This window comes from Priestia sp. YIM B13551 (assembly GCF_042787905.1).
In the GTDB taxonomy this organism is placed as follows: domain Bacteria; phylum Bacillota; class Bacilli; order Bacillales; family Bacillaceae_H; genus Priestia.
Genome location: NZ_JBHZOX010000002.1, coordinates 1411801 through 1452501, shown reverse-complemented (window position 1 = coordinate 1452501; position 40701 = coordinate 1411801). Strand labels below are relative to the sequence as shown.

Here is a 40701-nt window from a genome sequence, read left to right as displayed (position 1 = left end):
GGCTGAAGGGATCGGTCTTGAAAACCGACAGGGGTGTTAAAGCCCGCGGGGGTTCGAATCCCTCTTCCTCCGCCATACTATTGTCTATTCAAAGCTTCTTTTGAGAAAAAGAAGCTTTTTTTATGTTTAAAAGAATAGCGAATGGGAATTAGGTAAATATAAATCATGGATTAGGAACTTTTTATTTGAAACAGTAGGGTAAATTTGCTAATCTAAACGTATATGGTGCTTTTGCGCCAAAATGCTTACATATTTTGAAGGAGGAATTATTCATGGCTTACAAATTACCAGAACTACCTTATGCATACGATGCACTGGAACCACATATCGACAAAGAAACAATGAATATTCACCACACAAAACATCACAACACATATGTTACAAATCTAAACGCTGCTGTTGAAGGCAAAGCGGATTTAGAAAGCAAAAGTATTGAAGAGTTAATTTCAAACTTAGATGCTGTTCCTGAAGATATCCGTACAGCAGTACGCAATAACGGTGGCGGTCATGCGAACCACTCATTATTTTGGACAATCCTTTGCCCTAACGGCGGCGGTGCTCCAACTGGTGAATTAGCAGACGCTATCGCTAGCAAATTCGGCAGCTTTGATCAATTCAAAGAAGAATTTGCAAATGCAGCTAAAACTCGCTTCGGTTCTGGCTGGGCTTGGTTAGTTGTAAACAACGGCGAATTAGAAGTAACAAGCACACCAAACCAAGATAGCCCATTAATGGAAGGCAAAACGCCAATTCTTGGTCTAGACGTTTGGGAGCACGCTTACTACTTAAATTACCAAAACCGCCGTCCAGATTACATTTCAGCATTCTTTAATGTTGTAAAATGGGACGAAGTTGCTAAGCGTTACGACGCTGCAAAATAAGCTGAAGACGTATTTAAGAGCCAGTAAAGTAATTATTACCTTTACTGGCTTTTTTGTTTTCCAATTCTTTTACATATCTCCTTTTCTTTTTCACACACTAGGTGTAGAAGAGAAAAGGAGTTTTTTGATATGCCTTTATTAAAAAAAGTAGTTGGAGATGTAGAAGTTAGTAAAGATTTACTTTTGCTTTTAATTATAGGCGGTCTTTATGCCTTGGCTATTTCAATTTCCAATTCGTTTGTTAACATTTATCTGTGGAAACAATCAGGCGAATTTTCGGATCTCGCTATTTATAATTTAGCGGTAGTGGTGCTTCAGCCGCTTACGTTTATTTTAGCAGGTAAATGGGCCAAACGAATTGACCGGGTTGTGGTTTTAAGGTTAGGTGTATCTTTTTTAGCTGTTTTTTATATCGCTGTATTAGTCAGTGGAGCTAACGCAGCCGAGTATTTAGTATTGCTTGGTGGACTGCTGGGTATAGGATACGGCTTTTATTGGCTAGCTTTTAATGTGCTAACTTTTGAAATTACAGAACCTGATACAAGAGACTTTTTCAACGGATTTTTAGGGATCTTAAACTCTTTTGCAGGGATGATTGGTCCTTTAGGAGCGGGCTTTGTTATTTCCGCTTTGTATGAATCACTTGGGTATAAAATTGTGTTTGGTGTATCGCTGCTATTGTTTATCGGTGCCGTTGTGCTTAGTTTTTTTATTACAAGACGCGCAGCGGAAGGAGTATACAAATTTAAAGAAGTATGGGCTGAACGAAAAGTCAATAAAGACTGGAATCGAATATTGCAGGCTCATTTCTTTCAAGGGTTGCGTGAAGGTACGTTCATTTTTGTTGTATCCGTCATGGTATTTATTACGACGGGAAGTGAATTAGCTTTAGGAACATATGGACTGGTGAATTCAGCGGTTGCGTTTGTAGGATACTATGTTGCCTCAAGGTTTATTAAGCAAAAAAATCGCCTTCGGTTTATCTTCACAGGAGGCCTCCTTCTCTATGGAGCAGTCTTTTTGCTTATCTTTAACTTATCGTATCCAAAGTTAATTATATATGCTGTTTGTATTGCCATTGCCTATCCTATTTTGTTGGTTCCATTCATTTCTCTAACGTACGATGTGATTGGACGAGCAAAAGACGTTGTTTCAAAAAGAATTGAATACATTGTTGTCAGAGAAGTATTTCTGAATATCGGGCGCGTCGTTTCCATATCTTTATTTTTAATAGCTGTACTAATTTTTGATGAAGCAAAAAGTATTCCCATTTTATTAGCTATTGTTGGAGCAGGGCATACGATCATTTATTTTTGTGTGAGACATATCTCACAGCCTCTGCACAAAAAAGAAACGACTGTTACTCCTCCGGTATTAAATGAAGGAGACGGAGAGTCTCCAGCTTAGAGTGTTGTCAGCTCCTTCATTTGTACTATGGAAAATGCTTCGCTTTTCTTTTAGAATAAATACGTTGTGTAAATAGGCACCTGCCAGGTGTCTATTTATTTGCTAAATGTCTGATTTTATGGTGTTATGGTATATATGTTTTATAAAGTGTAGGTGTTGGTATGAAAAAGAAAAAAAGAAGAAAAAGTCACGTGCCTTTTCGTGTGAACTTACTTTTCTTGACCGTATTTGCCCTATTTTCCGTATTAATTTTGCGGTTGGGACTTGTTCAAATTGTGTACGGTGAGAATTACGAACGAGAAGTCGAAAAAACACAGGACGTTACGGTCAGTACGCCTGTTCCTCGAGGGAAAATGTACGATCGTTATAACCGCGTAATTGTAGATAATACCTCTTTAAATACGATTACATATACTCGTTTTCAAGGAAATACAGCTGAAGAAAGGCTGCGCATCGCTAAAAAGTTAGCCACTATGATCGATGTTCCTTACACCACAAATGTGATTGATATTCCAGAAAATAAAAAGAATAAAGATGCTAAAAATGTGGTGAAAATTACAGAACGCGATATGAAGGATTATTGGATTATGCTTCACCCTAAAGAAGCGGAACAGAAAATTACGCAAGCTGATCGCAAAAAAGTTCAAGATGGTGAAATGACTGATGACGAACTGTATCAACATCAGTTAGACCGCATCTCTAAAAAAGATTTAGAAAGTCTAAAGAGTGATTTAGAAGTTCTCGCTATTAAGCGCCAAATGGAGGCAGGTTACTCTAACACCCCGCAAATTGTTAAGAGCGGTGTGACAAATGAAGAGTATGCCGTTGTAAGTGAGCACTTAGATGAACTTCCAGGTGTTGATACAACAACGTATTGGGATCGCTCATACCCAGAAAACAGTACTCTCCGTACTTTGCTTGGAAATGTATCATCTGCCAACGAAGGACTGCCCAAAGATAAAGTACAGTATTACTTGTCAAGAGGCTATAGCCGAAATGACCAAGTTGGGACGAGCTATTTAGAGAAGCAATACGAAGCCCAGCTCAGCGGTCAAAAAGAAAAAGTTCAATATGTAACAGATAAAAAAGGAAATCTCCTTGATACAATTCAAGTGTCTAAAGGTGAACGCGGCAGTGATTTGGTTTTAACTATTGATATGGAGCTTCAAAAAGCAGTAGAAAAACAAATTACGGACCAGCTTTTAGCCAAAAAGCAAATGAAAGGAACGCAATTTTTAGACCGTGCTTTTGTTATTATGATGGATCCTCACACAGGAGAAATTTTAACAATGGCAGGTAAAAAATACACCATTGATAAGAAGACTGGAGCGCCTAAAATAGAAGATTTTGCATTGGGAAATATTTCAACATCTTATGCAATGGGCTCTGTTGTAAAAGGAGCAACGGTTTTAGCCGGCTTAGATTCAGGAGCTATTAAGCCAAACACAGTGTTCGTTGATGAACCGTTAAAAATTAAAGGAACACCGGTTAAAAAATCAGCTGAGGCTGAAGGGCTAGGACCCTTAACGTATTCATCTGCGTTAAAATATTCATCCAACGTATTTATGTTTAAAACGGTAATGGCTATGGCTGGGTTACAGTATCATAAAAACATGACTTTACCGATTAAACCTGATACATTCAGCGAACTGCGTTCTTACTACAGTCAGTTCGGCTTAGGCGTATCAACAGGCATAGACCTTGATAACGAATCAACAGGTGTCCAAGGTGGAAGCGATGTTCCAGGTACGGCGCTTGATTTAGGAATTGGTCAGTATGATACGTACACGCCGCTGCAGCTTGTTCAATATACTTCTGCAATAGCTAATGGAGGGTATCGCATTAAGCCGCAGCTAGTAAAAGAAATCCGAAAACCAACGATTAAAACCGATGAAATTGGCGGTACGCAGCATTCATTTGAGCCTGATGTGTTAAATCGTATCACGATGAAAGAAGAATACATTAAAGATGTTCAAAGTGGCTTTAAGCGCGTTACGCAAGAACAAGGCGGTACAGGGTATGCAGCTTTCCATACAGCGAACTATAATCCTGCTGGTAAATCAGGAACGGCACAAGCCTATGAGAAAAACCCAAGCGGAGGGGACCCTATTAAAGTTAATAATTCAAACTTTGTGGCCTTTGCTCCGGCAAATAATCCTGAAATTGCAGTAGCTGTGGTGGTACCATCGGCATTTGTGCCAAGTGCACCAAATACCATTACAAAAGAGCTTGCTCGTTCTGCGCTCGATACGTATTTTGATTTAAAGAAAAAAGGTGAACAAGAAGTAAAAGACCAAGAAGAGAATCAACAGGCTGTCATTGCAAACGACGCCAATTAAAGAGGCTGGAACAAAAACATATTAATTGAAGTTAAGATCCGAACAAAGTTGGTTAAGAATCAACTTTGTTCGGATTTTTTATTTGTAGGGTGAACGTAGATTTCGTGTATGTAGGTGCTTTTAGCGGTTGATTGGAGGGCAAGGTGAAGACTCCTGCAGGAAAAGCGAAGCGACGAGGAGACTCACCGGCCGTTCGTGGAAAGCGAAGTCTTGCACGAAAATCAACAGTGGTGTCGGAAGTAATTCATACTGGCTTATTTATCTAATTTATCCATCTTTAGATTGAATTGATTTAGTTATGTCTCTACCTCTTCTTTTTTTGTTAAAAATCTTTACATATATGGTTTTTTATTGAATTTAAGGGTCGTAAGAACTAGTTTTTTACCTAAAAAACACGCAGATAGACCTTCGTTTACAAAAGCTTTACATTGAGTTAAAACACAATTAATAGTCGGCTATTATTCTGTAAGTGTAAGGATTAATAGAAATGATCAAAATAAGGGGAAGCGTTTCGGCTTCTCGTATTTATTTACACTGATAGTAAACAATAGATATTAAATAGACATAGAGAGACTTTTATTGTGCTCAAAACGGTTAAAGACGATGAAGGAGGATTATCCAATGGCAATAACAATGGAATTGACTAACAAAGAAAAAGTAAATACTCCGCAAACAAAAGAAATTGTATATAAAACAAAAGGTTTGAATTTATGGTATGGCAACACACATGCCTTAAAAAATATTGATTTAGACATTCATGCTAACGAAGTTACCGCGATCATCGGTCCATCAGGCTGCGGAAAATCAACATATATTAAAACGTTAAATCGTATGGTAGAAATGACTCCAATTGTCCGTACATCAGGTGAGATTGAGTATAGAGGGAAAAATATTTTTGATAAATCGTACCACGTGGAAGAGCTGCGCACGCAAGTAGGAATGGTTTTCCAAAAGCCAAATCCGTTCCCGAAATCTATTTATGATAATATTGCGTACGGTCCAAGAATTCATGGCGTTCGCAACAAGAAAAAACTAGATGAAATTGTTGAAAAAAGTTTACGAGGAGCAGCTATTTGGGACGAAGTTAAAGATCGTTTGAATCAAAATGCAAATGGGTTGTCAGGTGGACAACAGCAGCGTATCTGTATTGCGCGCTGCTTGGCAATTGAACCTGACGTTATTTTAATGGATGAGCCTACTTCTGCGCTCGATCCAATTTCAACATTAAAAGTAGAAGAGTTAGTACAAGAATTAAAGAAAGACTTCAGCATTATTATTGTTACCCACAATATGCAGCAAGCGGCACGTATTTCAGATAAAACAGCATTTTTCTTAAATGGAGAAGTGGTAGAGTACGCAGAAACAGATAAAATCTTCTCAATGCCATCTGATAAACGCACAGAAGATTATATTACAGGTCGTTTCGGTTAAGACATACAAGGAGATGGGATGAGTGGTTGTACGCGAAAAGTTTCATGGTGATTTAAAGATATTACGTGAAAAATTATTAGAAATAGGGCGCTTAACGCATGAGGCGCTATCAAAATCAATTGAAGCGTTGCAAACAAGCAACGTTGAGCTGGCGCTAGAAATTATCGACGGCGATTCATACGTGGATGACTTAGAAGAAGAAATTAATGACCTAGCTATCTTACTGATCGCAAAGCAGCAGCCGGTGGCTATCGATTTAAGACGTATCATTGTGGCAATTAAAATTGCTTCGGATGTTGAGCGTATGGCAGATTTTGCGGTTAACGTAGCAAAATCAGCTATACGAATTGGAAACGAAGAATTAATTAAGCCGTTAGAACACGTAAAGAAAATGCACGATATTTCGATTGAAATGTTGAGCCTTTCGTTAAAAGCTTATCACGAGGAAGATCTTGTGCTGGCTAAAAAAGTAGCGGAAATGGACGATCAAGTGGATGAACTTTACGGAATAACAATCAAAGAACTTTTAAGTCTTGCTAAAGAAAAGCAGGAGGCTATGAACCAAATTACGCAGCTTTTATTTGTAGCCCGTTATTTAGAGCGTATGGCTGATCATACCACTAACGTAGCAGAAAGCGTATTTTACCTTGTAAAAGGCAAACGCTACGACTTAAACGAATAGTAGAAAAACCTCTTCTAATAAGCGAAGAGGTTTTTTTGTTAGTAAATTATAATTACTATGTTAACCTGAATTTTTAACACAAATCGACAAATTGCGTTTATTGTGGCAACTTTTTCTGAATGGTAAGATGTTAATAAGTTTATACGGCATTTATATGTAGAAAAAACATTCTAAGAAACGAAGTGATAAAACAGTGGCTGCTAATCTTATTCAAAACTTAAATGTGTGTATAGCTACTCAGCTTGACTCATCTCGTATTTATGTTCACTGGTCGTTTTCTGAGCATATTCGAGAGATGGTAGAAAGTATGTTTTCGACACGGTGGGAAGAATTGAATCTAGCTATGTGTACGTATGATATAACAGGTCTTCATTTTAACGGCCATGAATCACACCGCTATTATATGAAGGGTCTTACTCCTAAGCAAGACTTCATGTTTATGAACAGCTTGGAAAGTGAGCGCACGTATGTAATAGATATTGGTATTCAAGATAAAGAAGGAAGTTTTTTTTCCCTTCTTCGTTCGAATCCAGTTTATTTGATGAAAGAACAACATGAACAAGTGAATGTAACTTCGTTAGGCTGGATGTACGAACCTGTAAAAGTTCACCAGGGTGTTCAAAATGAATTTAGCACATATTCCTTATATTCAAATGACTTGGAGCAGGTGAAGAAGCAATATGAATAGTGATGACTGTATTCTTTTAACTTATATGCATTGTCCGTTGCTACATGTACTTCAAACAGAGAGTGAGTATCCGCTGTTTGAACAAGTAACGAACGAGTTCATCCCTTTTTTAGATCAAATTGAGTCTAAGAAATTGATAGGTGCAACAGCTGTGATGTCTTGTGTGTTTTTGAACGCATTAAACGACGAGGAGTTTAACACTCGTTACGCTCAATATTTACACCAGTTTTCAAGCCGGCAGCATCAGAGAGCACTCACTTTTTTAAAAAAGTGGAACGGGAGCTTGTTCTCAGCCTGCAAATATTTCTTTCAGCATGACATGATGGAATGTATTCCTACTACCGTAACGAACGCGTTCGTTTCCACCCTTAAAACCGAACAAACATTAAATCTCCAAATTACAGAAGCAATACGTGTTTTTCAACAGTTTTTTGAAAAAAAGCCCGTCGGTTTTTTTATACAGCAAGGAGAGTATACTCATCAAGTAGATATGCTCCTAAAATCTCATGAAATGCGCTATACCTTTGTGAAGTCATCAACAGATGAACTAAAAAAGTCGCCTGCTGGCATTATCTTGTTTCCATATCCTAAGCAAGGAAAACAAGTTGAGGAAGGAACAATGAATAAAGCGAGCGCTGTTTTGGATTTGAAGGCTAAGGACACGCTTGGCTTTCAGCGAATGCAAGCAGCAAGCGGTACATTTCAATATCCTTTAGATTACGCGAGGGATATAGAGTTTCATCAAAACGAAACTCTTGCACTCTACGGTGCAACAAAAAGCGCTGAATTTGTTAGTGAGAACAATCAATTGTTTATTTCAACCGTACAGAAGTCAGAGGCGATGCTAGATTTTATCGATTCTAAACATCCTAGCGTGGTGAATGCTATCTACCGACAGTGGCTCCTTTTAAGTAGCAGCGATTGGCTTTATAATTTTGAAAAAGTCAGAGATGAATACGAAAGGCAAGTAAAACTATTTGATTTTCTTTGTCACGAAGAGAATCCAAGGATGGATAGCGAAAACAGTTTTCTTTCAGGAAGTTCTTTTTTATACCCTACAAAAGAGATAGAGCCGGCGGCTTTATCAGTAAATCAATATAAAGGCGGTCTCTCCATTTTAATGCTTGCATGGGAATTCCCTCCTCTAGTTATCGGAGGACTTGCACGACATGTATTTGATTTATCCAGAGCGTTAGCAAAGGCGGGCCATCATGTTAGTGTATTAACAACGTATGTAGAGGGGCTGCCGGAATATGAGCGTTTATACGGTGTTCACGTTTACCGAGTTAAAAGCCTGCAGCCTCATCATCCGGATTTTTTGACATGGGTAAACAGTTTGAACGTGGCTATGGCTCTTAGAGGACTGCAGTTAGGCTACAAGCTGTCTTTTGACGTTATTCATGCTCATGACTGGCTTGTTGCATCCGCTGCAAAATGTTTAGCAGATAAAACGGATAGACCGCTAATTACGACCATTCATGCAACAGAACATGGGCGCAATAATGGTATTCATAATGACATGCAGCAGAAAATTCACTTGCAAGAAGAGGAGCTGATTCGACAATCAAGCTCAATCATTGTCTGCAGCGACTATATGAAGAAAGAATTAATCACTTTATTTCACGTAGAGCAAGATAAAATTGCTATATTTCCAAATGGAATTGACAAGCAGCTGGTAGTCGACGCAGTAAATGAGCGGTTAAAAGAAAGTTTACAAAAGAAATATAATTTTAGAAAGGCCCCTATTATTTTTTCAATTGGACGAATTGTATATGAAAAAGGATTTCAGCTATTTATTGAAGCAGCGGAACTATTTAAGAAAAAACAAATAGATGTTCAATTCGTTGTGGCAGGAAAAGGGCCTTTACTTCATGAGTTTCGAACACAGGTAAGTGAAAAGCAATTAGACAAATACGTGTATTTTATTGGATACATTACCGATAACGAACGAAATCAGCTTCTTCAAGCTTGCAAAATGGTTGTTTTTCCAAGTCTATATGAACCTTTTGGAATTGTGGCTTTAGAGGGGATGGTAGCCAAGAAGCCAACTATCGTTGCCGATACAGGAGGTCTAAGTGATATTGTTTCACATTTCGACACGGGCCTGACGTTTGCCCGAGGAGATACGCTCGAATTAATCAACTGTATTGAATTTTTGTTAAAAAATGAAAAAACGGCTGCGAAAATCAGCGAAAATGGGTATAGAAAAGCAACAACTATGTTTAGCTGGGAAAAAATCGCTATTGATACAAGTAAGCTGTTTCAACATCACATTTGCCAGGATAAAAAAAGGAGGGAGGCAAAAAATTGAAAGCCATTATACTTGCTGGCGGTAAAGGAACAAGACTGCAGCCCTTGACCTATACGATTCCAAAGCCTATGCTGCCGCTTTACGATAAACCTGTGATGGAATATAGCATTGAACTGCTTAAGAAACATGGAATTACAGAGATTGGGATTACGCTGCAGTATAGGCATGAACAAATTATTGAATACTTTGGGGATGGCTCTCAGTGGGGAGTGACGCTTACTTATTTTATCGAAAAAGAGCCTCTTGGAACAGCGGGCGGAATTAAGCGAGCAGAGGCCTTTATTGAGGAAGACTGTATTATTATTAGTGGAGATGCCTTAACAGAAATTAATCTTCAAGACGTTATTCATTTTCATTATGAACAAAAAAGCGAAATGACCATTGTTACAAAAGAAGTAAACGACGTGCGGGGTTATGGAGTGGTGACGATAGATGAAGGGCATCGAGTCACGGGATTTGTAGAGAAACCGACCTACGAACAGGCCAATAGCCGATTGATTAATACGGGAGTGTATGTGATCAAAAAATCCGTTCTTGATTACGTGAATTCTTATGGTCCTACAGATTTTAGCTTTGACATTATCCCGCTTCTTTTGGAATATAATCATACTGTGTGCAGTTTTGTAACGGAAGATTATTGGATTGATATTGGGCAAATCCACCATTATCGTCAAGCACACTATGATTTGTGGAGGAAGTGGTTTGGCAATAGACAGGAAAGTATTGTCTCAGATGACGCGCTTATAGAAGAAGGGGTGACTATTTACGATCCGGTTTACGTAGGAGAAAATGTGGTGATTAGAAAAGGTGCTTCAATTGGTCCTTACACGATTATCGGAACCAATAGTATCATAGAAGCACATGCTGCAATCGATAAAACGATTTTGCTTCAAAACGTAACGGTGGGGGCAGAATCGTTTTTATACAACGCTACGATAGGTCCCTATGTAAATGTTCAAGCAATGACTACGTATGTCCAAGATACAGTAGCTGAAAATCAAGTGCTACCTCAACTTTCTGTAAAACCAGATGTTTCTATCTTCAAAAACGGTCGCCTGTATGTACATTCATCTGTTGATCGAGAAAGACTATACAATGCGTTATTACTTGTATGCAAACACCAAGGGTCGTTCTGTCTAGCAAGCGATGATGAAGGAGAAGCCATTCAACTTCGCAAAGAATGCTTTTCTTTTTTACGGAGTAATCATTCAGCTGTGTATGATATTAAAAAAGAAGCTCTTCCGGTATTTCGATATTACATGATGACTTCACAAGCGAGCATTGGTATTTATATTGGTGTGGATAGCAAAAACAGCGGCCTCTTTTTAGAAATATATGATAAGAAAGGGCAATTAGTTAATCAGCTTATTGAAAAAAAGATTGAGCGGATGTACCTTCAAGCTAAAAAAGCAAACATAACAACTTCTGTTTCACTTAAAGAAACAAGGATAGGAAATATCAGGGAAGAATATTGCGATGCTTTAGTAAAATCAATTAATCAGCATATTTTATTAGAAGACAGTACGAGGATTGGCGTGATTTGTTCGCCGTTTATACAGGAAGTTGTCGAATTATTATGTAAGCGTCTTCGTGTCCACGTTTTATTTTTAAACAAATGGGAGAAAACAGAAGAAATCAAACGAATAATTAAACGAAATAAGCTGTCTTTTTGTATTCAGATTAAAGAAGATGGAGAAACATTTGCTCTATATGATGAAAAAGGCTGCAGCGTAAATGACTCAGAAATTATGTCGCTTTATATTTATAGCGTATACATGACAAAAAAAGTAGCATTCGTTCCTATTCCTATACACTATTCATCCACACTAGAAACATTTGCTCAATCTCTCAATCAATCATTTATGAGGACAAAAGCAAAAAAACGTGATTTGCTTAGTCTTTTGGGGCCCGTTCAATTTCAGTTAGATGCCATGTACGCTTTATGTCAGCTGATCGAATTAATTATGGTGCAACAGCGGAAAATTTCTGAAATGATTCAATATGTCCCGCACGCTTATATGAACTGGCGGTATATTTCATGTCCGCTAGAAATTCAAGAACAAGTGATGAAGAAACTATTAGAAGAAGCAATCGGTAAACAAGTGTATGTCATTGATGGCTTAAAAATTTACCATGATCCCCATGAATGGACGCTTATTTTGCCCGATGGTCACTTGCCTGTATTAAATATTTATTCAGAGGCGTTAAACACTCAGACTGCCAAGAAGCTGTCGGCATATTTTGTAGAAAAAATACAAGAGTATCAAAGAGTGTAAATAATGGCTTTTATTTAAAAGAAAGGAAGTACACCTCTCATAAAAAGAGTTCCGCTTATTTCAAGAAACTTCATCTATATATAAGGCGTAGCAGAGAAGGAGCTCAGGGCTCTAAGAGGAAAGAAAAAGTGAAGAAATGAAATTAAATGACTTTCTTCAAAAAAACAGACTGGCATTTCCTTTCGAAAAATGATATTATATTAAAGTCTGATTTATGTTTATAATGTTTGGAGGGAAAATAGATGCGCGTAAACGTTACATTAGCTTGCACTGAAACTGGTGACCGTAATTACATTACAACTAAAAACAAGCGTAATAACCCAGATCGTCTTGAGTTAAAAAAATACAGCCCAAGACTTAAAAAAGTTACACTTCATCGTGAAACAAAGTAAGCAGTAGGAGTACAATCCTGCTGTTTTTTTTATAGGGGGAATTAAAATGAAATCTCATCTGCGCAAAGAGATGAAGCGCGTTCTTAATTTAATTTCTGAAGAGCAGCACGAGGCACATTCAACAAGCATAGCAAATGCACTGTATGAAACTTGTTTATGGAAAGAAGCTAGAGTCATTGCAGCTACGGTTTCAAGAAATAAAGAAGTTAATACGAAAGCCATCATTGAACGTGCTTGGAAAGATGGAAAGAAAGTAGCTGTTCCAAAATGCAACCCCACAACATCTCAAATGGTTTTCTACGAGATTACGAATTTTTCACAGCTTGAAACAGTGTACTACGGGTTAGCGGAGCCAATTGTTGAAGAAACTGTTCCCGTTTCAAAATCTTCAATTGATTTACTCCTTGTGCCTGGCGTGGTATATAGCAAAAATGGATATCGTATCGGCTATGGAGGCGGCTATTACGATCGTTATCTAACAGATTATACCGGACAGAAGCTAAGCCTTGCGTTTGATTGTCAAGTCGTTTCAGAGGTCCCCCATGAATCTCATGATATTCCCGTTGAATATATTTTGACAGAGAAGGAGCTTATTTGCTGTGAATCCGTTTGATGCTGTCATGATAATTGTAATATTACTCATGGCAGGAGCAGGCTACATAGCAAAAGCACTGACAGTATCGGGAGCCTGCATGTCTTTTCTCGTAGGAGCGAGCGTTTATATCGGCTTTTCGCTTCAAGGTTTTTTACTCTTACTCTTATTTTTTAGCACTTCTACGTTGTGTAGTAAGTACAAAAAAGAAAAAAAACGCGCATTAGAAGAAAAGCTAGAGAAGCACGACAGACGAGATTATATTCAAGTCCTTGCTAATGGAGGTGTAGCTGCTGCTTGCGGTTTGTTATATGCAGCAACAGCTTTTCCTGTTTACATGTGGATGTTTATGATCAGTATCTCAGCTGCTAATGCGGACACATGGGCATCTGAAATAGGGTCTCTTAGTAAGAAGCCGCCGTTTTACCTTTGGACATTAAAGAGAGTAGAAGCGGGTACCTCAGGAGCCGTTTCACTTTTAGGTACAGCAGCCGGAGCAGCCGGAGCTTTTCTTATCGCTGCCGCTTGTTATTTTGCTTTTCCATCCGTATCGCTGAGTAGTATATTGCTAGTCGGGTGCTTTGGTTTTATTGGAAACGCTATAGACACTCTTCTTGGGGCAAGTGTGCAAGTTCGCTTTCGCTGTCAAAGCTGCGGTATTGAAACGGAACGGAAAGACCATTGCCGTAAGCCAACGATAAAAGAGAAAGGAATAACTTTCTTTAACAATGATGTTGTGAATCTTGCCGCTATTTTGCTTGCTGCTTTTACAGGCGGAATCCTTATCCTGCTTTTACCTATATAAGAGCATAAAATGTTCGTCATAGGAGCAAAGTAAACGTAAGGAGGCTTGAAAATGAGACATATTGTATTAGTACTTACGCTTTTAGTTGTTGGAACGCTGGGCTATCAAATGAGATACCGTGTTTTAAATTCGCTGTTTGGAAATTCATTTATCCGCAGTCTAGCTGTTCGTTCATTTTTTAATTTGCCGTTTGTTCGGGATCGTTTAATGAAGCAGGTCTTCCGCTAAGAGCGAAAGATACATAAAAAACACCTTACAGACTTGTAAGGTGTTTTTTTGTAGAAAAAGAAAAAGGGAAAATCGTTGCTTTTTTCCTGGCTTTCTGCCATCTTTACATATAGAGAGTGTGAGGAGGTGACTATTTGTCTAGGCAAGATTTTTATTATTTGCAGCTGGCACAGCAATTGCTTGGCCATTCTTCATACGAGCTGATTTCGATGAAAGCTGATGCTTCAGAGCTATGGTTTCAGTCTTCGCATCGTAAAGATAAGTCAATCGTCCGTATAGTCCGCCGGAATTTTAAATCAGCCGTTGAGCAGCAAAAAGATGTATTGTATGCATTACAAAGAGCTGAGAATGTGCGAAAGCAGAGAGGTAAATCAACGCTTACTCTTAACACGATTTACTTTGCTGATTTTGATCCTTTTTATACAGAGCAGTCCTTAGAAAGTGCGCCAAGTCCCTCTAAAGTGAATAGTTACGTTGAACAACTAACGGCAGAGAAAGCAAGCGCTTATGAACCTCTATTCGAACGGCTGGGTCTTACATTAGAAAGCGCAGACAATTGCTCTTCCGAAGAAGAAGCACAGCGAATAGAGCAGTGGAAACATAAAATTGTGCTTTTTGTACAGAAAAAACAAAGCGAAGAGCAGCAAATAGCTGGATACGGGAAGCCTATTTTTACATATATATTTTTAGCGCTGCAAATCTTAATGTTTCTATTTCTGGAGTGGAAGAGCAGTACACAAAATACGCTCACTCTGATTCAATACGGAGCTAAATACAACCCCTTAATTATGGAAGGCGAATGGTGGCGTTTTTTTACACCTATAATTTTGCATATAGGACTCCTGCATTTGCTTATGAATAGTGTAGCCCTGTATTATTTAGGAACGCTTGTAGAGAGGATATATGGCAGCGGGCGTTTTGTCTTTATTTATATATTTGCCGGGTTTGCAGGATCTCTAGGAAGTTTTATATGGAATACGTCTATTTCCGCAGGAGCCTCAGGGGCTATTTTCGGTTGCTTTGGAGCTTTACTGTTTATAGCAAGAACAAATCCACGCTTCTTTTTTCGAACAATGGGGTCGAGTTTCATTGTAATCATTGTGATTAACTTGATTTTTGGATTTGTTGCGCCGAACGTCGATAATGCAGGGCATATTGGCGGTTTGGTTGGCGGGTTTTTAGCTGCGAGCATCGTCAGTTTACCGAAACAAAAAAAGCTGTATATTCAGATTCCGGCTTTCATTTGCACGCTTTTATTAGTAGGAAGTCTGCTTTTTTATGGATATCATGAGCGTTCTGTTTATCAAGATGAGCCCTATGCACTCAGCGTAGCGGCTACGTATCTTCAGCAGAAGCAGTATGAAGAAGCAAAAGATGCCATTAAGCTTTTTGTTGAAAAAGGAACAGGAAATAGTAACGTGTATTTCGTCAGTGCTAGCGCAGAATTTTATCTTGAAAATTATAAAGAAGCTAAACAGCAATTGAATCAGGCTATAAAGTATGATTCAACTTTTCATGAGGCGTATTACAATTTAGCTCTGGTGAATATGAAACTGAATGATATTCCAGCGGCCACACAAAATATCGATAAAGCAATTGAGCTTGAACCGCAAAATGAAAAATACGAAAAGCTGAAGCAAGAGCTAGAAAATTAAAACTGTTGAATGACGAATTTAATATTTTATACTTTACTATTGTGAGAACGTTTACTAGAATATTAATATGTAGACCTAGCAGTGGGCGTTAAATACGGCCGCTGTTTATGACTGAATGACTGTTGAGTTATCTCAAAATAAATGAATCATATCACCTAGAAAATAGGATAAAGGTGACAGAATGAATACGCTATATGATGTACAACAATTATTAAAGTCCTTCGGCATTTTTATATACGTGGGCGATCGTATTGCTGATTTAGAGCTGATGGAAGCGGAAGTAAAAGAGTTATATCAGTCTAACTTGATTGATGTACGTGATTACCAAATGGCAATTCTTTTGCTTCGTCGAGAGTTAAAACAACAAAAAGAGAAAAAGGATGAATGAACATGGATGACAAATGGTTAGTTGGAGTTGATTTAGGCGGTACAACAATAAAAATGGCCTTTATTAATCATTATGGAGAAATCATTCACAAGTGGGAAATTAATACGGATGTGAGCGAGCAAGGTCGTAAAATTCCAACAGATATTGCAAAAGCAATTGATAAAAAGTTAAACGATCTTGGAGAAGTAAAATCAAGGTTAGTAGGAATTGGTATTGGTGCACCGGGGCCTGTCAACTTTGCAAACGGTTCGATTGAAGTAGCTGTCAATTTAGGTTGGGAAAAATTCCCTATCAAAGATATCTTGGAAGTAGAAACTTCTCTTCCTGTTGTAGTAGACAATGATGCAAACATTGCAGCAATTGGAGAAATGTGGAAGGGTGCTGGAGACGGAGCAAAAGATTTACTTTGCGTTACGCTTGGCACAGGCGTTGGCGGTGGCGTCATTGCAAACGGTGAAATTGTACAAGGCGTAAATGGAGCCGCTGGTGAGATCGGGCACATTACTTCTATTCCTGAAGGCGGGGCACCGTGTAACTGCGGCAAAACCGGCTGTTTAGAAACAATTGCTTCAGCAACTGGAATTGTACGTTTAACAATGGAAGAGTTAACGGAAACGGACAAACCAAGTGAGCTTCGCACAGTGTTAGAACAAAATGGACAAGTTACATCTAAAGATGTATTTGATGCAGCTCGTTCAAAAGACGAGTTAGCTATGCATGTTGTAGATAAAGTTGCCTTTCATTTAGGTCTAGCACTAGCAAACTCTGCTAATGCATTAAACCCTGAGAAGATCGTTCTAGGAGGCGGTGTGTCTCGTGCAGGCGAGGTATTACTTGCACCGGTAAGAGATTATTTCAAACGTTTTGCATTTCCTCGCGTAGCGCAAGGTGCTGAACTAGCAATCGCTACTTTAGGAAACGATGCGGGAATTATTGGAGGAGCTTGGTTAGTTAAATCTTATTTTGAATAATAAGCAAGAATCTAACTGAGATAAAAAAGCGCTTTGACATTTAGTCAAAGCGCTTTTTTATCATGCATCTTTTCAATCTTTACATATACATAGTGTAAAGGAGTGAAGATTATGCAAATTGTAGATATCCAAAAGCCCTACGATTACACACGAACAATACAAGATATCCAAACACTTTTGACGTACTACCCCTATGGTTCTCTTGAATGGATAGGGTGCAGCGTGCTTGGAAAGCCGATTCCTCATATTTTAATTGGAAACGGAGAAAGAAAGGTTCATATTAATGCGTCTTTTCATGCCAATGAATGGATTACGACAAATGCTCTTCTACAGTTTGTTGAAGATTATTTAGCTGCTCTTCATTACAACCAGGCGTTGAACGGGCAGGAAGCAAGAGCTCTTTTTAATCAAATTACGCTTTCTGCGGTTCCAATTGTTAATCCAGACGGAGTAGATCTGGTCTTAAAAGGTCCTCCTGTAAGTGAACCTTATGCGTCTTTTCTTTCTAAAATAGGAAGAGATTTTCCTGATTTTCAAAGCTGGAAAGCAAATATCCGAGGGGTAGACTTAAACAATCAGTTTCCGGCTTATTGGGAAATTGAAAAAAAGCGCAAAGAACCTAAAGCTCCGCATTATCGGGACTTTCCAGGTTATGAATCTCTGTCTGAACCTGAAGCGCAGGCAATGGTAAAACTCGTTGAGCGTCATGATTTTGATTGTGTGATTGCTTTACATACCCAAGGAGAAGAATTTTACTGGGGGTATATGAATGAAGAGCCGACGGAAGCGGAGGAAATAGCCAGTTATTTTGAAAGGGTAAGCGGTTATAAAGCAGTCAAAACGATTGATAGTCACGCTGGATTTAAGGATTGGTTTATCTTAGAAAAGAAAAAGCTAGGGTTCACCTTAGAACTGGGGAAAGGAATTAATCCGCTGCCTCTATCTCAAATATCACGCGTATATAATCCGACCAAAGCTATTTTAGTTGCGGCAATGGAATATCTATCTATTTGAAAAGCCACGCAAAGCATATGCTTTGCGTGGCTTTTTTTAATGATGTACCGCCGGATAACCGTGATGTATAATGGTCATCACGGTAAACCATCCAAATACACCGAATGTTAGTACCGAAAAACCAATGCCTAATATGTTTTTATTTCTAAAAGATGAAATAGCTGCAAATACGCCTAGCAATGTTGTTAGTGCAAAAATAATCATAAGACCCACTCGAAGAAACCTCCTTTAGGCAACTTAAAATTAAAGCGCTATCATTAGCTTATCCCTTTAATTGTAAAACTTTTCTAACCGTTTGTCGAGATGAAAACCAATCTTTCTTTCGCCTTATTAGCTTAGAAAGGTCCTTACTTTCATTTATAAGATGATGTGTGTATGATAATGCATATAACGGAAATAAATTTTACAAGGAGGATACATTATGAACTATCATCGTATACCGCTAGGACCTATTCAAACGAATTGTTATGTCGTTGCTAACGAAAAAAAAGAGTGTTTAGTTTTTGACCCGGGAGCTCAGGGAAAACAGCTCGTTGAATTTCTAGAAAAACAAACGTATAAACCGTTGGCTATTTTGCTGACACACGCTCATTTTGATCACATTGGAGGAGTAGATGAAGTGATGAATCACTACTCTATCCCGCTTTATGTACATAAAAATGAAAAAGAATGGCTTCATAATAGTGATTTAAACGGTTCGAAATTTTTTGATTTAGGAGAAATTACGGCTCCAGATGCAACCGATATTATTTCAGTCGAAGGCAATTTAACAATTGGCTCATTCCAATTTGAGGTGTACGAAACGCCTGGCCATTCTCCTGGCAGCGTTTCATATTATTTCAAATCGGGTAACTTTGTAGTATCTGGTGACGCACTTTTTGCAGGCGGCATTGGACGCACAGATTTACCTGGAGGCAATCAAACTCAGCTGTTAGAAAGCATCGAATCGAAATTGCTGTCCCTTCCAGAAGATACGCTTGTACTAAGCGGTCACGGACCTGAAACAACTGTGGGACACGAAATGGATCAAAATCCTTTCCTAAATGGTTTTTAAGAATACAAAAAGCGATGGAAGCCCATCGCTTTTCTCTTTACTGTCCTGGTGTCATCATAAAAGTTGACCAGTACGTGAACCCCACAAAAAAGACGGTCAAATATGCTCCGAAAACGTAAATGTACATTCTTTCAGACAGCTTTAAATAACTAAGAATTACAAAAAAGCCTGTTTGAGCTAAAAAGAGTAAAGAAGTCTTATGCATGTGACCGAGGTAAAACATTACAGTGAAAATTGCTGTCCAGAACCCCATTACACGGTACATTCGTTCCACGTCCATTTCCTCCTTTATCAAACTTAGTTAGTGTCATGATGAATGTCATCGCTGTGTAAGCACTAGAAAGCACTTATGAAACTATATCGATACTTTTCCATTATAATACATCCTTTCTTTCCTGAAAACGCTATCTTTTCCTTGAAATACGACAGAAGAAAAAAAGTTATACAAAACATGTGTAAAATACTATACAAAAGTTATACAAAACGTGTACAATGTATATAAACAATCTATAACTAAAAAACGGGAGGGTTTCATATGGAAGAAATTAAATTTTATACGTACCCGAGCTGTACATCTTGTCGTAAAACGAAAAAGTGGCTAGTGAAGGAAGATGTGAATTTTAAAGAGCGTCATTTATTTAGAGAAACACCTACTCATAAAGAAATGCTTGAACTTCTTTCTATGACAACAGAAGGGATGGATGAACTTCTTGCTAAAAGAAGTCAAGAATATAAAAAGTTAAATGTTGATGTGGATAGCATGACACTATCTGAAGTAGTCAATCTATTAATTGAACATCCTCGTTTGCTTCGCCGACCAATTTTAACAGATGGCAAAAAGCTTGTAGTAGGCTATAACGAATCTGCTCTTAAAAATTTAGTCAAGAAAAAAACAAGTCTTGCTTCTCTAGTTGTGTAAGCGTACATGATGAAGAAGTTCAATTCAGTAAATAACGAATAAAACGACAGCGTAGAGTTTTACATCACGTTGTCTTTTTTTATGTAGTCGTTTAGAGGTGTACAGAAGTTGTACATCGTGTACAAGGGCTGAAGCGAAGAAAAGAAGCGTATACTGAAAAAATTATAAAAAATGAAAAAAGAAGGAGGAAAATCTCGAAAAAGGTCGAAATTACTGTTTCTAGATGTTTTACTAATCATCTTTATTACAAATAAAGGAGTGATGATCGCTTGACCGAAATTGAACAGTTTGCAACTTACATTATACGAGATGCATGTGAGTGCCGAAGTTCTGATGTGCATATTGTGCCCCGAAAGAAAGATGCTGTGATTCAGCTGCGAATTGACCAGGAGCTTATTTTAAAGAGGGTTATTTCAAAGGAAATGTCTGAACGGCTCATTTCGCATTTTAAATTTTTAGGGGGAATGGATATTGGCGAGCGCAGAAAACCTCAAAATGGTGCATTGACCACTTCCATTGATCACTATCAAGTAAATTTGCGTTTATCAACCCTTCCTACTTCTCATGATGAAAGTCTTGTTATTCGGCTTTTGCCTCACCAACAATCTACATCTCTCAAACATTTATCTCTTTTTCCTGAACATACTAAAAAGCTTATTTCTCTCTTGAAATTCTCTCATGGATTAATTATTTTTACCGGTCCTACAGGATCAGGTAAAACCACTACTCTATATACTCTTTTACACGAAGTAAAGCACCTTTTTAATCGAAATGTTATTACACTAGAAGACCCTATTGAAAAACCGAGTGAAACCGTGCTTCAAGTACAGGTAAATGAACGGGCGGGGATTACGTACACGACTGGTTTAAAAGCTATATTGCGCCATGACCCAGACATTATCATGGTGGGAGAAATAAGAGATAGTGAGACTGCCAAAATTGCTGTGAGAGCAGCACTTACCGGACACTTGGTTTTGACAACGATGCATACTAAAGATACAAAAGGATCTTTGTACAGGCTGCTTGAATTTGGGGTTAGCTTTCAAGAAATGGAACAGACTCTTGTAGCAGTAGCTGCACAGCGCCTTGTAGAAATTCGCTGTCCGCTGTGTTCCGGAAAATGCCACCCCGCTTGTAAAAAAATGAGAAAGCATCGTCAGTCCAGCATATACGAATTGCTTTATGGCAAGGAGCTTAGTGCAGTGATGAGAGAAGTGAAAGGAGAAAATGCGGATTATGATTATAAGACGCTCCGAGATGTGATTCTAAAAGGAATCGCGCTAGGCTATTTATATCCGCATTCGCTAGACGGATGGGGGTAAAGACAAATAGACAAAAAAGGTGGTCTCTTGCTCAGCAAGCAAAAATTCTTAAGCAGGTCTCTAAGCTTTTGGAAAAAGGCTACACTCTTTCTCAAGCTCTTTCGTTTTTGACGTTTCAAGTATCTAACAAAGAAAAAACGGATATTGAAAAATGTCTTGAGCAGTTAAAACGAGGAGAATCTTTGCACGATGCTTTTGTTAAACTTCAGTTTCACCGCGATATTTTAAGCTATTTATATTTTGCGGAACAGCATGGAAACCTTCAATTTGCTTTAAAAGAAAGCAGCTCAATGATTGAAGAAAAAGTAAGGCATCGTAAAAAATTTCAAAAGCTTGTTCAATACCCCGTATTGCTACTGCTGTTTATTCTTTCCATTTTATTTGTTTTAAGTACGGTTTTACTTCCACAGTTTGAAGCTCTGTACTTATCCTTTGGAAACAAGCAGTCTTCGTTTATTCTCTTATTTATGCAGGCGATGTCGTTCTTTCCTTTTGTGTTACCTGCAGTCATCAGTATGCCAATCATTCTTTATTTGTTTTATGTGATTTATATTAAAAAATTGCCTCCAGTAGTTCAAATGCAGCTTTTTATGAGAGTTCCCGTTATCCGAACGTTCACACGGCTATTTAACTCGTACTTTTTTTCTGTTCATATGAGCAATTTACTAAATGGTGGTTTATCTATTTATGAATGCTTTGCTCTTTTTCAAAAGCAAGAGCATCATCCGTTTTTTCAAGTGGAAGCTTTTGCTTTTACAGATCAACTTTCCTCAGGAATGCGATTAGATCATATCGTTTCAGGTAAATCTCATTATGAAAAAGACTTGGCTCAAGTTATTGTGCATGGTCAGCAGAACGGTGAGCTTTCTCAAGAACTGTATGATTACAGTCTATTTATGATGGAAAGAATGGAACAGTTTATTTTTCGTATTTTAAAATATGTACAGCCGCTTACATTCTTATTCATCGGAATTGTCATTCTGCTTATGTATATGTCCGTTATGCTTCCGATGTTAGAAGTGATGTCGAGCTTGTAGAAAGGTGAAAGAATATGATTCTAAAAGGTGATAAAGGATTTACCCTTATTGAAATGCTCATTGTTATGCTCGTTATTACCGTGCTTTTGCTCATTATGATTCCAAATGTATTAAAGCATAATACGGTTATTAACAACAAAGGCTGCTCAGCTCTTGTCAAAACCGTAGAGGCTGAGGTACAAGTATACGAACTTGAAAATGGCGAAAAACCAAGTCTAGAAGAGCTTGAAGCAGGAGGCTACTTAAAAGAAGGCACCGTGTGTCCAAATGGTCAAGCCATTCAAATTGACGGTACCGGAAAGGTTACAGCTAGTGGTTCTTCTTAAGCAAAAAGGATTTACCCTCATTGAGATGCTGATGGTTTTATTTATTGTGCAAGTGATGATGTTTTCCATTATTGTAGCCATTCGTCCGCTTGTGGAATATTACAAAATCACATTATTTTTGCGACAGCTGCAAAGCGACACGTTTTATGTGCAGCAAACAGCAATGAACCGAGAATCTCCAATTAAAATTAACTTCGCACCGAAGGGAACAGAATATATTGTTTCTGATTCTCGTGCCGTTCTTTATAAGCGCGCTTATGACTCCACCATTCATATCACGTTTGGAAGCGGCAATTCCACGATACAATACAACAAAAACGGCAATATTTCTCAAGCGAAGACCATTTTTATCAGCAATCAAAAATTTAAATATAAAGTTACTTTTCAAATAGGCAGAGGGCGTTTTTATGTGGACAAGATGTAAGGGTCAGCAGGGCTACACCTTGTTAGAAATGCTTGTTTCATTTAGCATGCTTTTACTCCTAACCGGTACAATTATTCCTTTGTATGTTCAGATGAAGGAAGCAGAAAAGAAGCAATATGTTTCGTATCAAGCTGATGCTATCTTGCACGAAGAGCTATTGAAATATAAATATGAAGCAGGATATAAACGGCGAGAAAAAATCGTAAAAGAAAACGTTGCGTTTTATCTGAAGTGGAACGGAGAAAGTGCTCAAAAGCTTTGTGTAGAATGGACAGATTCCGCTGAGAAAATGAAAAAGAAGTGTGATGTGATGTTGAAGTGAAAAGGGAAAAAGGCTTTACGCTTGTAGAGATGTTAGTCAGTTTTACTCTTTTTTTGATCATTGTTTCATTTTTCCCCATTATCATTCCGCTAGCTAAGCAAACATATAATCCGGATTTTAGTATGAATGAAATGGAGTGGGGAATTTTTGTGAATCAACTTGCTATGGAATATCGAGAAGCAAAAGAAGTGGGAATTCATGCGACTACGCTTACGTTGAAAATGGAAAATAATCAGATCATCACTTATGAACGCTACGAAGACAAGATAAGAAGACGAGTGGATGAAAGCGGTCATGAAGTTGTGCTGCAGCACATTAAGAATATTATGTATGAACAGCAAAAAGAAAGGCTTTTGATTCGTTCAACAGACGGTGTTAACAAAGTTAGAGAAGAAACCATTACGACGTTTTTGATGCTTGCTCATGAAACATAATGAGCAAGGATTTATTCTCCCAGTTGTTTTGGCATTTTGTGCGCTTTTTCTTCTGTTAGTAGCTCAGCAAACCACTTATTTTGTGACGAAAAGTTCATTTTATCAAGAAGTAGAGCAGAAAAATCGTCTGCAGCATCTTTTAGAAAACGCGGTTGTACATGTAAAAAAAGAAATAAAAGAACATAATAAATCTCCATCTGCATCTTTAGTATTAGAAACTGGTACGGTTTCATACGAAGTAGTAAGTGAAGATGAACAGATGATCATCCTAAAAATAAAGTGTCAAACATTGCAAGGAAGAGCATTGACGGAAACGGCATATATTCAAAAAAAGGATCAGCACATTGTGAAGTGGACGGATTAAGTCTCTTTCTCTCCGGATATAATAGTGCTGAGGAGATGATTATATGAAAACGAATGATTATGTAAAATATATGACACAGCAATTTGTACAATATATGGATCAGCCAAAAGAAGAGAGGAAAACGAAAAAAATTCAAAAAAAAGAAGAGCGAGCACCTTTTGCAAACAGATGGTTTGGAATGATTCCGCTGTCGTTTATGCTGTGGTATCGAAAGAAAAAAGAAAGATGAGCATATCATATGCTCATCTTTTTTTTAACCGGCTTGTGTTTTGTTAAATTGACGAGACATCGTTTCAGGCGATATGTAAAATAAGCCACCGTTTATAAACTTAAACAAGATAGTCGGCTCGTACAGTTCTTGAAGCGCTGTTTTTTCGGTCATATATATCTCTGGCAGCTCTTCTGCTGTTTCGTAAAAATGATCAAGAAGCGCTAAGTCTTCATACCATCTCTCCTGCGCTTTTTCAGCCCATTCAGTTGGCTGAGCTTTAACATAGTCAGTCACATATGATGTGAGTCGTGCGATGGCACTTTTAGGTTTAATAAAAGGTGAGAGAGTAAAGCAATAGTCTGAGATTTTAGATGACAAATTTTGATTAATGATTAATTCATGAAATGATTCAATAATCTGTCCATTGATTAAATTAATGCCAAGCGACAAGAGCTCATCTTTTTTACGATCGCATTTGTACGAGACTTTAATATTTAATGCAAGCCAAGGGTGTAAAGGCTGATTTGTTGGCTGAGCTGATGCAACTTGTTCATACAAGTGAATAAACCCGCCTAGTTTTTGAGTAGAAGCGAAAATTTGGTGTAGCCTAGGTGAACCGAAATGAATTCGTTCTCCTTGAACGGAATCGTCTTCAAATGCTGGATCTGTAATGAAAGTGAGCGAAGCAGGAGTTGCTTCTCCTCCCGTCTTTTCAATATAGTGCCAATAAAATGGACGATTCATCAATTCTTTATCGAGTTCAATCGTTAATTGAACCGTCAGGTAAGAAGATGTTTCTGTGACAATAGAACAATTATTAGCTAGAAAATAACGCTTTAAAAATTGATGAATATCAGTTTGCTGCATGCTGATCCTCCTCGCTGTCTTCGTATTGAATAATAGACGTCAAGTTCTCCATTTTGATTTTTATTTCTCCTTCACTCCGCGAATGAAATAAAATATCCTGAATATGCTCTTCGATATTTTTTAAATCAAGCTTTGTTAAAATATCATCTAGCTCTCCAACAACTCGTTCAAAAAGGTTTATTTTTTCGTATAACAATTTTAAAATATGTTCTTCGACCGTATGTTGAATGGCTAAATTGTAAATGTGAACATCATGTTTTTGACCTAAACGATGGACCCTTCCAATTCGCTGTTCTAGACGCATTGGATTCCACGGAAGATCATAGTTAATGATATGATGACAAAACTGAAGGTTGATTCCTTCTCCGCCTGCTTCAGTGGCAATAAATACTTGCGCGTGGCTTTCAAAAAGCTGCTTCATCCAGTCTTTTTTACCTCGCTTAAATCCGCCTCTAAAAGGTACAGAGGTAATTCCATGCTGTTTTAAATACCACTGTAAATACAGTTGAGTTGCTCTGTACTCAGTAAAAATAATGACTTTATCATCAATTTTCTGAACGAGCTCTAGCACTTTTTCTGCTTTTGCATTTTGCGGCACTTGCTGAAGTAGTTCCATTAACGGAGTGATCATATGTTCCGTTAATGCGCTGTTTTGATCTTCCTGACGTTCGAGCATGTTTTTTAATGTCATATACACCGCTTCACGGCTGCTGCAGGCCTCTCGCTGCAGGGTTAAAATTGAAAAAGCGCTTGAAGGGTGCAGTCCGTTTCCTTTAAAAGACGTAATCGCATCGTACAGCTCGCGTTCTTTTGGCGAGAATTCAACAGGAATGGTTTGAACAATTCGCTTCGTCCATTCGATACCAGTATCGTGGCGGCGATTTCGAATCATAACTTTGTTAACAAGCTCTTTTAAGTGTTCATCGTTTTGCAAAGAGCGTTTTTTAGCGGAAAATAATTCTTCGAAATAGTCTTTATTGCCGAGATGGCCAGGCTTTAAAAGAGAGACTAAGTTAAAAATTTCTTCAATTCGATTTTGAATCGGTGTTGCGGTTAGCAACAGACAAAATTTCTTTTTTAGACTTTGCACAAATTCATAGTTTTTTGTTTTGTTGTTTTTAAGTTTATGAGCTTCATCAATGATGATGAGGTCGTAGTCTTGTTCAAGCACAATTTCTCGATGAGGAGAACGTTTTGCTGTATCAATTGAAGACACAACGATGTCACACTGATCCCACACATATGATTTTCTTTGAGGGACTGCGGGAATATAAAATTTTTGATTCAATTCCATAGCCCACTGTGAAACAAGCGAAGCTGGAACTAAAATGAGAACTTTTTTAACAAGTCCGCGAATCATATATTCCTTCAAAATTAACCCTGCTTCAATCGTTTTCCCCAGTCCTACTTCATCTGCTAAAATGGCTTTCCCATTCATTGTTTCAACTACTTGTTTGGCTACTTCGAGCTGATGAGGAAGCGGCGTTAAATCGGCTAGATGTTTTGGGCTTTGTAGTCCTTCAAATTCTGAGATAAGCGTTTGGTCTTCTATTTCATAGGCAAGTTTATACAAATCCCATGCAGACCAAGGGCCGTCTTGGTCCAATTTAGTTGAGAAGGCTGCTTCCCATGTTTCATCGATGTTTAATTTCACTTTCATGATAAAAATGCTCCTTTGTAAAAAAAATTTATTGAACAAATGATAAGAATCAGGTAGGATAAAAATATATTTAGAAAATTTGAAAAAGAAAATAGATTAGCACTTTACAAATGATTGTGTGAATAAAGATGGATACATCTTTCAGTAGTATGCCCAACTTTACCAACTTTATAGAAGCGAATGACGACACGGGGAGAGACTACTTGAATGTAGCGCCGAAGGAGCAAGCAATAAAATTGTGAATCTCTCAGGCAAAAAGACTCTTGTTTGACGCAGCTCTGGAGAGTGTCTATGCGTTTATAGACCACCCACGAGGCAAACCTATTCGTTTATAGGTAAACTTTCAGGTGAAAAGGACAGAGACTTCCTACTAAATACAGTAGGGGGTTTTCTGTCCTTTTTTGTTTGGATACGTAGTGATCCCCACACTATTTGAAAACTCCCCGTTATGAAAAGTTTCACGTGAAAAAGAGGAGGACATAAATATGACAACAGAATTACACAAAACGCCGCTTTATGATACCTATCAAAAATATGGTGCCAAAACAATTGATTTTGGAGGATGGGCTCTTCCCGTTCAATTTTCTTCTATTAAAGAAGAGCATGAAGCTGTACGTACAAAGGCAGGTCTTTTTGATGTCTCTCATATGGGAGAAATTCTTGTAACAGGAGCTGATAGCTTAGCTTTTCTTCAGCACACGATGACAAATGACGTTTCTACCCTCGTAGATGGAAAAGCGCAGTATACGGCTATGTGTTATGAAGACGGAGGCACGGTAGATGATTTGCTGATTTATAAAAAAGCAGATCAAGAGTATTTGCTAGTCGTAAACGCTGCTAATATTCAAAAAGACTATGAGTGGCTGGTGTCTCACAAACAAGGAGATGTAACGCTCGTTAATCAGTCTGATGAAACTGCGCAGCTAGCTTTACAAGGTCCTGTAGCAGAAAAAGTTTTACAAACGTTAACGAACGAAAATTTATCTTTATTAAAGCCATTTACATTTGCTGATGATGTAGAAGTAGCGAATGTAAAAGCTCTCGTTTCACGTACTGGGTACACCGGGGAAGACGGCTTTGAAATTTATTGTTCTTCAGCTGACGCCTCTCACTTGTGGACGGCTATTTTAGAAGCAGGCAGTGATGAAGGTGTGCTGCCTTGCGGATTAGGAGCTCGCGATACGCTTCGTTTTGAAGCTACTTTGGCTTTATATGGCCAAGAGCTTTCAAAAGATATTACGCCCATTGAAGCTCGAATTGGATTTGCAGTAAAAACGAACAAAGACAGCTTTATTGGAAAAGAAGTGTTAAAAGAACAGCGTGAAAGCGGGGCACCTCGCAAGCTGGTAGGAATTGAAATGATTGATAAAGGTATACCAAGACACGGTTACGAAGTATTTGCAGATGAAGAACAAATTGGATTTGTGACAACAGGTACACAGTCACCGACATTAAAGAAAAACATCGGTTTAGCGCTATTGTCAGCAGAGTATTCAGAGCTTGGTCGGGAAGTAGAAGTGCAGGTTCGAAAAAAACGCTTAAAAGCAAAAGTGGTTTCAACACCTTTTTATAAACGTTCAAAGTAAGCTTTGGGGAGGAATTTAACATGTTACATCGCTATTTACCAATGACAGAACAAGATCAGCAGCAAATGTTAGCAGCAATTGGTGTTTCATCTGTTGATGATTTATTTTCAGATATTCCGCAGCGCGTTCGTTTTCAAGGAGAATACAATATTAAAAAAGCGGCTTCAGAGCCTCAGCTGTTAAAAGAATTAAATAGTATGGCTGCTAAAAATGCTCATTTAAAAGACTATGCTTCTTTTTTAGGAGCAGGAGTTTACGATCATTACATGCCGGTTATTGTTGATCATGTTATTTCTCGTTCGGAATTTTATACGGCCTATACTCCGTATCAACCAGAAATTTCTCAAGGAGAACTTCAGGCCATCTTTGAATTTCAAACAATGATTTGTGAGTTAACGGGGATGGACGTGGCTAATTCTTCTATGTATGACGGAGGAACTGCTTTAGCAGAAGCCGCTATGCTCAGTGCGGGTCAAACAAAAAAGAAAAAAGTACTTGTCTCTGCGGCTGTTCACCCTGAGTCAAAAGATGTGTTAAAAACGTATGCGAAGGGTCAATACATTGAAGTGGTAGAAATCCCTGCAGCAGACGGAGTAACAGATATGATTGCATTGGAAAAAGAGATGGGGAGTGACGTGGCAGCTGTTATTGTCCAATACCCAAATTTCTACGGACAAATCGAGCCGTTAAAAGAAATTGAAGAAATTACTCATCAAGAAAAATGCATGTTTGTGGTTTCAAGCAATCCTTTATCATTAGGTTTACTTACGCCCCCTGGAGAATTCGGAGCTGATATTGTCATTGGAGATGCACAGCCATTTGGTATTCCAAGTCAATTTGGAGGACCGCACTGCGGATACTTTGCAACTACGTCTAAGCTTATGCGGAAAATTCCAGGACGATTAGTAGGGCAAACGGTAGATGAAAACGGTAAGCGAGGGTTTGTTTTAACCCTTCAAGCGCGTGAACAGCATATACGCCGCGATAAAGCGACGTCTAACATTTGTTCAAATCAAGCGTTAAATGCTTTAGCGGCATCAGTTGCAATGACAGCTTTAGGCAAGCAAGGTGTAAAAGAAATGGCGCTGCAAAACTTATCAAAAACGCATTATGCATATGAAGCGTTAAAGGCAAAAGGGATAAATGTAGCATTTGAAGGACCGTTTTTTAACGAATTAGTCGTGAAGCTTCCTGTTTCGGTAACAGAAGCAAACAATCATTTATTAGCATCAAAAATAATTGGCGGTTATGATCTTAGCCGTGATAACCAAGCGCTTGAAAATCACATGCTGCTTGCTTTTACAGAGCTCCGTACAAAAGAGGAAATTGACCAACTTGTAAATGAATTGGGGGATCTTCATGCTTAATCAAAATCAATCACTTATTTTTGAAAGCAGTAAAGAAGGGCGAATCGGCTATTCATTGCCAGAGTTAGATGTGCCGCAAGTAAATGCTGAAGAACTGCTTGGAAAAGCGTATGTGCGTACCAAAGCTCCTGAGCTTCCTGAAGTATCAGAACTCGATATTATGCGTCATTACACCGCGCTTTCAAAACGAAATCACGGAGTAGACTCAGGGTTTTATCCGCTTGGTTCATGTACGATGAAATATAATCCAAAAGTGAATGAACAAGCAGCACGCATTGCTGGGTTTGCGCATATTCATCCGCTTCAAGATGAGCAAACGGTTCAAGGTGCTCTCGAACTTTTATATGATTTACAAGAGCATTTAACAGAAATTACAGGAATGGATGAAGTAACACTTCAGCCAGCAGCAGGTGCTCACGGCGAGTGGACCGGGCTTATGATGATTCGTGCTTATCATGAAGCAAATGGTGAGACGCAGCGAACAAAAGTCATTGTTCCAGACTCAGCTCACGGAACGAACCCGGCTTCGGCAACAGTTGCGGGATTTGAAACGGTAACGGTAAAATCAAACGAACATGGTTTAGTGGACTTAGAGGATTTACGCCGCGTAGTAGGAGAAGATACAGCCGCTTTAATGTTAACAAACCCAAATACCCTAGGGTTATTTGAAGAAGATATTTTAGAAATGGCTGAAATTGTTCACGCAGCAGGTGGAAAGCTTTATTATGATGGTGCAAATTTAAACGCAGTATTAAGTAAAGCCCGTCCTGGAGATATGGGGTTTGACGTTGTGCATTTAAACCTTCATAAAACGTTTACAGGCCCTCATGGAGGAGGCGGTCCTGGCTCTGGTCCGGTAGGGGTAAAAGCAGATTTAATTCCGTATTTGCCTAAACCAGTGCTTGTGAAAACAGAACAAGGCTATCACTTTGACTATAACCGTCCTCAGTCAATTGGACGCGTAAAGCCGTTTTACGGCAACTTCGGTATCAACGTTCGCGCTTATACGTATATTCGTTCAATGGGTCCAGACGGCTTAAAAGCCGTGACGGAAAACGCTGTGCTAAATGCCAACTATATGATGCGTCGTTTAGCAGAACACTATGAGCTTCCGTTTGACCGTCACTGTAAGCACGAATTTGTTTTATCAGGAAAACGTCAGAAAAAGCTTGGCGTGCGCACATTGGATATTGCGAAACGACTGCTTGATTTTGGCTATCATCCGCCGACTATCTACTTCCCGCTTATCGTAGAAGAGTGTATGATGATCGAACCAACGGAAACGGAGTCGAAAGAAACGCTAGATGCGTTTATCGATGCGATGATTCAAATTGCAAAAGAAGCAGAAGAAACGCCTGAAGTCGTACAGGAAGCTCCGCATACAACGGTTGTGAAGCGCCTTGATGAAACGCTGGCAGCGAGAAAGCCAGTTCTTCGCTATCAGAAAGAACTGGCTGTTCAAAACGTCTAACAAAAAACCTCGCCCAAAGGCGAGGTTTTTCTATATACATACCATTATTTTTTCTTTTTTACTTTACCGTTCCACATTTTGAAGCCGCCTTTTAAATCATAGATTTCTTGAACACCGTGGCGACGAAGCATTTGTGCTGCACGTCCTGTGCGCATTCCGCTTTGACAATAGATGTAGACAGGCTGATCTGGACGAAATTCTTTAATGCGCATACGGAACTGTGAAAGAGGAATATTTCGTGCGCCTAAAATATGTCCGTTTTCAAATTCATTCGGTTCACGAATATCAACTAGCTGTGCCTTGCGGTAGCCGGTGCGGAATTCTTCTTCAGTTAACGTTTTCATAATGCGACGTTGGTAAAAGAACATAACGACAGAGTATATGATGATTACTCCAAGTAAAATGAGTACTGCTGTAATTGGTGACATGCTGATTCTTCCTTTCTTCGACAAAATCCATACTCTTATTATATAAGTGAATGAAATTAGAAGTAAAGCGATTTTGCCTTGAATCTAGCGGATTTCTTCCCGAAAATGAAAAAACTACCACATTTGAATTCACAGTTTTATGTTGCTCTTTGCTTTTCCTTAGCTCAATCTTTTGGTAGACTAAAAAACGGATTTATTTTTTATATTACATATAGCTGAGGATGAGGTAGATGAAAGCAAAGTGGAGATTTATTGATTCCAACAACCGTTCGCCTTATTACAATATGGCGTTAGATGAAGCGTTATTAGAATGGCATAGTAAAGGAGAAATTCCACCTACGATTCGTTTTTACGGATGGAACCCTCCAACGCTGTCAATCGGTTATTTTCAAAAAGCTGAAAAAGAAATTAACTTTGATAAAGTAAAAGAATTAGGATTAGGCTTTGTAAGACGTCCAACGGGCGGCAGGGGCGTGCTTCACGATGAAGAGCTTACTTACAGCGTAATTGTATCTGAAGAGTATCCTAACATGCCTAAGACAGTTACAGAAGCATATCGCGTAATCTCTGAAGGTTTACTGGAAGGATTTCGTTCGTTAGGGCTCGAGGCTTATTTTGCTATTCCTCGTTCAGAAGAAGAAAAAAATAGCTTAAAAAACCCTCGTTCGTCCGTATGTTTTGATGCTCCTTCTTGGTATGAACTAGTTGTAGAGGGCCGCAAAATTGCTGGAAGTGCCCAAACCAGACAAAAAGGAGTTATTCTACAGCACGGCTCTATTCTGTTAGAGATTGATGAAGATAAATTATTCAGCGTGTTTAATTATCCAAATGATCGCGTGAAAGAAAGAATGCAGCGCGCATTTCGTTCTAAAGCGGTAGCCATCAATGCAATTGCTGGCCGCAAAATCTCTATTGAAGAAGCAAAAGAAGCGTTTTATAAAGGATTTGCTTCGGCTCTTGATATCGATTTAGAACCGTATACACTGTCTGAAGAAGAGGAAGCATACGTAGAAGAACTAGCGCGCACAAAGTACGGATCGGATGAATGGAACTTTAAGCGCTAAACGGATGCCGATGGGAAATAGATAAAAGTGCAACTTCTTATAAGTTGCACTTTTTATTGGAATTTTTAGAAATAATTCTTGGCTGATAGAATACATAGGGAAGAAAAGTCAAACACTTTTTTTACGAAAAAAAAAATATTTCACTTGACACCCTTCTATATGTAGATGTTTGGATAAGTGTCAAATACTATATATTGAATTCGTCCAAGCCCTGTGGTAAGTTATTGATAGTTGATTGAAAAACTCTTTTTCCTTTAAAAGGAAAAAAAGTTAATAAATTTATAGATGTTCGATAGGTAAGGAGTTGTGAGAATGACTGTTTTGTTAAATCAAAAAGTGAATATGAATGTTGAAAAGCTCAATTCAGATATTGAACGCTTTCCGCAAGTACATCCGATTACACCGGATATGAAGTTGACTCATAAAGGTGTTTCAAGATTGGTAATGTTAGACCGCTATGCTTTTAAAGATACGGAAAAATTGACGTTATCAGAAGGAGATTTTGTTGTTCTAACTGTAAAAGAAGATCCAAAATTTCCAGCACGAGGACTTGGCTATGTGGAAAGCATTAATTTTGAGCAAAAGACCGCTGTTGTCAAGGTAGAAGATGAGTTTAGAGGTGCTTTATCGCCTGAAGAAGCAGAAAACGGGTTAATTACTCGTTCGCTGGACGTCATTGAAAAGCCTCTAGAGGTCTTCTACGAGCAAATTGCAAAACGTAATGCAACAGGCTTAGCTTCTGTGGAAAAAACAGAAGAAAAGCGTAAAGAGTGGTTTGAAAAGTTCTATCAAGAGCTTGTTCAGCTAAACTTTGTACCAGCTGGCCGCGTTCTTTACGGTGCAGGTGCTGACACAGACGTAACGTACTTCAACTGTTATGTAATGCCTTATGTAAAAGATTCACGTGAAGGTATTTCAGAACACCGCAAACAAGTAATGGAAATCATGAGCCGCGGAGGCGGTGTTGGAACGAATGGTTCAACTCTTCGCCCGCGCAACACGCTGGCTCGCGGTGTAAACGGCAAATCATCTGGTTCGGTTTCATGGTTAGATGATATTGCTAAACTGACGCATCTTGTTGAGCAAGGTGGGTCACGTCGTGGGGCTCAAATGATCATGCTTGCCGACTGGCATCCTGATATTGTAGAGTTTATCATTTCTAAAATGCAAAACCCTCGCATTTTACGTTTCTTAATTGAAAACACAAATGACGAAATGATTAAAAAGCATGCACAAGATAAATTGAAGTTCACGCCGCTAACAGAGTCTGAAGAAGCGATGTACCAAGGAATCATTAACTATAAACAAATTCCTGGTCTTGGTGGGTTCAGTGAAAAAATCATTAAAGATGCAGAAGAAAAGCTGCAAACAGGCGGAACGTACAGCGTTCATAACTCAGAGTTTTTAACAGGAGCAAACATTTCTGTATGCTTAACAAAAGATTTTATGGATGCTGTTGAAGACGACGGTGAATATGAACTTCGCTTCCCAGACGTAGAAAGCTATTCAAAAGAAGAAATGGCTAACTACAATGAAAACTGGCACGAAGTAGGCGATGTGCGCGAATGGGCAAAACAAGGAAACAAAGTTCGTACGTACCGTACTATCCGTGCGAAAGAGCTATGGAACTTAATTAATATTTGTGCGACGTACTCAGCTGAACCAGGCATTTTCTTCTTTGACAATGCTAATGATATGACAAATGCTCAAGCATATGGTCAGCACGTTGTTGCAACAAATCCATGTGGTGAATAGTTTGCCTCATGTAAAACATTGCGGAATAAAGCAGGAACCCTGAGATGGGAATCTGAACCGAAGGCTAAACGTAAAGGTTTAGTCAGGGGCAACGCATAGAAGCTGATCCTGTATAACAGACTATAATGCTTCCACGAGGCCGCAACGTTACAATTTTAAAGCTCCGAAAGAGTATTTGAAAGAAATGGCTGAATAATTGTAACGAAAACGTATGCTGAACTTACGTAAATATGAAGCGTAAGAGGTAGAGGATAAAAAGCCTTTACGATAACAAATTTGGAACAACCACTTGCACCATTCTCTGTCTGCAACTTAGCTGCTGTTAACTTAGCGCAAATGGCAGATAAAGAAACGAAAACTGTTAACTTTGAAAAGTTACGTCAAACGGTTGAAACGGGCGTTAGAATGCAAGATAACGTTATTGATGCAACTCCTTATTTCTTAGAAGAAAACCAAAAACAAGCGCTTGGCGAACGCCGCGTTGGCCTTGGTGTAATGGGTCTTCACGATCTTCTTATTTATTGTGAAACAGAGTACGGCTCAGACAAAGGCAATGAGTTAGTAGATAAAGTGTTTGAAACAATTGCAACGACGGCTTACCGCGCGTCTGTAGAGCTTGGAAAAGAAAAAGGAAGCTTCCCGTTCTTAGTGGGCGAAACAGATGCTGAAACGGCTTCTTTACGTGAAGCATTTACAAATACAGGCTTCATGAAAAAAATGCCTGAAGATATTCGTGAAAACATTAAAGAGAACGGTATCCGAAACTCTCATTTATTAACAGTAGCGCCAACAGGCAGTACTGGAACAATGGTTGGAGTATCAACGGGTCTTGAACCTTATTTCTCATTCTCATACTTCCGAAGCGGCCGTTTAGGTAAATTTATTGAAGTAAAAGCTGATATCGTTCAAGAGTATTTAGATCAGCATCCAGAAGCAGATCCAAACAACCTTCCTGAATGGTTCATTTCAGCTATGGAACTTGCACCACAAGCTCACGCGGACGTGCAATGTGTGATTCAGCGCTGGATTGACAGTTCAATTAGTAAAACAGTAAACGCTCCTCGCGGTTACACAGTAGAGCAAGTTCAAAAAGTGTACGAGCGTCTGTATAAAGGCGGAGCAAAAGGCGGTACGGTGTACGTAGACGGCAGCCGTGATGCACAAGTCTTAACGCTAAAAGCAGAAGAAAATACGTTTGATGAAGAAATTGAAGCGCCAAAAGAAGAAACGAAACCGCACGTTGTGCTAGTTGATACAATTAATGAAATTCGTTCAACTGATGTAACAATCGGTTCTGAAGTAGGTAATACTTGTCCGGTTTGCCGTCAAGGAACGGTAGAAGAAATGGGCGGATGCAACACATGTACAAACTGTGGTGCACAGCTGAAATGCGGCCTTTAATTTTGAACATGATTGACTAGTAAAAGCTGACTCAAACGAGTCAGCTTTTATTATGTATAAAAATGGGGCATAAATAAGAAGCGGGATCGAACGGTTCTTGTATTTGAATAAGCATTGTAGTATGATTTTAATTGAATGTCTTTTATCCAGTTTTATCTTATGACATCGCTTTATTTACACGTTTTTTTCACATAGATTATCAAACATGAACACGATATCACTATAAGAAACAGACATTTATGACTTATTAGCAATACATAATATTAATTGGGGGAGATTTCATGCCTACACCGAGTATGGAAGATTATATTGAACAAATATATATGCTAATTGAAGATAAAGGATACGCTCGAGTGTCTGATATTGCTGATGCATTGGCGGTTCACCCCTCATCTGTAACGAAGATGGTTCAAAAGCTAGACAAAGATGAGTACTTAATTTATGAAAAATATCGAGGCCTTGTTTTAACAGCTAAGGGGCAGAAGATTGGAAAACGTCTTGTTTATCGCCATGAGCTTTTAGAGCAGCTGCTGCGCATCATTGGCGTAGATGAGAAAAATATTTATGATGACGTAGAAGGAATTGAACATCATTTAAGCTGGAATTCCATTGATCGAATTGGAGATTTAGTTCAATACTTTGAAGAAAATCATAACCGTATTCAAGAGCTTCGCAATGTACAAAAACGAAATGAAGAAGAGCAAAAATTATAAGAAGAAAGCAGCGGCCAATAGCGTCACTGCTTTTTTCTTTTTATCATAACTTGTTGCTGAGTCGACTACAAATGTAGAGTGGGTAGTTTGGAGGAGAGGCTGTGTACGTCGACGGAGTGTTTTCAGGTGGCGGTATTAAAGGGCTTGCACTGATTGGCGCGTTACAAGCTCTAGAAGAAAAAGGCTTGATCTTTCGGCGGTTAGCCGGAACGAGTGCGGGTTCCATTATTTGTGCATTTGTAGCAGCCGGTTATACAAGTGAAGAAATTGTTGAAATGATGAATGAAATTGAGTTATCGTCTTTTTTAGATCAAAGAATGTCTTTTTTACCATCAAGCTTGACAAAGTGGCTGTTTTTATATTGGAAAATGGGATTGTATAAAGGAGAAAGGCTTGAAAAGTGGATTGCTGAGAAATTGCGGAGCAGAGGAATTCGTACATTTGCTGATTTGCCTGATCAGTCGCTGCGTATTATTGCGTCAGATTTGACCAACAGTACGATGCTTGTTCTTCCAGATGATTTGCCTAAATATCAAATCGACCCGAATCGCTTTTCTGTAGCAAGAGCCGTTCGAATGAGCTGCAGCATTCCATATTTTTTTGAGCCGGTTAAATTAAAATCTACCCCAAGCAGTTTAATAGTCGACGGGGGCGTGTTAAGCAACTTTCCAATTTTTCTGTTTGATGATGATAAAAGTCTCAAGAAGCGACCGGTAATTGGTGTGAAGCTGAGCCCGAAGGACGAAGAAAGGGAACGGAATAAAATTAAAAATGCCGTTGGTTTATTCAGCGCGCTTTTTGAGACGATGAAAGATGCGCACGATGCAAGACATATTTCAAAACGTCACGAAAAAAATATTATCTTTTTACCTGTTAATCAAGTTTTTGCGACAGAATTTACCCTCACAGAAGAACGGAAGGAAGAGCTGATTGCGTTTGGAAAAAAGCGTACAAGGGCATTTTTGAAAAAATGGTGCTATTAAAAAAACAAGGAGGCTTTTCTCCTTGTTTTTTTAAAAGAATGCTCTATTTTTCTTTTTTCCTTTTTTACCTTCGATGACGGTCAAGTGTGAGTTGTTTTTCTTTTTCTTTAGCGGTTTCGTTGATTTGGATACCGGGCGCTTATTTGAGCTTCGGTACGTATGCATATCAACTTTGTTGCTTCCTCGCTCTTTTTCTTTTTGACGCAGTTTTGATTGTTTTACTGCGCGCACATAGCCTCTATCTTGACCTTTTGTCTGAGAAGGGCGGAGAATAAACCGATAAACTAAGTAAAACAAAATGATAAACAGAAAAATATAACCTGCTTGACGTAATAAAACAGCTGGATCTGTAATCAACGTAAATGCAAAGCCAATGACTCCTAACCCGATTAGACCATATACAAGTGGTTTCACGAATGGACGTCTCATTTTGTTCACCTCCTAAAATAGTAAAAAAAGAAAGCAAAACGGTGTGGATTAGACAACTTGTTCGTCAGTGGTAGAAGAAAGTTCATTTTCAACGCGTAAAAGTTCTTTAAATGAAGCAATCGCAACTTCAACTTGATCATCTTTTGGTTCTTTGGTTGTTAAAAGCTGAAGCCATAAACCGGGATAACCTAAAAAGCGAAGAAGAGGGACATGACGAACTTTATTGGTTAACTGTAACACTTCAAATGATAAACCAAGGACAACTGGAATTAATGCAAGGCGATCCACAATTCGTAACCAAAGAGGATCCGTTGGAACGAGTAGGTAGACAAACACTCCTACAACTACGGTAAAGAGGATAAAGCTACTTCCGCAGCGATAATGAAGTCGAGATTGTGCTTGCACGGCTTCTACCGTAAGTTCAGCATTGTTTTCATATGCATTAATGACCTTGTGTTCTGCTCCATGATATTGAAACACCCGTTTAATAAGTGGCGTTTGTGAAATCACATAAATATAGCCAAGGAGCAATAATAGTTTAAATACTCCTTCAATAAAAACCTGAGCTACACTTGAAGTGAAAACTGGACGTGTCAATTGTGCTAAAAACACAGGAATCAATGTAAATAGTACTTTCCCGAAAAGAAAGGATATTACACCAATAGTTGCAACGCCAAATATTAAAGATAGTTTTGATTCTTTTTTCTCTTTTTGTTGTTCTTCTGCTACTTGAGCATCATCTTCTGGATTCACGTCATAGCGTTCAGAGGAAAAGTTCAAGTGCTGCGTACCGTTTGCACTGGCTTCAACAATAGCAGCAATTCCTCGTAAAAAAGGAATTTTTTTTAAAGCAGTGAGTACGGAATTTGATTTTCTTTTTGAATGAAAATAATCAATAGATTGATCTTTGCGGCGAATAGCCGTCACCATCATACGTTTGCCACCGAACATGACACCTTCTATAACGGCTTGACCACCATACGCAGGTTTTTGTAATTTAGACATTTCAGGCACCAACCTAACTTAACTAGACTAGACTTCTTAGTATTTTATATTCTACAGCAAAATCAAATAAACCTCTAGGCGGATGCATGTTATCTAGTTTAGCCAATATTTTTCATCTCCACACCCTTGTTATGAATTTTTTTCCTTTCACTTATAAAATTTGTTTATGAAACTCTGTGCGAAGTAGTTTTAAAATGTCTCTTTGATATCAGGCTCCCTTCTTGCGTATAGGAAGAGTAATAAACGTAAAAACTTAAAAATGAGCCAGTAGGAAATGAGAAAAAAGTTCATACTACATGAAGAGGTGATTAATATGTCAGAACCTAAAGAACAGCATGAAAAAAAACAGGATAACCACCCTACGCATAAACAGGAAATGTCTTTTTTATTTAAAGCCATCTTTATTTCCTTTTTTGGAGGGATTTTCTGGAGCTTTATTGGCTATTTAAATTATCTGTTCAGCTTTAGTGTTATCAATCCAAATATGCTTTTAGATCCATGGGCATTAGGTGATTGGAAGGATAAAGGAATAGGTGTTATCGTCAGTGTTTTTCTTATAGGGGTATTATCTATTGTTGTCGGGTTGTTATACTACGTCCTATTAAAGAAGTTTAAAACAATTTGGATAGGTTTTGCTTACGGCTTATTATGGTGGGCAATTGTATTCGTTGTTTTGAATCCGCTCTTTCCCAACTTAAAAACAATTGGAGAGCTTCCAGCTAACACGATTATTTCATCCCTCTGTATTTATATTTTATATGGTGTATTCATCGGATATTCCATTTCTTTTGAAGCTGCAGAGCTTCAAACAAAAGATGAATCTACAGATTTTCAAACGGCGAATAAGTAGTGTGAATGTTCCAACGTATGCTAATATATTCTATATAATGATTTAAAAAGAAAAATAAAGTGCAAATTCACATAAGTGAGCTGCATAAAGGGTTCGTAGTAGGGGAGAGTGTTGAATTAAGATGAATAAGATTTTAGTAATAAACGGTCCTAATTTAAATCGTTTAGGCGTACGCGAACCAGCGGTATATGGGACAGATAATCTTCAAAATCTTGAAGAGAAGCTTCAGCGAGCAGGCAGAGACCATGGGGTAGAAGTTGAGTGCGTACAGTCTAATCACGAAGGTGTAATTATCGACTGGATTCATGAAGCGGATGAGAAATTTGATGGGATTATGATCAATCCTGGTGCTTTTACTCACTACAGTTATGCCATTCGAGATGCGATTGCTAGTATATCTGTTCCTGTTATTGAAGTGCATATTTCGAACGTACATAAGCGTGAAGAGTTTCGCCACCATTCGGTGACGGCACCTGTTACACATGGTCAAATTGTCGGGCTAGGTTTATACGGATACGAGCTTGCCCTGCAGGCACTTTTACAATTAAGGGGGAAATAAAATGAAAATCGAAAAACTACGCGAACAGTTTTCAAAGTTGAATGTGGACGGTGTTGTAATTACAAGTGAATATAACAGACGCTATATGAC

The 40701-nt window shown here is 38.5% G+C and carries 43 protein-coding genes, 2 pseudogenes and 1 riboswitch (1 of these 46 only partly in view); of the genes and pseudogenes, 38 read left to right on the top strand and 7 right to left on the bottom strand.

Annotated elements, in window-relative coordinates:
* Positions 1–272: 272 nt before the first annotated feature.
* The 17 genes from sodA (at position 273) to ACFX4N_RS16995 (ending at position 18060) form a co-directional block, all read left to right on the top strand.
* Positions 273–881 (top strand): superoxide dismutase SodA, encoded by a 609-nt coding sequence (sodA, locus tag ACFX4N_RS17075; RefSeq protein WP_013059198.1) that lies wholly within the window; start codon positions 273–275, stop codon positions 879–881.
* A gap of 129 nt (positions 882–1010) precedes the next feature.
* Complete coding sequence (locus ACFX4N_RS17070; RefSeq protein ID WP_025601562.1) at positions 1011–2288, top strand: MFS transporter; 1278 nt, start codon at positions 1011–1013, stop codon at positions 2286–2288.
* Between the two features lie 161 nt (positions 2289–2449).
* Complete coding sequence (locus ACFX4N_RS17065) at positions 2450–4627, top strand: peptidoglycan D,D-transpeptidase FtsI family protein (RefSeq protein ID WP_098807516.1); 2178 nt, start codon at positions 2450–2452, stop codon at positions 4625–4627.
* 143 nt (positions 4628–4770) lie between these two features.
* Positions 4771–4893, top strand: a complete 123-nt coding sequence (locus ACFX4N_RS17060) for a hypothetical protein (RefSeq protein WP_013059195.1) — start codon at positions 4771–4773, stop codon at positions 4891–4893.
* Between the two features lie 367 nt (positions 4894–5260).
* Positions 5261–6058 (top strand): phosphate ABC transporter ATP-binding protein PstB, encoded by a 798-nt coding sequence (gene pstB, locus ACFX4N_RS17055; protein ID WP_370506071.1) that lies wholly within the window; start codon positions 5261–5263, stop codon positions 6056–6058.
* Positions 6059–6080: 22 nt separating this feature from the next.
* Positions 6081–6740: a phosphate signaling complex protein PhoU gene (phoU, locus tag ACFX4N_RS17050; protein WP_013059193.1), complete on the top strand. Its 660-nt coding sequence runs from the start codon at positions 6081–6083 to the stop codon at positions 6738–6740.
* 193 nt (positions 6741–6933) lie between these two features.
* Positions 6934–7428 (top strand): DUF4912 domain-containing protein, encoded by a 495-nt coding sequence (locus tag ACFX4N_RS17045; RefSeq protein WP_025601556.1) that lies wholly within the window; start codon positions 6934–6936, stop codon positions 7426–7428.
* Positions 7421–9739, top strand: coding sequence for a glycosyltransferase (locus ACFX4N_RS17040; protein ID WP_057274030.1), 2319 nt, complete (start codon positions 7421–7423; stop codon positions 9737–9739). Before ACFX4N_RS17045 ends, ACFX4N_RS17040 begins: the two co-directional genes overlap by 8 nt.
* Positions 9736–12015, top strand: a complete 2280-nt coding sequence (locus tag ACFX4N_RS17035) for a sugar phosphate nucleotidyltransferase (RefSeq protein ID WP_057274029.1) — start codon at positions 9736–9738, stop codon at positions 12013–12015. The genes ACFX4N_RS17040 and ACFX4N_RS17035 overlap by 4 nt, the downstream gene beginning before the upstream one ends.
* A gap of 242 nt (positions 12016–12257) precedes the next feature.
* Positions 12258–12407, top strand: coding sequence for a 50S ribosomal protein L33 (gene rpmG / locus ACFX4N_RS17030; RefSeq protein WP_013059189.1), 150 nt, complete (start codon positions 12258–12260; stop codon positions 12405–12407).
* 46 nt (positions 12408–12453) lie between these two features.
* Positions 12454–13020, top strand: coding sequence for a 5-formyltetrahydrofolate cyclo-ligase (locus tag ACFX4N_RS17025; RefSeq protein ID WP_013059188.1), 567 nt, complete (start codon positions 12454–12456; stop codon positions 13018–13020).
* Positions 13007–13804 carry a DUF92 domain-containing protein gene (locus ACFX4N_RS17020; RefSeq protein ID WP_013059187.1) on the top strand — a complete coding sequence of 266 codons (798 nt, stop codon included), beginning with the start codon at positions 13007–13009 and terminating at the stop codon, positions 13802–13804. The genes ACFX4N_RS17025 and ACFX4N_RS17020 overlap by 14 nt, the downstream gene beginning before the upstream one ends.
* Before the next feature lie 51 nt (positions 13805–13855).
* On the top strand, positions 13856–14032 hold the full coding sequence (locus ACFX4N_RS17015; RefSeq protein ID WP_013059186.1) for a hypothetical protein: 177 nt from the start codon (positions 13856–13858) through the stop codon (positions 14030–14032).
* 134 nt (positions 14033–14166) lie between these two features.
* On the top strand, positions 14167–15687 hold the full coding sequence (locus tag ACFX4N_RS17010; protein WP_057274028.1) for a rhomboid family protein: 1521 nt from the start codon (positions 14167–14169) through the stop codon (positions 15685–15687).
* A 181-nt stretch (positions 15688–15868) separates the two neighbouring features.
* Positions 15869–16075 carry a YqgQ family protein gene (locus tag ACFX4N_RS17005; RefSeq protein WP_013059184.1) on the top strand — a complete coding sequence of 69 codons (207 nt, stop codon included), beginning with the start codon at positions 15869–15871 and terminating at the stop codon, positions 16073–16075.
* Positions 16076–16077: 2 nt separating this feature from the next.
* Positions 16078–17046, top strand: a complete 969-nt coding sequence (locus ACFX4N_RS17000) for an ROK family glucokinase (RefSeq protein ID WP_013059183.1) — start codon at positions 16078–16080, stop codon at positions 17044–17046.
* Between the two features lie 111 nt (positions 17047–17157).
* A complete protein-coding gene (locus ACFX4N_RS16995; protein ID WP_192099989.1) occupies positions 17158–18060 on the top strand; it encodes a M14 family metallopeptidase in 903 nt (300 codons plus the stop codon).
* A 36-nt stretch (positions 18061–18096) separates the two neighbouring features.
* On the opposite strand, the gene ACFX4N_RS16990 is transcribed toward ACFX4N_RS16995, so the two are convergent.
* Complete coding sequence (locus ACFX4N_RS16990; protein WP_013059181.1) at positions 18097–18273, bottom strand: DUF2759 domain-containing protein; 177 nt, start codon at positions 18271–18273, stop codon at positions 18097–18099.
* A 208-nt stretch (positions 18274–18481) separates the two neighbouring features.
* Here ACFX4N_RS16990 and ACFX4N_RS16985 point away from each other — a divergent pair, with 208 nt between their 5' ends.
* On the top strand, positions 18482–19114 hold the full coding sequence (locus ACFX4N_RS16985; protein ID WP_057274026.1) for an MBL fold metallo-hydrolase: 633 nt from the start codon (positions 18482–18484) through the stop codon (positions 19112–19114).
* Positions 19115–19151: 37 nt separating this feature from the next.
* Here the strand turns inward: ACFX4N_RS16985 and ACFX4N_RS16980 are convergent, their stop codons facing one another.
* Positions 19152–19388 (bottom strand): DUF2626 domain-containing protein, encoded by a 237-nt coding sequence (locus ACFX4N_RS16980; protein ID WP_013059179.1) that lies wholly within the window; start codon positions 19386–19388, stop codon positions 19152–19154.
* A 261-nt stretch (positions 19389–19649) separates the two neighbouring features.
* Here ACFX4N_RS16980 and ACFX4N_RS16975 point away from each other — a divergent pair, with 261 nt between their 5' ends.
* The 9 genes from ACFX4N_RS16975 (at position 19650) to ACFX4N_RS16935 (ending at position 24491) form a co-directional block, all read left to right on the top strand.
* Positions 19650–20033, top strand: coding sequence for a Spx/MgsR family RNA polymerase-binding regulatory protein (locus ACFX4N_RS16975; RefSeq protein ID WP_013059178.1), 384 nt, complete (start codon positions 19650–19652; stop codon positions 20031–20033).
* Between the two features lie 269 nt (positions 20034–20302).
* The gene (gene comGA, locus ACFX4N_RS16970) at positions 20303–21355 is read left to right on the top strand and encodes a competence type IV pilus ATPase ComGA (RefSeq protein ID WP_013059177.1); all 1053 of its coding nucleotides are present in this window, start codon (positions 20303–20305) and stop codon (positions 21353–21355) included.
* Positions 21346–22392 (top strand): competence type IV pilus assembly protein ComGB, encoded by a 1047-nt coding sequence (gene comGB, locus ACFX4N_RS16965; RefSeq protein WP_013059176.1) that lies wholly within the window; start codon positions 21346–21348, stop codon positions 22390–22392. The genes comGA and comGB overlap by 10 nt, the downstream gene beginning before the upstream one ends.
* A 14-nt stretch (positions 22393–22406) precedes the next feature.
* The gene (comGC, locus tag ACFX4N_RS16960; RefSeq protein WP_013059175.1) at positions 22407–22718 is read left to right on the top strand and encodes a competence type IV pilus major pilin ComGC; all 312 of its coding nucleotides are present in this window, start codon (positions 22407–22409) and stop codon (positions 22716–22718) included.
* Complete coding sequence (gene comGD / locus ACFX4N_RS16955) at positions 22705–23142, top strand: competence type IV pilus minor pilin ComGD (protein ID WP_057233454.1); 438 nt, start codon at positions 22705–22707, stop codon at positions 23140–23142. The genes comGC and comGD overlap by 14 nt, the downstream gene beginning before the upstream one ends.
* Entirely contained in the window at positions 23126–23464 is a 339-nt protein-coding gene (locus tag ACFX4N_RS16950; RefSeq protein WP_013059173.1) for a type II secretion system protein, read from the top strand. The genes comGD and ACFX4N_RS16950 overlap by 17 nt, the downstream gene beginning before the upstream one ends.
* A complete protein-coding gene (comGF, locus tag ACFX4N_RS16945; protein ID WP_057274025.1) occupies positions 23461–23898 on the top strand; it encodes a competence type IV pilus minor pilin ComGF in 438 nt (145 codons plus the stop codon). Before ACFX4N_RS16950 ends, comGF begins: the two co-directional genes overlap by 4 nt.
* Positions 23888–24262, top strand: a complete 375-nt coding sequence (gene comGG, locus ACFX4N_RS16940) for a competence type IV pilus minor pilin ComGG (protein ID WP_013059171.1) — start codon at positions 23888–23890, stop codon at positions 24260–24262. Before comGF ends, comGG begins: the two co-directional genes overlap by 11 nt.
* Before the next feature lie 43 nt (positions 24263–24305).
* A complete protein-coding gene (locus ACFX4N_RS16935; protein ID WP_013059170.1) occupies positions 24306–24491 on the top strand; it encodes a YqzE family protein in 186 nt (61 codons plus the stop codon).
* Positions 24492–24515: 24 nt separating this feature from the next.
* Here the strand turns inward: ACFX4N_RS16935 and ACFX4N_RS16930 are convergent, their stop codons facing one another.
* A complete protein-coding gene (locus ACFX4N_RS16930; protein WP_013059169.1) occupies positions 24516–25340 on the bottom strand; it encodes a YqhG family protein in 825 nt (274 codons plus the stop codon).
* On the bottom strand, positions 25327–27000 hold the full coding sequence (locus ACFX4N_RS16925; protein ID WP_057274024.1) for a DEAD/DEAH box helicase: 1674 nt from the start codon (positions 26998–27000) through the stop codon (positions 25327–25329). Before ACFX4N_RS16925 ends, ACFX4N_RS16930 begins: the two co-directional genes overlap by 14 nt.
* A 180-nt stretch (positions 27001–27180) precedes the next feature.
* Positions 27181–27273, top strand: a riboswitch (glycine riboswitch).
* Positions 27274–27485: 212 nt separating this feature from the next.
* Here ACFX4N_RS16925 and gcvT point away from each other — a divergent pair.
* Genes gcvT through gcvPB form a run of 3 tightly spaced genes read left to right on the top strand, consistent with a single transcriptional unit; the run spans position 27486 to position 31424 of the window.
* Entirely contained in the window at positions 27486–28586 is a 1101-nt protein-coding gene (gcvT, locus tag ACFX4N_RS16920; protein WP_055992503.1) for a glycine cleavage system aminomethyltransferase GcvT, read from the top strand.
* 20 nt (positions 28587–28606) lie between these two features.
* A complete protein-coding gene (gene gcvPA / locus ACFX4N_RS16915; RefSeq protein ID WP_029320219.1) occupies positions 28607–29953 on the top strand; it encodes an aminomethyl-transferring glycine dehydrogenase subunit GcvPA in 1347 nt (448 codons plus the stop codon).
* Entirely contained in the window at positions 29946–31424 is a 1479-nt protein-coding gene (gcvPB, locus tag ACFX4N_RS16910) for an aminomethyl-transferring glycine dehydrogenase subunit GcvPB (protein WP_057274023.1), read from the top strand. The genes gcvPA and gcvPB overlap by 8 nt, the downstream gene beginning before the upstream one ends.
* A gap of 44 nt (positions 31425–31468) precedes the next feature.
* Here gcvPB and ACFX4N_RS16905 read toward each other — a convergent pair whose 3' ends face one another.
* A complete protein-coding gene (locus ACFX4N_RS16905) occupies positions 31469–31852 on the bottom strand; it encodes a rhodanese-like domain-containing protein (protein WP_057274022.1) in 384 nt (127 codons plus the stop codon).
* 230 nt (positions 31853–32082) lie between these two features.
* On the opposite strand from ACFX4N_RS16905, the gene ACFX4N_RS16900 reads away from it, so the two are divergent.
* The 5 genes and pseudogenes from ACFX4N_RS16900 (at position 32083) to ACFX4N_RS16880 (ending at position 37768) form a co-directional block, all read left to right on the top strand.
* The gene (locus ACFX4N_RS16900) at positions 32083–32916 is read left to right on the top strand and encodes a lipoate--protein ligase family protein (protein ID WP_013085005.1); all 834 of its coding nucleotides are present in this window, start codon (positions 32083–32085) and stop codon (positions 32914–32916) included.
* Positions 32917–33228: 312 nt separating this feature from the next.
* A pseudogene (locus ACFX4N_RS16895) lies at positions 33229–34665 on the top strand (vitamin B12-dependent ribonucleotide reductase); the annotation flags it as partial.
* A gap of 285 nt (positions 34666–34950) precedes the next feature.
* Positions 34951–36072: pseudogene (locus ACFX4N_RS16890) on the top strand (ribonucleoside-diphosphate reductase); the annotation flags it as partial.
* Between the two features lie 281 nt (positions 36073–36353).
* Positions 36354–36785, top strand: coding sequence for a transcriptional regulator MntR (mntR, locus tag ACFX4N_RS16885; RefSeq protein ID WP_057274021.1), 432 nt, complete (start codon positions 36354–36356; stop codon positions 36783–36785).
* Positions 36786–36886: 101 nt separating this feature from the next.
* Positions 36887–37768, top strand: a complete 882-nt coding sequence (locus tag ACFX4N_RS16880; RefSeq protein WP_016765549.1) for a patatin-like phospholipase family protein — start codon at positions 36887–36889, stop codon at positions 37766–37768.
* 30 nt (positions 37769–37798) lie between these two features.
* Here ACFX4N_RS16880 and ACFX4N_RS16875 read toward each other — a convergent pair whose 3' ends face one another.
* Both ACFX4N_RS16875 and ACFX4N_RS16870 read right to left on the bottom strand, forming a co-directional pair.
* On the bottom strand, positions 37799–38197 hold the full coding sequence (locus ACFX4N_RS16875) for an SA1362 family protein (RefSeq protein WP_013059160.1): 399 nt from the start codon (positions 38195–38197) through the stop codon (positions 37799–37801).
* A gap of 48 nt (positions 38198–38245) precedes the next feature.
* A complete protein-coding gene (locus ACFX4N_RS16870; protein WP_057274020.1) occupies positions 38246–39202 on the bottom strand; it encodes a DUF1385 domain-containing protein in 957 nt (318 codons plus the stop codon).
* Between the two features lie 313 nt (positions 39203–39515).
* Between ACFX4N_RS16870 and ACFX4N_RS16865 the strand changes: the two genes are divergently transcribed.
* The 3 genes from ACFX4N_RS16865 to ACFX4N_RS16855 form a co-directional block, all read left to right on the top strand.
* The gene (locus ACFX4N_RS16865) at positions 39516–40052 is read left to right on the top strand and encodes a YqhR family membrane protein (RefSeq protein ID WP_029320228.1); all 537 of its coding nucleotides are present in this window, start codon (positions 39516–39518) and stop codon (positions 40050–40052) included.
* 121 nt (positions 40053–40173) lie between these two features.
* Entirely contained in the window at positions 40174–40611 is a 438-nt protein-coding gene (aroQ, locus tag ACFX4N_RS16860) for a type II 3-dehydroquinate dehydratase (RefSeq protein WP_013059157.1), read from the top strand.
* 1 nt (position 40612) lies between these two features.
* Positions 40613–40701, top strand: partial view of a M24 family metallopeptidase gene (locus ACFX4N_RS16855; RefSeq protein WP_016765546.1) — the start only. The gene runs 970 nt beyond the window's last position; 89 of the gene's 1059 nt are visible here — the first part of the coding sequence; its start codon is at positions 40613–40615; its stop codon lies off the right edge, out of view.

Coding starts and splice junctions, on each gene's coding strand:
- ACFX4N_RS17005 (WP_013059184.1), top strand. CDS start 15,869: ATGAATACGCTATATGATGTACAACAATTATTAAAGTCCTTCGGCATT.
- comGC (WP_013059175.1), top strand. CDS start 22,407: ATGATTCTAAAAGGTGATAAAGGATTTACCCTTATTGAAATGCTCATT.
- ACFX4N_RS16875 (WP_013059160.1), bottom strand. CDS start 38,197: ATGAGACGTCCATTCGTGAAACCACTTGTATATGGTCTAATCGGGTTA.
- ACFX4N_RS16900 (WP_013085005.1), top strand. CDS start 32,083: ATGAAAGCAAAGTGGAGATTTATTGATTCCAACAACCGTTCGCCTTAT.
- mntR (WP_057274021.1), top strand. CDS start 36,354: ATGCCTACACCGAGTATGGAAGATTATATTGAACAAATATATATGCTA.
- ACFX4N_RS16935 (WP_013059170.1), top strand. CDS start 24,306: ATGAAAACGAATGATTATGTAAAATATATGACACAGCAATTTGTACAA.
- ACFX4N_RS16865 (WP_029320228.1), top strand. CDS start 39,516: ATGTCAGAACCTAAAGAACAGCATGAAAAAAAACAGGATAACCACCCT.
- ACFX4N_RS17015 (WP_013059186.1), top strand. CDS start 13,856: ATGAGACATATTGTATTAGTACTTACGCTTTTAGTTGTTGGAACGCTG.
- comGG (WP_013059171.1), top strand. CDS start 23,888: ATGAAACATAATGAGCAAGGATTTATTCTCCCAGTTGTTTTGGCATTT.
- ACFX4N_RS16905 (WP_057274022.1), bottom strand. CDS start 31,852: ATGTCACCAATTACAGCAGTACTCATTTTACTTGGAGTAATCATCATA.
- gcvPA (WP_029320219.1), top strand. CDS start 28,607: ATGTTACATCGCTATTTACCAATGACAGAACAAGATCAGCAGCAAATG.
- ACFX4N_RS16975 (WP_013059178.1), top strand. CDS start 19,650: ATGGAAGAAATTAAATTTTATACGTACCCGAGCTGTACATCTTGTCGT.
- ACFX4N_RS16985 (WP_057274026.1), top strand. CDS start 18,482: ATGAACTATCATCGTATACCGCTAGGACCTATTCAAACGAATTGTTAT.
- comGB (WP_013059176.1), top strand. CDS start 21,346: ATGGGGGTAAAGACAAATAGACAAAAAAGGTGGTCTCTTGCTCAGCAA.
- gcvPB (WP_057274023.1), top strand. CDS start 29,946: ATGCTTAATCAAAATCAATCACTTATTTTTGAAAGCAGTAAAGAAGGG.
- sodA (WP_013059198.1), top strand. CDS start 273: ATGGCTTACAAATTACCAGAACTACCTTATGCATACGATGCACTGGAA.
- pstB (WP_370506071.1), top strand. CDS start 5,261: ATGGAATTGACTAACAAAGAAAAAGTAAATACTCCGCAAACAAAAGAA.
- ACFX4N_RS17070 (WP_025601562.1), top strand. CDS start 1,011: ATGCCTTTATTAAAAAAAGTAGTTGGAGATGTAGAAGTTAGTAAAGAT.
- ACFX4N_RS16930 (WP_013059169.1), bottom strand. CDS start 25,340: ATGCAGCAAACTGATATTCATCAATTTTTAAAGCGTTATTTTCTAGCT.
- ACFX4N_RS16995 (WP_192099989.1), top strand. CDS start 17,158: ATGCAAATTGTAGATATCCAAAAGCCCTACGATTACACACGAACAATA.
- ACFX4N_RS17000 (WP_013059183.1), top strand. CDS start 16,078: ATGGATGACAAATGGTTAGTTGGAGTTGATTTAGGCGGTACAACAATA.
- ACFX4N_RS16925 (WP_057274024.1), bottom strand. CDS start 27,000: ATGAAAGTGAAATTAAACATCGATGAAACATGGGAAGCAGCCTTCTCA.
- ACFX4N_RS17040 (WP_057274030.1), top strand. CDS start 7,421: ATGAATAGTGATGACTGTATTCTTTTAACTTATATGCATTGTCCGTTG.
- rpmG (WP_013059189.1), top strand. CDS start 12,258: ATGCGCGTAAACGTTACATTAGCTTGCACTGAAACTGGTGACCGTAAT.
- ACFX4N_RS16950 (WP_013059173.1), top strand. CDS start 23,126: ATGTGGACAAGATGTAAGGGTCAGCAGGGCTACACCTTGTTAGAAATG.
- ACFX4N_RS17025 (WP_013059188.1), top strand. CDS start 12,454: ATGAAATCTCATCTGCGCAAAGAGATGAAGCGCGTTCTTAATTTAATT.
- ACFX4N_RS17065 (WP_098807516.1), top strand. CDS start 2,450: ATGAAAAAGAAAAAAAGAAGAAAAAGTCACGTGCCTTTTCGTGTGAAC.
- aroQ (WP_013059157.1), top strand. CDS start 40,174: ATGAATAAGATTTTAGTAATAAACGGTCCTAATTTAAATCGTTTAGGC.
- ACFX4N_RS16870 (WP_057274020.1), bottom strand. CDS start 39,202: ATGTCTAAATTACAAAAACCTGCGTATGGTGGTCAAGCCGTTATAGAA.
- gcvT (WP_055992503.1), top strand. CDS start 27,486: ATGACAACAGAATTACACAAAACGCCGCTTTATGATACCTATCAAAAA.